This is a genomic window from Amycolatopsis melonis, from assembly GCF_040064235.1.
Taxonomy (GTDB): Bacteria; Actinomycetota; Actinomycetes; order Mycobacteriales; family Pseudonocardiaceae; genus Amycolatopsis; species Amycolatopsis melonis.
The window spans coordinates 168,604-223,835 of sequence record NZ_JBDZYD010000014.1 but is presented as its reverse complement, the minus strand read 5'-3'; the positions used below and the strand labels follow the sequence as shown (position 1 = coordinate 223,835).

Here is a 55,232-nt window from a genome sequence, read left to right as displayed (position 1 = left end):
GATGGAGGCCGTCGTCTCGGCCGTGCACCCGGTCGCGGACGAGGATCCCGCGCAGCGCGGGGGAATCCTGGCGTTCGAGGTGCGCGTGCAGCGCGTGTTCGTGCACGACTCGATCCGCCTGCCAGGCAGCGACGACCACATCGACCCGGACGCCTGGCGGCCGCTGATCATGAGCTTCCAGAAGCTCTACGGCCTGGGGCCGCAGGTCCATCCGTCCACTTTGGCCAGGATTCCGGAGCGGCTCTACCGCGGCCCGGACATCGACCGGGCACGGGAGATCGCCCCGGTCCGCTGACCGGCCGGCGCTTGCTGAAAGGGACGTTCCTGGCGTTTGACGCGAGGAACGTCCCTTTCGCCGCGCCGGACGAGACGAACGTCCCCTTCAGCCCACCCGGCAGGGGACGCGGCGGCTTTGCCCGCACAGTCCAGGGATGGTGGTCTTTCGGGCACGCGCGCGGCGGCGCCGACGCGAGGTCTTCCGGCACTGCTACTGTTCGTAAGGAGCGTTGCTTGAAGGCTTGACGAAAGAATCGGCGAGGGGAAATGGCGGAGCGGTTCGAGTTCGTCCTCGAGATCGTCGAAGCCCTCGTCGTCGGCCGGGCGACCGGCGGCGACGTCCGGCGGTACCCGTTGCGCGCCGGGAACCTCCCGGCCGATCCCGTGCGGTTCGTGCGGGTTGCGCGCCAGGTGTACGACGCGCTCGAACAGCGGCGGCTGTCGGTCTCCGGTGAGCTGCACCCGGGTGTGCGGACGGCGTTCGAGCTGCTGGCCGAGCCCCGCGTTTCGGTGGCGGTGAGCGGCATCGACGGTCTCGGCGCCGACGTCGCCGTGCTCGTGGTCACCGATGGTGCCCAGGCACTCGGCATCACCCAGGCCCCGGACACCGACGAGCTGCTGTTCTCGCTGTTCGCCGACGAGGACCTGGTCGAGGTCGTCACCGGCGTGCTGCCGCCCGCCCCGGCCGCGACCACCGGCAGGCACGTCGTGCACCGCGCCGCCGGGCGCGAAGTCTCCGCGATGACGGCCAAGCGCATTGCCGAGGCCGAGTTCGACGAGGAAGAAACCGACGCCTTCGGCATGATCGAGGTCAAGGCCGTGGTCCGGCCGGGCCGCCGCCCGCCTGCCCGCAAGCCCGCCGACGTCGCGGTGCTCGAACGCGTGCTCGCCGAACCGCGGCTCGGCGGCGGCCACATCGCCGTGACCGCGCAGGGCAGGCACGGCGAGCGCGTGGCCGGTGAGCCGCTGAGTTGGCTCGACACCGCCGACGGCCGTTACCTCGTGCACACCACGACCGGCGACGCCGGCGAGCTGACCGCCGAGTACGTGCCGGCCGGCCGGGCCGACCTCGCCCGCGCGATCCGCGCCGCGATCGCCGCCGTCTACTGACCCCGGAAGGAACGCCCTGATGAACGAAGACACCGTGGCGGCGACCGTCCAGGCGGTTCAGGCGATGAAGGAGTACGAGACCGCGCAGGCACCCGCGCAGAAGGCGATGGCCGCGGTCCGGGTCGGCCTCGCCGGTGCCCAGCTGAAGCGGCTCGCGCAGAGCGGCGGCTTCGCCGTCGACGACACCACCGGCAACCAGATGATCGAGGCGCTGGAAGGCGTGCTGGAGTCGCTCGAAGCGCGCTGGGCCGCGCTGCAGCGGCTGCACGACGCCCCCGCGATGGGCCGCACCGCCACCGGGCAGTGGGTGTCCGCGCACATGGTGAACACCGCGGCCGACGAGCACGGCCTGGTCACCCAGCTGCAGGCGGCGCGGCAGGAGTTCCCGACCTACATCGAAGCGATCAAGCTGGCGAAGCAGAACTACCAGTCCCGGGAAGAGAACACGCGGGCCACGCTCGCGGCGATCCCGCCCGCCGACCACCAGAGCTGAGGGAGACCGTGGCACCCACCGCCGAGTCCGTGTCGGACCCGTCGTCGCCGGACTACGACCCGCGCAGCCCGTTCTACGACGTCACGGCCGACCCGTCGTCGAAGTACTACGTCGGTCCGCTGACCACGAACGACGCGCCGTCCGGCGACGAGATCCGGGAACGGGCCACCCAGGAGATCGACGAGGAGATCCGGCGCGGCTGGCTCGGCCCGGTCGTCGACCCCGTCCTGCGCGACCGGGAAATCCAGGACCGGTACGAACAGCACCTCGCCGAAGCCCGGCACGGCCTCGACGAGGGCCTCACCCTGCGCGAGACCGGCGGGGCGCCGCGCACGCTGTGGAGCAACGCCAGCCACGAGCAGATGAACGAGGCCATCACCCGGGACGCCAATTCGGCGACCGTCGCGGAGACCTCGGAGGAGTGGGTGCGCGTCGGCAACGAGCTGGGCACGCACCAGAAGACGCTGGCCGACGCGATCGCCGCGAGCACCGGCAACTGGCAGGGTGACGCCGGCGACGCCGTCCGCGAGCACCTTGCCGGGGTGGGGAAGTGGCTGGGCGCGACCGCGCAGGGCGCGACGCTCGCCGGGCGCCAGCAGGAAATCCACTCCCAGGCACTCAACGAGACCCAGCGGCAGATGGCCGCCAACCCGCCGGTGCAGTTCGACCTGCAGGCCACCAACCAGCGCCTGATGTCGATGACCGACCCGGTGCAGTACGCCGCGGCGGCGGGCGAGGCAATGCAGACCTACCGGGCGCAGCAGGCCGCCCGCGAGCACGCCGCGCAGATCATGACCCAGTACGACGAGACGATCGGCGCCGCGGTCGCGACGCCGAGGTTCCCGGCACCGCCGAAACTGCCGACGGCCGACGTCGCGACCCAGGGACGCCGGATGCCCGCTGGTGGCGCTGCCGCGGGCGGCGGCACTGCCGCGGACGTGGCTGTCGCCCGGCCGATGATGGCGCCTGCCCTGCCCGACATGGCGACGCGAACCCCGGCGAGTCCCGACGTGGCCGGAACCGGCGGTCCGGGCGGCCCGGGTGGTGCCGCGGCCGGTGCCGGGATTCCCGGTGGTGCCGGTGGTGCCGGATTCTCCGGTCCCGGGATCCCGGACGCCACGGGCACGGGCGGAAGCGGCTTCTCCGGCGGTGGCTCGGGATTCTCCGGCGCGGGCATCCCGGCGGCCGCCGGCGGTGGTGGCGGCGGCGGTGGTGCCGGTTTCACGCCGCCGAAGTTCGACGCCCCCGACCTGCCCGCCGGTGGCAACTTCAGCGGTGCCGGGATTCCCGGCGCCTCGGTCCCGCACGTCGACGACACCACGAAGACGACCGGCTTCGCCCCGCCCGGCATCCCCGGCGGCGGGACGGGCGGCAGCGGCTTCACACCGCCGAACATCCCGAACATCCCCGTGCCCGACGTCCCGGGTGGCGGCGGCCGCGGCGGTGGTCCGCTGCCCGGGTTCACCCCGCCGGGCATCGACCCGCTCACCGGCCTTCCCATCAACACCGGCACCCCCGGCGGCGCGAAGCTGCCGACGATCGGCCGCGGCGGCGGGATCAACGGCGAAAGCATCGCCAGCCGCTTGGGTGGTCTCGGCGGTGGCGGCGGAGCAGGTGGCGGTTCCCTGGGCGGAGCCGGTGGCGCCGCGGCGGGGGCGCGCGGCGCGGGCAGCCTGAGCGGTGGCGCGGCGTCCGGTGTGGCTGCGGAGGCCGAAGCGGCGGCGGCGCGCGGTGCGGCGTCCGGGCGCGGTGCGGCCGGTGCGGCGGGTACCCCTGGCATGGGCGGCATGGGTGCCGGGGCCCGCGGCGGCAAGAAGGACGACGACAAGGAACACAAGGCCGCCGACTACCTCGAAAGCGACGACCCGGACTTCTTCGCGGGCGAGCAGGTCGTGGCCCCGCCGGTGATCGGCGACTGGAAGAACCAGGATTGGAAGTGAGCGCATGACTGCCGGCGGCTTCGAGGTCGAACCGGACGACCTGGTCGCGCACGCGAGTCACGTCGACAGCCTGGTGGACCGGCTGAACACGGCGGCGTCGGCGGCGGACACGGCGATGTCGGACCACGCGTACGGGCTGCTGTGCGCGTTCCTCCCGCCGATCATCCGGCCGACGGGCGAGCAGGCGAAGGACGCGCTGAACGCGTCGGCCGAAGGCGTGCGCGGGCTTTCGGAGAACGTCCGTACCGCCGCACAGTCCTATCGCGACGGTGAAGAAGGCAACGCGCAGCCGTTCGAGCGCCAGCTCACGGCCGCGCCGCGCACGGAAGCGAGGGCGAAGGCATGACAGGGCCGAACGGGCTGGGCGACCTGATGCGCGACCCGGAGCAGACGATCCGCCGGATGGACGACTGGGTGGCGGGCTTCGCGGCCAAGGCCCAGCGCTACCAGGCGGCCCAGGAGCAGACCGAGCGGCTGCGGCTGACGGCGACCAGCGCCGACGGCGCGGTGAGCGTCACGGTCGGCGCGGACGGCACGGTCACCGACCTGACGTTCACGAACAAGGTCAAGTCGTTCCCGCTGGAGGAGCTGTCCCGGCAGATCCTCACGACGATGCGGCGCGCGCAGTCCGGCATCGCCGACCGCGTGGCCGGGGTGATGGCCGAGCAGCTGGGCGACGAGGACCGCGAAACCCGCACGGCCCTGCTCGACACCCTGCGCGGCCGCTTCCCCGACCCGGACGAGCCGGACGACCAGCAGCCCCCGGCACCCCCGGGCCCGGTCCCGCCGTCCCCGGCGGGCGGGGCGGGGCTCCCACCGGCACCGTCGGCCCCGCAGGCGTCGCCCCCACCGCGTCGGCCTGCGGCGGAGACCGACGACGAGGACAACAACCCCTGGTGAGCCGTCGTGAGTGGTAATTCGGGTTCTAACCCGAATTACCACTCACGAGAAGCCGGGAAAGCGCCGTCCGGCACGCTGCCGGGTCCCGCGTTACGCCCCTTCCGGGACTCGACAGCGGTCCTCCGGTGGTCGACACTGGGCCGATGACCGGCCTGATCACCGGTAGCCGTGTCCGGCTGCGGCCTGCCGCCGCCTCGGATGCCGCCCGGTTCGAGGAGATCCTGTCGCACCCCGAAGTCGCCCGCTGGTGGGCCGACGCCGAGGAGCCCGTGTCCGCCCAGGTGTCCTACCTCCTGGACCCCGACGAGGGCACCACCACCTACGCCATCGAGCACGACGACGTCGTCGTCGGCATCGAACTCGCCTTCGAGGAGGCCGACCCCCAGTACCGGCACGCCGGGATCGACATCGCCGTCCACCCGGACTGGCAGGGCCGCGGCCTCGGCTCGGACGCGATCCGGACGCTGGCCGAGCACCTGTTCACCACCTGCGGGCACCACCGGCTGGTGATCGACCCCGCGGCGGACAACGAGGCCGCCATCCGGCTGTACCGCTCGCTCGGCTTCCGGCCGGTCGGCACGATGCGCTCGTACGAGCGCGGGCCGGACGGCAGCTGGCACGACGGCCTGCTCATGGACCTGCTGGCCGAGGACCTGGTGCCCGCGGCGGCGCTCGCCGGTTCGTGAGCACCGAGGCGCCACCCGTCGCGGCCCGGCAGCTGCGACGGGTCGCCGTCGCGAGCGCGGTCGGCACCACGATCGAGTGGTACGACTACTTCATCTACAGCACCGCGACGGCGCTGGTGTTCGGGAAGCTGTTCTTCACGTCGCTTTCGCCGGCGTCCGGCACGCTGGCGGCGTTCGCCACGCTCGGTGTCGGGTTCCTGGCCCGCCCGGTCGGCGGCATCCTGTGGGGCCACTTCGGCGACCGCGTCGGCCGCAAGGCGATGCTGGTGCTGTCGCTGGTCCTGATGGGCGTGGCGACGGTCGGGGTCGGCCTGCTGCCGACGTATGCGGCGATCGGCGTGTGGGCCCCGGTCCTGCTGCTGGTCCTGCGGCTGCTGCAGGGTCTGAGCGCGGGCGGCGAGTGGGGCGGCGCGGCACTGATGGCCGTCGAGCACGCGCCCGCGGGCCGCCGCGGCACCTACGGCGCGTTCTCGCAGATCGGCGTCCCGGCCGGGCTGATCCTCGCCCAGCTGGTGTTCTTCGTGCTCGGCCGCGCCTTGACCGACGCGCAGTTCGCCGCCTGGGGCTGGCGGGTGCCGTTCCTGGCGAGCATCGTCCTCGTCGGTGTCGGCCTGGTGATCCGGCTGCGGATCGAGGAGTCGCCGGTCTTCGCCCGGCTGCGGGCGGAGGAGGCCCGCAGCAGCCGCCCGATGCTCGACGTCCTGCGCGAACGGCCGCGGGCCCTGCTGGTCGCGTCGGGCAGCTTCGTCGCGAACACCGCGATCGGCTACATCTTCCTGGCGTACCTGCTGTCCTACGGCACGTCGGTGCTCAAGATCGGCCGCGCGACGATGCTGGTCGTCGTGATCGTGGGCAGCGTGACCTGGCTGGCGGCCATCGTGCTCACCGCGGCGTGGTCGGACCGGATCGGCCGCAAGCCGGTGTACCTGGCGGGCTCGGTGCTGCTGGTGGCCTGGCCGGTGCCGTTCTTCCTGCTGGTCGACACGCGCGCGGTGGCGGCGCTGATCATTGCGGTGGTGGTGCTCAACGTCGGCCTCGGCGCGACGTACGGGCCGCAGTCGGCGTTGTTCGCCGAGCTGTTCGAGCCGCGCTACCGCTACAGCGGGGCGTCGTTCTCGTACGCGGTGGGCGCGGTGCTGGGTGGAGGCTTCGCACCGTTGATCGCGACGGCACTGCAGACCGCCACCGGCACTTCGCTGTCGGTGGCGCTCTACCTGGTGGCGGTGGCGCTGCTGAGCCTGCTCGCGGTGGCGTTCATCCCGCGCCGCTAGAGGCGGTGCAGCGGGATCGCCGCGGCCATGCGCTCGTAGCCCGCGTCGCCCGGGTGCAGGTGGTCGCCCGAGTCGTAGGCGGGCAGCATCCGCAGCGGGTCGGCCGGGTCGCGGACCGCCGCGTCGAAGTCGATCACCGCGTCGAACACCCCGCTCGTGCGGATGAACTCGTTCACCGCCTGCCGGGTTGCTTCGAGGGTTTCGTCGTAGACGCGCCAGCCCTTGAACGGCGTCAGCGTGCCGCCGAGGACGCGGATGCCGCGCGCGTGGGCCTGCGCCACGAGCTGGCGGTACGCCGAGGTGATCGCGGCCGGGTCGGTCTGGTGCGGGGTCTGCTGGATGTCGTTGATGCCTTCCAGCACGATCAGCGTCCGCACGCCGCCCACGCTGAGCACGTCCCGGTCGAAGCGCGACAGCGCGTTCTGGCCCGCGCCGGACCCCGGCACGTCGAGCAGCAGCCGGTTGGCGCTGATGCCCGCGTTCAGCACGCCGAAGCGGCCGTGCAGCCGGTCGGCGAGGTAGTCCGGCCAGCGGTGGTTCGCCCCGGCCACTGAGCCGACGCCGTCGGTGATCGAGTCGCCCAGCGCGACGATCGAGGCTTCGGCGCCGCCCTGGACGTCGACCCCGGAAACGTAGTGCCACACCGAGGTCTGCTCGGTGTAGGGCGCGCCGGACTCACTGGCGGCGAAGTCGCCGGCGCGGGTGAAGTACGACGTCTGCGCCGCGGCCGGGTGGTAGGTGACCGGGCCGGACTTCGCCGGCACGTACGTCGTGACGAGCAGGTTGGCATCGGCGGGCACGCGCAGGTTCACCGGGTCGCTCAGCGCCTCGGCCCCGGCGGGCACGACGACCTCCGGCGCGCCGCCGAACGTCAGCGACCGCAGCGTGCCGGGCACGGCGTCGGCACCGGCGCCCTGGACGGCGATCGTGACGTGCCCGAAGGTCAGCGGCGAGGCCCCGAAGGCGTTCGACAGGTGGACGCGGGCGCGCCCGCCGCCGGCGCTGGTGTGCACGACGTTGCGGATCGAGTAACCCGGGTAGCCGTCCGGAGTGTTCGCCACGGCCGACGCGGGCGCCGCGGCCCACGTGCCGACCCAGCCGCCGATCGCGTGCTCGAAGAGAGCGCTTTCCGGATTCGCACTGCCCGGCGAGGTGAGGATGCCCAGACCCGCCAGGACGGCCGCGCCCACGGCCAGGAAACGTCGCATGATCCCACGGTGGCTGGTGATCGCCGAAGGGGCGACCGCTGATCAGGTGAGCGAGGCGGACAAGATCTCCGGACAGGCGGGGAAAGGGGCGGGCCCGTCCGGGATTCTGGGGATGCCGGACGGGCCCGCGCGAGGTGGCCGTTGCCGCGACGGCCGCTCGCCGGGGCACCCGGTCCCGATCGGGCGGAGGCTGGCCCGGATCGTTGCATCGTGGCAACCCCGGAGGGCGTGTGCGAGACGCCCTCACCCAGAGCACGGCCCCCGCCCCGCCCCGGTTCAGCGCCGGCCCGGAATTCTTGACCCTGCAGCTTGGGCGGACCGGGAAAGGCCGTGAATGGCACATTGACGGCCTTCAAGTCCCTCAATGTGCCATTCACGGCCTTTGAGTGGGGTACGGCGGGCGGGCCGGGGCTTTGGGGTACAGGGAAGCGCGCGGCCGGTGAAGAGGCTTTCGCGGGGTGGGGCGGGCCGGGATGCGGCCGTGAGGTTCTTCTTGCGGGCTATTACGGCCGGTGAAGGCTTTCACCGGCCTTTCGAGGGGTGCGGCGGCGGGCGGCCGGGCTTGGAGCGCAGGGAGCGCTGGCCAGCCGGGCTTGGGGGCGCAGGAAGCGGGCGGCCGGGCTTTCGCGCGGGGGCAGCCGGAGCTTGGGGTCGCAGGAAGCGCGCGGCCGGTTCTGTGGCCGCAACGCTTCCGCCGCCGTCGCGCGGGGAAGACCTCGGCCGGGCGGGCCAGGTTGGCCGGCAGGGCGGGGCCGGGATGCGCCACCTTCACGAACTTCCGTGGCGGGTCAGGCGGCGGTGGGCAGCCCGGTGAGGGCGCGGCGGCCCGCGTCGGTGAGTTCGGCCGGGGCCCACTGGCCGGGGGCGACCAGCGTGGCCGCGCGGATCAGGCCCGCGCGGGCCAGGTCGTGGGCGGTGCTCTGGTCGCAGCACGACAGGCCGTCGACGCGCAGGTCGGGTTCGCAGCTGCAGCGCAGCTCCGCGCGGCCCTCGCCGACCGCCTTGAGCATGGCGATCGCGCGGTGGGTCAGCGCGCTCGGGAGGGTGGGCATCGGTCTGGCCTCTCGGTCCGGCGGGTGCTGCGGCTCGTTACCCCGTAGTACGAGCCGACCGCGAACCCGGTTCATTTCGGGTGCCCTCTTGACACCGGGGGAGCCGTCAAGCAGGGTCAGTCATCGGATGAATCACACCCAATTGTGACAGCTGAGCCCGAACGTGGGCAACAGTTCGCCGTACTCATCCGATCCCTGGAGGTTCAGTGACGACCTTCCCCCGCCGTCAAGCCCTCGGCATGGCCCTCGGGGGTGCCGTGGTGCTCGGCGCCGCCGGCCTCGCCCCGGCCGGTGCCGCCACCCGCGAAAGCACCGGAAGCGCCGACAACGCCGACAGCACCCCGATCGTCCCGCCCCCGCCACCGGTTCCCGTCGCCCTCGACGCCTGGTTCACCGGCGACGGCATCGACAGCGCGTCGGCGCCCGGCGGCGACTTCGACGGGTCGGGCTACACCTTCCCGGCCGAGCACCTGCCCGCCGGGCGGACCGCGACCGTCGGCGGCATCCCGTTCACGCTCGGCTCGGCGGCCGCCGGCGCGAAGAACAACATCGCCGCCACCGGCCAGCGGATCGACCTGCCGAAGGGCCGGTACTTCGTCGCGTACTTCCTGGTCGCGTCCAGCTACGGCGCCACCGGCGGCACCGCGACCGTGCACTACGCCGACGGCAGCACGAGCACCGGGTCGCTGTCCGGCCCCGACTGGTACACCGGCACCGGCGCCCTCGTCTCGCCGTTCCGCTACGCACCCGGCGGCGTCGTCGACAACAACCCGGTGTCCCTGGCCACCGGCCAGGTCTGGATCGACTCCGCCCGCGAAGCCGTCGCCCTGACCCTGCCGAAGACCGCGAACCCGGCGCCGAACGTCGCCAGCCTCCACGTCTTCGCGCTGACCCTGCAGCCGGTGGCCGTCGGCCGTTCGGCGCTCATCCTCGACGGCCGTTCGACGGCCAACCTGCTCACCGACGGCGGCCCGCAGGCGGCCGAGGTGACCGTGGTCAACGCCGGGACGGTCTGGCTCGGCGCGCGTGACCGGGTCAGCGTCACCGTCGATGTCCCCGGCGGGCGGACCACCGTGCCCGCGGCCATCCGCGCGCTGGCGCCGGGCGAGCAGGCGACCGTGCGGCTCGGGATCGCGGCGAACGCGTCCGTCCCGCCCGGCACCACCGCGAACGGTCAGCTCCGCGTCACCGCGGGCCGGGCCACGCTCGCCACCCAGCAGGTGCCGGTCACGCTCGGCATCCCGGACTTCCGGCCGACCGACGCGTCCCTGTCCACCCACCGCGCGCCGTACTGGTTCTCCGACGCCAAGTTCGGCATCTTCATCCACTGGGGCGTGTACGCCGTGCCCGCGTGGGCGCCGGTGGGGCAGCAGTACGCCGAGTGGTACTGGCAGAACCAGCAGGACCCGAACGGCGCGACCTACGCCTACCACCGGCAGAAGTACGGCGAGAACTTCGTCTACGACGACTTCATCCCGATGTTCACCGCGGCGAAGTTCGACCCGCGCGCGTGGCTGCAGCTGATCGCGGACGCGGGCGCCGAGTACTACGTCCTGACGTCGAAGCACCACGACGGCTTCGCGTTGTGGGACACGAAGGTCAGCGACCGCAACTCCGTGAAGCTCGGGCCGAAGCGCAACATCGTCGCGGAGTTGTTCGCCGCGTCGCGGAGGTACACCCCGCAGCTGCGCAACGGCCTGTACTTCTCGCTGCCCGAGTGGTTCAACCCGGACAACCCGTGGATGGGCCACGCGCCGCGCAACCCCTACACCGGCGCGCCGCTGCCCTACACCGGGTACACCGCGGGGAAGGACTTCGTGCGGGACTACCAGGCGCCGCAGGTGCTCGAACTGATCAGGGAGTTCGACCCGGACGTGCTGTGGTTCGACATCGGCGGGGTCAACGACAGCCGGGCCGTGCTCACCGAGTACTTCAACCGCGCGAAGAACCGCAAGCGCCCCAAGGACGTCACCTACAACGACCGCGGCGGCATCCCGGACCACGACTTCACCACGCCGGAGTACACGACCTACCCCAACACCGTGGTGGCGAAGTGGGAGGCGAGCCGCGGACTCGACCCGTTCTCCTACGGCTACAACCGCGCGACCCCGGACGACCGCTACATGACGGCGGCGGAAGTGGTCCGGACCCTGGTCGACATCGTGTCGAAGAACGGCAACTTCCTGCTCGACATCGGCCCGGACTTCGACGGCACGATCCCGGACGTCATGCAGCGCCACCTGCGGGACGTGGGCGCGTGGCTGAAGGTCAACGGCGAAGCGATCCACGGCACGACGTACTGGTCCCGGATGGCCCAGCTCGGCCACCTGCGGTTCACCGTCCGGCAGAACGAGGCGTTCTACGTGCACTCCCTGACCGCGCCGGGCAGCCGCCTGGTCGTGGACGCCCCGGTGCCGATCCGCGCCGGTGACCGGGTGACGCTGCTCGGGTACCGCGGCAGTCTGCAGTGGACGGTGGAGAACGGCTCGCTGGTGATCGACGTCCCGGCCGCGGCCCGCGAGGCAGGGCGTTACGCCTGGGTGTTCAAGGTCGCCTGGAGCTGACGCGGCGGCTCAGAAGTCGGCGTGAGCCCGAGCGTAACCGGGCCAACTGCTCAATAGAAGCGGCGCAGCTGCGGCCACGCCTGCGACCACGGCCGCGTCAGCGTGCAGAGGGAAAGCCGGACGCCGTTCTCGTCGTTGTTCACCTCGGCGGGACTCCGATGCGCCGAAACCGGGCGGCACCCGGTGATCAGCCGTGCGGCCGGGGAGCCGGGCGCGATCCGCCCGACCAGCAGGACCGGCCCGACCAGCCGGTCCGGGGGCGGACCCCAGTCGGCGTAGGACATGTGGGGCGAGTACGGCTGCGGCAGCCCGCGCTCGGGCCCGTAGCGCTCGATCGCGCCTGCCTCGCCGTAGTTTCCGGCGAGGATCACGGCCGTGTCCCGGTCGGCCGCCGGGATTTTCGCCCACGCGTCCGCGACACTGACGGCGAACTCAGGCCAGCCGACCTGCTCGCCGGGCTCCTTGGTCATCGCCAGCACCGGGTCCAGCGCGGCAGGCGGCAGCACCGGGAGTCCGATGAGGACGGACACCGCCCCGCACACCACCGCGGCCGCGCCGGTGAGCACGCGCCGGGTCGTGCCGCGGCGCAGCCAGGCCAGCACCGGTTCCGCGCCGAGGGCCATCAGCGGCAGCAGCAACGGCACTGCGTAGTACGGCTTGCCGCCCAGCACCAGCAGTTCCCCGCACACCACCGGATACGCGATCGCCAGCGGCCGGGCCCAGCGCAGGGCGGGTTCGCGCCACGGCCGCACCAGCCCGGCCACCCACACCGGCACGAGCACGGGGGAGAGGAGGACCAGCTGCATCGGCACGAACAGGACGCGGTTCTCCGCGCCGTCGTCCTCGCTGATCCCGCCCGCGACGGACAGCATCGGCCAGCCGCGCGACGCCTGCCAGAGCACGACCGGCGCCGCCAGGACGACGGCGACCGCGACGCCCGCCGCGAGCCACCAGGACCGCAGTACCCGGCGCGGCCCGGCGACGGCCACGCCGATGCCCAGCCCGGACAGCAGGAGCAGGACCAGCCACTTGTTCGCCAGGCCGAGGCCCGCGGTGGCGCCGACGGCGAGCCACCACCGGCCGTCGCCGGTGCGCAGCAACCGCAGTCCCGACAACGTGATCAGCGACCACAGCAGGACGTCCGCGCTGTTGGTGGCCAGCATGTGCGACACGACCAGCACGTAGGTGGACGACGCCGTCGCGATCGCGGTGAACAGCTGGACACCGCGGCCGCCGCCGAACTCGCGGGCGACGAGCGTGACGGCCACGACGGTCGCCATGCCCAGCAGCGTCGCCACGACCCGCAGTCCCGCCGGGGTTTCGCCGAACAGCGCCGTCGACGCCCGCGCCAGCCACGGCGTGATCGGCGGATGGTCGACGTAGCCCCAGTCCGGGCGGCGGCCCGCGGCGACGAAGTACAGCTCGTCGCGGTGGAAGCCGTACCGGCCGGACAGCGCGGTCAGCACCACCGCCTGGACGGCGACGACGATCCCGGTTTCCCGCGCGGCGAACCGCGGTAGCGAACGACCGGCCCCCATGGCAGTCTCCCCTCGGCGTGCCCGGGATCGTACGCCGGAGATCAGGCCGCCGGGAGCACTCCGACGAATTCGCCGCCCGCGTCGGCCACCAGTTCGGCCACGGACTGCGCGCGGCGGATCGGCGTGAACTCGACGTCCTCGCCGGACACGGTGAAGCCGTGCACGGCCGGGCGCGGCATCGTGTTGTAGGCGTAGTGCGCGCCGAAGTAGTACGCGCCGGTGTCGTGGGCGACCACGAGGTCGCCGGGTTCGAGCAGGGGCAGCGGCCGTTCGCGGGCGAGCAGGTCGCCCGCGAAGCACAGCGGACCGGCGATGTCCTGCGGCACAGCGGGCCCGGTCTTCGGACGGCCCGCCGCGTCGAACGCGCCGAGCCGCAGCGGCCAGTGCTCCGGCTGGAGCACCGTTCGGGCGGCCACCTGCGCGCCCGCGTGCGTGACCGCGATGGGCCTGCCGCCCGCGGTCTTCGTGTACTCCACCGTGCTGACCAGGAAACCGTTCTTGGCCAGCAGCGACCGGCCGAACTCGGTGACGAAGGAGTAGCGGCCGTCGGCGAGGGCGGGGACCCGCGCGAGCAGCGTCGCCACGTAGTCGGCGTAGGTCGGGCCCTGGTCCTCGGAGGCGAAGTTCACCGGCAGTCCGCCGCCGAGGTCGAGGCTGGTCACCTGCCGGTACCCGGCTTCGGCGTTGATCTCCTCGGCCAGCTCGTGTACCGCGGCGACGCCCTCGGCCATCAGGCCGGGCGGGCAGCCCTGCGAGCCGACGTGGACGTGCAGCCGGGTCAGCCACGGCCGCCGCGCGAACGCCTCCAGTAGTAATGCGCGGTTTCCGTTGTCCCGCAAGGGAATCCCGAACTTCGACGCGGCGGTGGCGGTGCTGGTGTCGCCGATCCGGCCGGCACCGACCTGCGGGTTGATCCGCAGGCCCAGCACCGACCGCGGCGGCGTCGCGCCGACCAGGCGGTCGAGCCGGGCGAGCTCCTGGAAGTTGTCGGCGTTGACCGCCGTGCCCTCGGCCAGCGCGTGCGCCAGCTCGGCGGTGGTCTTGGCGGGGGAGTCGAGCACCAGCCGCTCCCCGCGGACGCCGGCGGCCTCGGCCAGCGCCGTCTCGCCCGGGCTCGCGACTTCGGCGTCCACGCCGAGATCGCCGAGGAACCGCAGGAGCGGCGCGAGCCCGCAGGCCTTGACGGCGACGGTGTGCTGGACGCGCCCGAGCGGGGCGAACGCCTTGGTGAGGTCCTCGACGGCCTCCCGGACACCGGCGAGGTCGACGAACCCGGCCAGGGGGTCGGCGAGCCGCCGGTCCGCGGCGGCGGCGAGGGCGAGCAGCTTGCGGTCGGTGCGGGTCGTCATGCTGTCCAGGACAGCAGCGGCCGGGGCGCGCGGTCCAAGACTTCGTCCTTCTCGATCCATAGGTTTGTCCTATAGTGGCTGGGTGGACCTGCGCCGATGGCACTACTTCGCCGTGCTCGCCGAGGAGATGAACTTCACCAGGGCGGCGGCGCGCCTGTTCGTCGCGCAGCCGTCGCTGAGCCAGCAGATCCGCGCGTTCGAGGCCGAGCTGGGGGTGGCACTGCTCGACCGCTCGGGACCGCGTTTCGCCCTGACGGAGGCGGGCCGCGTGGCGGCGGCGGAGGCCCGGGAGCTGCTGGACCACCTGGAGCGCGCCCGAGGCGTGATCGCGGCAACCGCCCGCGGCGACGCCGGACGGCTGCGGATCGCCTACACGCGTTCGGCACCGGGCCCGCTGGCCGCCGACCTGGTGGCGGCGTACCGGTCCCGCCACCCGGACGTCGAGCTGGCCCTGGAGACGGGCTGGACCAGCCTCAACCTGACCCGCCTGGCAGCGGGCGAGATCGACGTGGGTTTCGTCCGGCCCCCGCTGACGGCGCCCGGCATCGAGGTGGCGGTGGTGGGATCGGAGGAGGTACTGCTGGCGCTGCCGTCAGGCCACGCACTGGCCCGCCACCGCGGCCGCATCCGGCGGGCCTGGATCGCGACGGAGCCGGTGGTGTTCTGGCCGCGCGAGAACGGGCCGGGCCAGTACGACGCCATCAGTGGGCAGGTCTGGCCGGAGGGGGTGCCGCCGATCGTCCGCGAGGAACCGGAGGACGAGCAGCTCATGCGCGCGGTGGCGGAGGGGGCGGGGATTGCGGCGATCCCGGAACACCGGGCCCGGGCTTTGCGCCGCCGCGGGGTGGTGTTGAGGAGGCTGGAGGACCCGGTGCCGCGGATCGATCTGGGACTGGCCTGGCGGGCGGGTGCGGTGTCGCCGGTGGTGCGGGGGTTTGTGGAGCTGTCGCGGCAGGCCGCGGGGAGGTAGCTTCAGGCGCCCCAAGGCGGCCTTGGGTGCGTTGGGTGCACCGAAGGCCGCCTTGGGTGCGTTGGGTGCACCGAAGGCCGCCTTGGGTGCGTTGGGTGCACCGAAGGCCGCCTTGGGTGCGTTGGGTGCACCGAAGGCCGCCTTGGGTGCGTTGAGCGCACCCAAGGCCACCTTGGGGCGCACTGCCCGGTTGGCTCAGCGCGGGCACCGGCACATCGACCAGGCCGCCGAAGAGGCCCGCCGCCGAAGAGGCCTGCCGCCGCCGGAGGGCCCGGCAGCGTGGGGCCCGCCGTCGGGGGCGTGCCACCCGTGGCCCGGCAGCGAGTTATCCCTAGCCGAGAGCCCCGGCAGTGGAGCTAGTCCTCCCCGAGGGCCATGCGCACCGCGGCGACCACGGTGGGGTGGCCCAGCGGCAGGGGCGGCCCAGCGGCAGGGGCGGCGGCACCCGGTCCTCCGGCCCGTCGGTGCTCGACGCCACCACCCGCACCTGCGTGCCCGCTTCCCGCAGCTTCGTCACGGCGTCCTCGTGCTCGGCGAGCCACGCTTCGTTGGCCTTTGCCGCGTCGCCCGAGGGCAGGAAGGCGTCCGAGGCCGGGTCGACCAGCAGCACTTGGGATGCCGCGCCGGCGTGGCGTTCGGCCAGCTGGAGGGCCTCGGCCGCGAACGGGCCGGAGGCCACCAGTGCGATCTGCGGGTCGTCCGGTCCCGCGTCGGCGAGGACGTCGTCGGCTTCCGTGAGGGCGCCGCCCGCCGGTACCCGGCACCAGAAGATCGCGCGCTTTTCCGACAGGGGGCGCCAGGTTGCCGGCAGCTCGTCGTGCTTCCCGGCTCCCGCCGGGTCCAGGACGATCACCTTGGGGCCCGACGCGTCGCCGGCGGTGACGACGGACGGGCCTTCGGAACGGGCGGGCTCGAGAGGCATGCGCTTTCCTTTCAACGACTCAACGACGGGGAAGTTCGGGCGAGTCCGTGTCGAGCGGGACCGAACCCGACCGGACCAGTCCAAGTTGGACGGTCTGGCGGCCGGTCAGCTTCTCCAGTGCCCAGTCGGCCGCCGTGCGGATGCGGTTGCCCGGCATTGCCATGAGGTGGTAGCCGCGCGTCACCGCCTTTGCCGGGCGGCCGGACAGGGGCACGTGCAACGGATTCGCCGCCGCGGCACCGGCGCCGAGGTCGACGACGAAGCCGAGGTCGTGGTGCCGGTAGCCGGCCGGGCGGCCGTAGCCGAGCGACGCCGCGACGTTGCGGCCGGCCAGCTTGCCCTGCCGTTCCGCGTGCTGCGCGGTCATCGCGGTGTACTGGCCGGGACGGGTCGCGTCCGGCACCGCCGCCGCGTCGCCGCAGGCGAAGACGTCGTCTCGGCCCGGGACGTTCAGCTGCTCGGTGACGACCAGCCTGCCCTTGGCGGTCGTCAGCCCGATCTGCTCGACCAGCGGATCGGGCCGCACGCCGACGCACCACACCAGCGTGCGCGTCGGCACCGACTCGCCGTTGGTCAGCGTGACGCCCTTGGCGTCGGCGTGGTCCACCGACGTCTTCATCAGCACTTCGACCCCGCGCGAGCGCAGGACCTCGTCGGCGGTCCGGCCGAGCCGAGAGTCGAGTTCGGGCAGCACGCGCTCGGCGACGTCCAGCAGCAGCCAGCGGATCTGCTGCCCGGCCAGCTCGGGGTGGCGCGCGGCGAGGGCCTCGGTGAACGCGGGCCCCTGCGCGGCGACCTCGGTGCCGGTGTAACCGGCGCCGACCACCACGAACGTGCAGCGCGCCTCGCGCTCGGCCGGGTCGTCGGCCGCCGCGGCCAGCTCGATCTGCCGCGTGATGTGGTCGCGCAGGTACAGCGCCTCCGGGACACCGCGGAAACCGTGCGCGTTCTCCGGGACGCCCGGGATCGGCAGCAGCTTGTTGACGCTCCCCACGGCCAGGACGAGCCGGTCGTAGCGGATCGTGCGCTCGTTGTCCTCGGGATCGGTGTAGGAGACGGCGCGGGCGTCGAAGTCGACCCCGGTGGCGACGCCGAGCACCAGGCGAACACCCGGCAGCGTCTGCGGAATCGACACCGTGACCCGCCGCGGGTCGAGGATCCCGGCCGCCACCTCGGGCAGCAGCGGCAGATAAAGGAAGTAGTCCGTCGGATTCAGCACGACGACTTCGACGTCCTCACCCGCCTCCTTACGGAGGCTCTTGGCCGCGTGGTACCCGGCGAAGCCGCCGCCGACGATCACGACACGCATGGATCTCCTTCCAGGGTGGCGGATATCCGTCCCGCGTCGATTACCCGAGGTCGGAGGCGGGAAACGCGTGGGGTTGACCTGGGGGCACAGGGGCGTACGGTCAGTGGTGTTGGCTGTTGTTCAGACACGTGCTCCGGTCAGCGCCCCTGTACGCTGAGAAAGGGAGCGCCATGCAAGACCTTTTCCGCACGATTCACGAACCGTCGGGGCTGACGGTCACGTCGACCGACCGGCCCGGCGGGATCCGCGTCCTCACCCTGGTGGGCGATATCGACGCCGCCACGGTCGGGACCCTCGAAAGCGCCCTCGCCACCGGCGGGCCGCTGGTGGCCGACCTGTCCCGGGTGAGTTTCCTCAGCTGCGCCGGCGTCCGTGCGCTGCTGCACGCGAACGCCCGCACCGGACTCGCCGTGGTCGCCGGTGGCCACGCGGTCACCCGATCGCTGCAAGCCACGGGCGCCGATGTGGCGCTGAGCATCCATCCGGAGGTCGGGGCGGCGCTGGCCGTGCTGGCACCGGCGGTTCCCGAGCCGGGCCGCGAGGCGTGACGGCGGCTGCGAAGCCGCCCGTTCGCTGAACAGCTGAACGGGACCCGGCCGGGAGGCGTGACCGCGACGGCCACGCCTCCCACCGTCCACAGTGGTCAGTCGTCGCCGGGCCAGTCACCGGTGGCCTTGCGGTAGCCGACCGCGCCGGCGCGCTCGGTGGCGGCCTTGACCGCGCCGAAGATCGCGCCCTGGACCGCCGCCGCGATCACCACCTGCCGCCAGGTGTAGTCGCGGTCGGTCGCGTCCGGCGCGTCCTCCTCGCCGGACACGCGCTTCCACACCTGCTTGAACGCCTGGCCGGCGAGGATGCCGCCCAGCGCACCCACGACCCAGCTCAGCGGCTTGTACAGCACCTTGTTCACGAGTTCCTCCGGCGCAGGATCAGGCGGATCGCGATCAGCAGGCCCAGCACGCCGGCGAAGACCGGCAGCGGGTGGGCGCGCACGGCGTCGGCACCCTGGCGGAACCTGACCGCGGTCGGCTCGTTCGTCACTTCGGCGACCTTCGCGGTCGCCTGGTCCAGCTTGTCGTCGACGTTCTCCCGCACCCTGGTCTTCACGTCGAGCTTCTGCCCGAGTGCTTCCAGGGTCTCGGTCAGCTCTTCCCGGGTGACGTCCCGGTCGAGCCGCGCCTCTTCGGCGTTCTTCGGGAAGTCGCCGCTCATGTCCGCACTCCCTGCTTCACGGTGTCCACGTCTTCGCGGACGCCGGCGATCGCTTCCTCGGGCACCGGCGGCGCCCCCTGCGTGACCTCCTTCTTGCCGGCCAGCGCCGCTATTCCGGCCACGAGGAACAGCGCCACCGCGACGATCACCGCCGCCAGCCAGCCCGGCACCACGAGCGCCAGCGCCAGGATCGCGGCCGCGACCAGCGCGCCCGCGCCGAAGAACGCGAACAGGCCCGCCGCACCGAACAGCCCGGCGCCGAAGCCCAGTTTCTTTCCCTTGCGCTGCAGTTCGAAGACCGCCAGCCGCATCTCGTCCCGGACCAGCCGCTTGACTTCGTCGGTCAGGTCCGTCACCAGCTCGCCGACCGAACGGTCGGCCGCCGGTTTCCGGTTTGCCTCTTCGATCACCGAACACCTCCTTCGCCTGACCGCCGGATACCCGGACGGCCGCAGGTCAATCACGAGGGGTTTGACCGCCGCGGCGGCGGGTAGCCGGACATTTCCACCACCGATCAGGAGGAGTGCATGAGCACGATCACCGAAGTCGTGGACGTGGAGGTCCCCGTCTCGACCGCCTACAACCAGTGGACCCAGTTCGAGGAGTTCCCGAAGTTCATGGAGGGCGTCGAAGAAATCCGCCAGGTGGACGCCACCCACACCCACTGGGTGACCCGGTTCGGTGGCGTGACGCGCGAATTCGACGCGACGATCACCGAACAGCATCCCGACGAGCGGGTCGCCTGGACGTCCGACTCCGGGCCGGACCACGCCGGGGTGATCACGTTCCACCGGCTCGACGACTCGCACACCCGGGTCACCGCCCAGATGGAGATCGACCCGGAGGGCTTCGCCGAGAACGTCGCCGACAAGCTCGGCGTGCTCGACCGCCGGGTCAAGGGCGACCTCAAGCGGTTCAAGGAGTTCATCGAGCAGCGCGGCCGGGAGACCGGCGCGTGGCGCGGCGACGTGGACCGTCCGGGCACGTAGTCACCCGTACGGGGTGAATCCGCACGGCGGGACGGTCACCACCGTCCCGCCGTGTTTCGCGTCAGGGGGCCTCGGGTAGGCCGCACGCATGACGACCACGACTGCCGACGTCCCGACCGTGGAACTGAACAACGGCGTGCGGATCCCGCAGTTCGGGTTCGGCGTGTTCCAGATCCCGCCGGAGGACACCGCCGGTGCCGTGCGGACGGCGCTGGAGGCGGGCTACCGGCACATCGACACCGCGCAGATGTACCGGAACGAGGCCGGGGTGGGAGCCGGGATCGCGGATTCCGGGCTGGCGCGGGAAGAGGTGTTCGTCACGACCAAGCTGGCGAACGACGCGCACGGCCACGACAACGCGATCACCGCGCTCGAAGGCAGCCTGCGCCGGTTCGGCTTCGACTACGTCGACCTGTACCTGATCCACTGGCCGTTGCCGCACAAGGAACTCTACGTCCGCACCTGGCAGGGCTGCGAGGACATCCTGCGGGCGGGCAAGGCCCGCGCCATCGGCGTCTCGAACTTCCAGCCCGCCCATCTCGACCGGCTCGCCGAGGAGTCCGGGGTGGTGCCCGCGGTCAACCAGATCGAGCTGCACCCGGCGCTGCAGCAGCCGCAGCTGCGCGAATACCACCGGGCACACGGCATCGCCACCGAGGCGTGGAGCCCGCTGGCGCGGGCGGAGGTCCTCGAGCACCCGGTGCTGACCGGGCTGGCCGCCAAGCACGGGCGGACGGCCGCGCAGGTGGTGCTGCGCTGGCACGTCCAGCTCGGGAACATCGTGTTCCCGAAGTCGTCCTCGCCCGAGCGGATCCGGCAGAACATCGACGTCTTCGGCTTCGCGCTCGACGACGAGGACATGGCCGCGATCGCCGGGCTCGACGAAGGCCGCCGCACCGGGCCGGATCCGGACACTTTCACGGGGTGACCGCGGCGTTTCCGTGCGCAACCTCCCGGGTATTCCTTCTGCGAGGTCCCCCAGGAAGGAGCGTCCGGCATGACCACGAACGCGTACTTGTCGTTTCTCGCGATCGGCGTGGCGCTGGTCCTGATAGACGGGCAAGTCATCTACCGCAGCGGCCGCCGGTACCTGGAGAACTCCTACGGGGACCCGGCGGCGGGCGCGTCGATGACGCGCCTGGTCACGGTGCTGTTCCACCTGGCGACGCTGGGGGTGCTGGCGCTGATCTCGACCATCGAGATGGGCGGCAGCGACCTGCCGGGCGTCGTCGGGCGGCTCGGTGTGCTGCTGCTGATCCTCGCGCTGGCCCACGCGATCACCCTCGGCGTGCTGGCCCGCATCCGCGGCGAGCAGGAGGTCGAGGCGGTCGTCCACCGCGGTCCGCGGCAGCGGGTGGAGCCGGAGCAGCAGGCCCCGACGGTCACCCCGGTCCCCGGCCAGGACGGCCGCTACCCGGCGGCGAGCCCGTCGCTGGAGAACCGGTCCCCGTACACGGCCCAGTAAGCAGCCGCGAGGGCGCCACTTTCACGTGAAAGTGGCGCCCTCGCGTACGCGCGGTCAGGCTTCGGAAGCGGGCAGGTCCATCTCCGTGTGGCGCGTCGCGAGGGCCTTGGCCACGTCGGCGAGCTTGACGTTGAGGTCCTGGGACGTCCGGCGCAGCACGTCGAACGCCTCGTCCGCGGTGATGCCGCGGCGCTGCATCAGGATGCCCTTCGCCTGGCCGATGACGTCGCGGCTGTCGATCGCGCGGCGCAGGTTCGCCGCCTCCAGCTCGGCCGAGGCCACCGCCTCGGTGTGGGCCAGCGCCAGGGACGCGTGCGTCGCCAGCAGCAGCGCGACGTCGATCGCGCCGGCGTCGAACGCGCCCGGCTTGCGCGAATAGATGTTCAGCGCCCCCGAAAGCCGCGGCGGGCGGGCGTCCGGCAGCAGGGCCGTGGCCAGGACCGAGTGGTAGCCGTGGCGGGCGGCGGCCGGGCCGAACGACGGCCAGCGCGGGTCGCCGCCCAGGTCACCGGACCACGCGATGGCCGGGCCGTCCGGCCGCGCCGCTTCCACGCACGGCCCTTCGCCGTGCTCGTACTGGACCCGGTCCAGCTGCGCGGCGGCCCGGTCGGTCTCCAGCGGGGTGTGGAACCGGCCCTGCGGGTCCCGCAGCGTGACGCTGACCAGGTCGGCGTCCGGGACGATCTCGGCCGCGGCCCCGACGACGAGCTTGAGCACGCCGCCCACGGTCGGCGTCACGTCGAGCAGGGTGCGCGTCAGGTCGGCGAACTGCTGCGCCAGCGGTCCGGGTGCCGGACGGCCGTCCTGGGCGAACCCGGCCCGGTCACGGGCCCACTCGTCTTCGCCGACACTCATGCGTCCTGTCCTCACGTCGGGGGTGGCCGATCCCCCATTCAACCCGATGACGGCGGGCGCAGCGCCGCCCGGGCGCGGTCGACGAAGCCCGGCCCCGGCCACAGCTGCCGGGCCTGAGGTACGCGGTCGGCCAGGTCCGGGTGCGGCACGGTCGCCGCGGCGTCGCGGAGCTCGAGGACTTCCTTGCCGAGTTCGGCCCGCCGCTGCTCCGAACAGCTGCGCCGCACCGTGCGCACCGCCGCCGGGCCCTCCTCGCGGACGTGCCGCCGGATCGCCCGGATCAGCCCGCCCAGCAGCCGCTCGAACCGGGTTTCCTGCGGTCCGGTGCCCTCCAGCTGCCGCATCAGGCGGTCCGCTTCGGCGAGGTCGCCGTCGCCGTCGAGATACGGCTCTTCGGCGACGGCGTGCCGGACCAGCTCCGCGATCAGGTGATCGGCAAGGTCCTTGCGGTTCTCCGGACTGCCCTGGCCGAGCTCGAGTTCCGTGCAGAGCCGGTCGAGCTCCCGGTGGTCCCCGTCGAGGACGGTCGTCAGGTCGGTTGCGGGCGGGCTGCCGTTCATGCACTCTCCTGGTCCGGGCTCGGGATTTCGTTTCGGATACCCGCTGCTCGGGCCGCGAATCCCGTGTCGGGCAGGCACGCCACGGGTACTCCTTCCAGACGAACCCGGCCCCCAGGGAGGACGACCATGGCAGCGCCGTCGGTGGTGACCGAGCGCGAGCGCAAGTACGAACTCGCCGCGGGCAGCGGCATCCCGCGGCTGGTCGGCGTCGCCGGCGTCGTGGCACAGGACGACCCGGTCGAGCACATCCTCGACGCGTCCTACTACGACACCGAGACGTTCCGGCTGGCCCGCAGCGGCATCACGCTGCGGCGGCGGGCAGGCGGCCCCGACGCGGGCTGGCACCTGAAGCTGCCGGTCTCGGCGGACGAGCGGCAGGAGATCCAGCTGCCGCTCGGCGGTGAGCCGCACAAGGTGCCCGGGCGGCTCCGACGGCTGGTCCGCGCGTACACGCTGGGGGAGAAGCTGAAGCCGGTGGCGCACCTGCGTACCGACCGGTTCGCCCACCGGCTCGCCGGCGCGGACGGCCGGACGATCGCGACCCTGACCGACGACCACGTGACCGGCGAGGCGGGCGGGCCCGCCGCCCACCTCGACGAGTGGCGTGAGCTGGAACTGGAGCTCGACCCGGCGACCGAGCCGGGACGGCTCGGGGAGTTCGACCGCGCGCTGGCCGAATCGGGCGCGGCGGCGTCGAAGTGGCCGTCGAAGCTGCGGCGCCTGATCGGGGACCGCGTCCCGGCCCCGCGCCGTGCCGCCAAGAAGCCGACGGCGGGGGACGTCGTGCTGGCGTCCCTGCGCGAGCACTACGACCGGTTGCGCCGGGCGGACGTCGGCGTGCGGCTGGACGTCGACGACTCGGTGCATCAGCTGCGCGTCGCGACCCGGAAGCTGCGCAGCACGCTGCGCGCGTTCGGCTCGATCGTCGACAAGGACGAGTCCGCGCCCATCGTGGCCGAGCTGAAGTGGCTGGGGCGGCAGCTCGCCCCGGCCCGGGACAGCGAGGTCACCGAGGAGCGGCTGCGCGAGCAGCTCGGCGGCGTGCCGTCGGAGCTGGTCTTCGGGCCGCTGAGCCAGTTTCTCACCCGCCATTTCGCCCGCGAGGCCGAGGAAGGCCGCACGCGGGCCATGGCGGCACTGACCGGCAAGCGTTATCTGGAACTGCTGCGCGCGCTGGACGCGGTGCTGGAGGAACCGCCGCTGACCGCGCGGGCACGCAAGCCCGCGAAGGCCGGTCTGCGCAAGCCGGTGCGCAAGGCGGCCCGGAAGCTGAGCCGCGCCGAAGCGGCAACGCGTGGCCTGACGGACGGTGAGCTGGAGCAGGCACTGCACGACGTCCGCAAGAAGGCGAAGCAGGCCCGGTACGCCGCCGACACCGTGAAACCGGTGTACGGCAGGAAGATGCGGGCGTGGCGCAAGAACGTCAAGGCGGTCCAGCAGACGCTGGGCGCGCACCAGGACACCGTCGTCGGCCGGGACGTCCTGCACCACCTCGCGATCGCCGGGCACGGCGAGGGCCAGAACACGTTCACGTTCGGGATGCTCCACGCCCGCGACGCCCATCGGGCGGAGCAGCTGCGCGAACGGTTCGCGGGGGAGTGGCGCCGGCTGCGCAAGGGCAAGGCTCCCGGCTGGCTGCGCTGAGCGGTCTGCCGCACCGGTCGTGGGGGGGTATTAGGGGGGGGACCCCCACACACCCACCCCCCCCCCCCCCCGCGGGGGGGCCCCCCCGGCGGTGGGTGGTTAGGGGGGGCCCCCCCCCTTATAACCACCCCCGACGAGCCGCGGGAGAGTGGTCAGCCTTCGCCGGTGAGCTTGCCGCGCAGCTGCTCCAGGGTCTGGGACAGCAGGCGGGAGACGTGCATCTGGGAAATGCCCACGCGGTCGGCGATCTGGGTCTGGGTCAGCCCGCCGAAGAACCGCATCACCAGGATCGCGCGCTCGCGCTTCGGCAGTTCCTGCAGCAGGGGCTGGAGGGCCTCGTGGTTTTCCACCATGGCCATCTCGTGGTCCGGTTCCCCCATGGTGTCGGCCAGCGACAGCGCCTCGGCGTCGTCGTGGACCGGCTTGTCGACCGACAGTGCCTGGTAGGCGTTGCCGGCGAGCAGGCCCTCGCGGACCTCGTCGACGTCGAGGTTGAGGTGCTCGGCCAGCTCGGTCGGCGTCGGCGCGCGGCCGAGGCGCTGGGACAGCACCGCCGAACCCTGGCTCAGCGACAGGTGCAGCTCCTTGAGCCGCCGCGGGACCCGGACGGACCAGCCGGTGTCCCGGAAGTGCCGCCGCACCTCGCCCATGATGGTGGGCACGGCGAAGGACAGGAAGTCGTGGCCCCGGGAGGGGTCGAACCGGTCGACGGCGTTGATCAGGCCGATCCGCGCCACCTGGACCAGGTCCTCCCGGGGCTCGCCGCGCCCGGAGAAGCGGGTCGCGATGTGCTCGGCCAGCGGCAGCAGCTCGGTGACCAGCTTGCTCCGGACGGCTTCCCGCCGCGGGTCGTCGGCGTCGAGCTCACCGAGCTCGTCGAACAGCGGCTCGCAGTGGGCATATTCGTCCGGGCGGTGGAGGAGGGTTTTGCGCTCGCTGCTCACGCGCTCGTTCCCGGGTTCAGCACCAGCTCGATCGTGACGATGCCCGCGCCTCCACCGGGAAGGACGTCGCAGTGCGCGGTCACCGACCGGCTCAGGGTGGTCAGGACGTGCCAGCCGAACGTGCGGTCGCTCGGCGGCCGCGGGTCGCTGGACCGGGTCGAGACGATGACGCGCAGGCCGTCGGGGGCCAGCCGGAAGCGGCAGTGCAGCTGGGAGCCGAGTTCGGCGAGCTGGACCAGCTGCGCGCACGCCTCGTCGACGGCCATCTTCGCGTCGGCTATCGCGTCCAGCCCGAAGTCGGCCCGCGACACCACGCCGTGGGTCAGCATCCGGACCAGCGGGATCTGCTCCGCCATGGCGGGCAGCCGCAGCTCGACCAGCTCGTCGAGCATCTCGTCGACGGTGGGCTTACCGCCGAACGAGTCGCTTCGCGTTTCTTCCATGCCGGGGGTACTACCCATCCGGGCGAACCCTGACACTTCGTGTTCGGGGATTTCCGCTTTCGTCACCGGCCCAGCGCCCGTTCCAGTTCCTTCTTGGTCATCGTCGACCGTCCGTTGATGTTCCGCTTCTTCGCTTCGTTGTAGAGCTGAGACTTCGTCGGGCCGCCCGGGCCCTTGCGGTTGCCGGACCGCTCGCCGCCGCGCTTCTGCGGCGACTTGTCCTTCAGCGACGTCTTGCTGGCCTGCCGGGACTCACCCGACTGCGCGCGGTTCTTGTTCACCGTCCGGGCCGCGATCTCCTTCGCCCGCTTGGTGCTCGCCCCGCGGTCCTCGGCCGAGTCCTTGATGTGCTCGTACTGGCGTTCCCGCTTGCCGCTCCACGACTGAGGCATGACCACTCCCTTCGTCTCATGGGACGAATACCCCGTTGATCACCCGGTAAACGTCGTTTCCCCGCGCCGGGGCCGGGTACGCGACGAGCTGAGAGAGAGGAGGCGCCGATGCGGATCGGCTACACGCTGATGACCGAGCAGGCGGGACCGAACGACCTGGTCCGGTTCGCCGCCGAAGCGGAACACGCCGGCTTCGACTTCGAGGTGATGAGCGATCACTACTCGCCGTGGCTGGACGAGCAGGGCCACGCGCCGTACGCGTGGAGCGTGCTGGGCGCGGTCACGCAGGCCACCGAGCGCGTCGAGCTGATGACGTACGTGACCTGCCCGATCATGCGCTACCACCCGGCGGTGGTCGCGCAGAAGGCGGCGACCGTGCAGGCACTCTCGAACGGCCGGTTCACCCTCGGGCTCGGCGCGGGGGAGAACCTGAACGAGCACGTCGTCGGCCGCGGCTGGCCGCCGGCCAACGTCCGCCACGACATGCTCGCCGAGGCACTGCAGATCATCGGCGGGCTGTTCGACGGCGGTTACTTCGACTACGAGGGCAAGCACTTCCGGGTCGACTCCGCGAAGCTGTGGGACCTGCCGGAGAAGCGGACGCCGATCGGCGTCGCGGTGTCCGGTTCGCAGTCGATCAGGCGGTTCGCCCCGGTCGCCGACGCGATGATCGCCGTCGAGCCGAAGATGGAGCTGTCGCAGGAATGGGACGCGACGAAGCTCGGCCCGCCGAGCCGCAAGATCGGGCAGATGCCCATCTCCTGGGGCACCGACCGTGACGCCGCCGTCCAGCGTGCGCACGAGCAGTTCCGCTGGTTCGCCGGCGGCTGGAAGGTCAACGCGGAGCTGCCGGGACCGTCCGCCTTCGCCGGCGCGACGCAGTTCGTCCGCGAGGAGGACGTCGCAGGCTCGATCCCGTGCGGACCGGACCTCGAGCCCATCGTCGAGGGCGTGCGCGAGTTCGAGAAGGCGGGCTTCACCGACGTCGCGCTGGTGCAGATCGGCGGTGACCAGCAGAACGGGTTCCTCGACTTCGCCGAGAAGGAACTGCTGCCCGCCCTGCGCGGGTAAAGCTCAGGCCGGGGCGGGCTCGCGGCGCTCGACCGCCAGCGGAAGTCGCTGGTCCGCCCCGGTCACCTGCAGTGCCCGCCGGATCAGCGGGTTCGTGCCGGTGATCACCAGCAGGTCCGTGTCCTGCTGCTCGGCCTGCAACGCGGTGTGCAGCAGCACCCGGATCCCGGCCACGCCGAGGAAGTCCACTTCGGACAGGTCGAGGACGAGCCGCTCGGGCCGCGCCCACAGGCGGTCGGAGACCAGCGCGGCCAGGTCCGGCGCCGTCACGGCGTCCAGATCGCCGCGCGCGGTGACCACCACCGCGTGCGGGGCGGGCCACGTCGTGCGCAGCCGCAGGGCCGGATGCCGGTTTCTCAGTGCGTTCATGGCGGTTCGCCACCGTCCTGTGTGGCGCGGAGCCGGGGCCACCGCGCGCTCGGGGGATCGAGGCTGGCTGCTGGTTGAACCGTGCCCCGAGCCTAACTCCGCGTCCGGGCTGCGCAACCGACGTTGCTCCGAACGGGCGTGCGCCCCGCGGCGGCGGTGACCGCTCGTGCCCGGGGTGACCGGGATGCAGTAATCTCGCGCTGGACCCGTTAAAGCGCTAGCGGCCCACTAGTGGCGCGCGCCCGGGTCCTCCCTGGTTGAGAGCGCCCTGACAGCGAAAAGAGGGGCGTCACCAGGATGACGGGCGGCGATGAGCAGCTCACCGCGCGGCTGGACGAAGTCATGGTCGCGATGGAGTCGCTGACCGCGATGCTGGACGCCGAGCTGGATCTCGGCCAGATGCTGCAGGCGGTGTGCGACCACGCCGTGCAGGTCGTGCCCGGCGCCGACATGGCCAGCATCACGCTGGTCCGCGACGGCGTGCCGGAGACGGTGGCGAGCACCGACCAGCGCGCGGTGAACTTCGACCGCGAGCAGTACCGGATCGGCGACGGGCCGTGCCTGCGCGCCGCCGAGACGGGCCAGCCGGTCCGCGTCGGCGTCGGCGCGGTCGGCGACCTGTGGCCGGAGTTCGTGTCGGCGGCCGAAGAGGTGGGCGTGGCCAGTTTTCTGGCGGCCCCGCTGACGGTCGACGAGGACATGTCCGGCGCGGTCAACCTGTTCGGGTTCACCGGACACGGGTTCAGCGAGCTGGAGACGAAGATCCTGGAGCTGTACACGGCCACGGTGGTGTTCGGCCTGCGCAGCGCCCGCCGCTACTTCGCGGCCCGCGAGCTGGTCGACCAGCTCAACCGCGCACTGGAGACCCGCGCGGTGATCGACCAGGCCAAGGGCATCCTGATGGCCGCCCACCGCATCACGGCGGAGGAGGCGTTCCAGCGCCTGGTGAAGCGTTCCCAGGACGGCAACCGCAAGCTCCACGAGGTGGCCGCGGAGTTCGTGGCAGCGGTAGCAACAACGACCTGAGCGTTTTCGGTACGCCGGCCGACGCTCCAGGTACGCAGGCCGACGCTCCAGGTACGTGGGCCGACGCTCTGGGCACGTGGGCCGACCTGCGGGGTACGCCCGCCGACCCTCCAGGTACGCCGGCCGGGTGCGCGGCCCGTCCGGTCCCAGCGTGCTCCTAGCCTGCCGGGACCTCGTCCGGCGGCGCTTCGGTCCCGGCCGCGGACTCCGGGCGGTGGCGGCTGCGCTGGCATGTCGTGCAGATCAGCGTGCGGCCGAGGACCGTCCCGTCGTCGGCGACGACCTGGGCCACGTGCATTGTGCGGAAGCCGCACACTTCGCAGGGCAGGGAGCCGTCTTCGCGGCTGATGCGGATCTGGGTGCCCATCCGGCCTCCTGCTGTGACGTGGGTCTCACTACCTTGCCGGTCTTCAGCGGCTACACCAGCGGAATTCACTCGTTCGGCCTAGTGTGTCGACCTCTCCTGTGTCGCCTGCGGTGATCGGGGGTAGCCCGCCAGTGCAAGGTTCACCGGGGATTGCCGGAGGGGAGCGACAGATGCGAGACAAGCGGAACGACCTGCGGCCGGTGGCGGACCTCCTGGCCGACGGCGGGGACTCGCCGGACCAGGAGCGCACCCGGCACAAGGCCGCACTGGCCGTCGCGGCGCGGGCGAAGGATCCCGAGGACTGCGCGCGGCTGCTCGACATGCTGGGCCTGCACCGCCGCGGCGGTCGCGCCAGCGAAGTCGCCTGACGTGCCGCGAGCCCGCCGGGACCGGTTCCGGCGGGCTCGTTTCATGACCATCCGCGGCGGGTATCGCTGCCGGTGAGGAGGTCGACATGGCCAGACCGGTGTGGAGCGGCGCGCTGAGCCTGGGGCTGGTCACCGTGCCGGTGGAGCTGTACCCGGCGGTGGCGGACCACACGATCCACTTCCACCAGTTCGAACGCGGGACGTCGGACCGGATCCGCAACCGCCGGGTCAACGAGCGGACCGGCGAGGAGGTCAAGCAGGACGAAATCGTCAAGGGCTACGACCTCGGCGGCGGCGACCACGTGCTCGTCGAGCCCGACGAGCTCGAGGAGCTCGCGCCCGAGCGGTCGCGGCGGATCGACATCGAGCAGTTCGTCGAACTCGACGAGATCGACCCGTGGTTCTTCGACAAGACGTACTGGCTCAAGCCGGCGAAGGAGGACTTCGCCAAGGCGTACGGCCTGCTGCTGCAGGCCATGGACCAGAGCGAGAAGGCAGGCGTCGCGAAATTCGTGTTGCGCGGCAAGGAATACCTCGCCGCGATCCGCGCCGGCGAGGACGTCATGGTGCTCAACACGCTGCACTTCGCCGCCGACCTGCGCAAGCCCAAGGACGTCATGGGTAAGCTGCCCGCGTTGCCGAAGCCGAAGCCGAGGGAACTCGACATGGCGCTCGCGCTCGTCGACGAGATGACCGCGCCGTGGAAGCCCGAGGACTACCGCGACGAGTACGCCGAGCGCGTCGAGGAGCTGATCAAGGCCAAGCAGGCGGGCAAGGAGATCACCCACGAGGAGGAGCCGGAGCCGTCGGCGGACGTCGTCGACCTCTTCGAGGCGTTGTCGCGCAGCGTGAAGAACCGCAAGGGCGGGTCGGCGAAGAAGAAGCAGGACCTCTCGGAGCTGTCCAAATCGGACTTGGACAAGCTCGCTCGTGAGCAGGGCGTGAAGGGCCGGTCGAAGATGACGCGGGCCGAGCTGGAGAAGGCGCTGAAGGCGTCGTGACCGGACCCGGCTGGCGCGAGCCGACCCTCGCCACGCTCACCGAGCGGCGGTTCTCGGCCGAGGACTGGATCTTCGAGCGCAAGCTGGACGGCGTCCGGGCGATCTGCGTGCGCGACTCCGGGCCGCCGGTGCTGTACTCGCGCAACCGCAAGGTGATGGACAACGCCTACCCGGAGATCGTCGAGGCACTGGCGGCGCAGGGTGGCCCGCGGTTCGTCGCGGACGGCGAGATCGTCGCCTTCGACGGCGCGAACACGAGCTTCGCCGCGCTCCAGCCGCGCATCCACGTCAGTGACCCGGGCCGGGCGCGGGCGACCGGCGTGCGCGTCTACTACTACCTGTTCGACCTGCTGTACTTCGACGACCAGGACACGACTTCGCTGCCACTGCGGCAGCGGAAGGCGTTGCTGCGCGAGGCGTTCGACTTCGCGGATCCGCTGCGGCTGTCGGCGCATCGCAACGCCGAAGGCGAGAAGTTCTTCGAAGAGGCCTGCCGTCGCGGCTGGGAGGGCGTGCTCGCCAAGCGGGCGGACGCGCCGTACCACCATGGGCGGTCACCCGACTGGCTGAAGTTCAAGTGCGCGCTGGGTCAGGAGCTGGTCATCGGCGGCTTCACCGACCCGCAGGGCGCGCGGCACGGCTTCGGCGCGCTCCTGCTCGGCTACCACGAGGACGGCGGCCTGAAGTACGCGGGCAAGGTCGGCACCGGGTTCGACGAGAAGCTGCTGTCGTCGCTGCACGCGCGGCTGCGGCAGCGCGAGACGACGCGGTCGCCGTTCGCCGGGCCGGTGCCCGAACGCGGCGCGCACTGGGTCCGCCCGGACCTGGTCGCGCAGATCGGCTTCTCGGAATGGACGCGCGACGGGCGGCTGCGGCACCCGCGGTTCGCCGGGTTGCGCGAGGACAAGAAGGCGGCGGACGTCGTGCGGGAGCGGCCATGATTTCTCACGCGGACAAGGTGTTCTACCCGGACGACGGCCTGACGAAGGGCGACGTCGTCGAGTACTACCGCGCGGTCGCGGACGCGATGCTGCCGCACCTGCGCGGCCGCCCGCTGACGCTGCGCCGGTTCCCGGACGGCATCGGCGGCCAGGGCTGGTTCCAGAAGCACCCGGGGGAGCACTTCCCGGACCGGATACGCACCGAGCGCGTCCCCCGGCGGGACGGAGGCGAGGACGAGTACGTCGTCTGCGACGACGCGGAGACGCTCGAATACCTGGCCGGCCAGGGCACGATCGAGTTCCACGTCTGGCTGTCCACAGTGGACGCGCCGGGGCGGCCGGACCGGCTCGTGCTGGACCTCGACCCACCGGACGGAACCCCGGTGACGGAGCTGCGCGCGGTCGCGCGGCGCATCCGCGACCACTACGAGCGGGCCGGGCTGACGGCGTTCGTCCAGGCCACCGGCGGCCGCGGGTTCCACGTCCTGGCGCCCCTGGACGCGAAGGCGGAGACGGAGGTGGTCCTGGAGCTGTCCCGCGCACTGGCCGACGCGGTGGCGGCGGATGACCCGGACCGCCTGACCACGGCCCAGCGCAAGGAAAAGCGCGGCGACCGGATCTTCCTGGACGCGAACCGCAACGGGTACGCGCAGACGTTCGTGGCACCGTATTCGCTGCGCGCCCGCCCCGGCGCGGCCGCGGCGACGCCGCTGGACTGGCGGGAGCTGGGCAAGGCCGAGCCCGCCGGGTGGGGCCTGGCGAAGGAGAAGCAGCGGCTGGCGCGGAAGGCGGATCCCTGGCGGGACCTGGACAAGCACGCGGCCTCGGCGGAGGCGGCACTGCGCAAGCTGGGCTGAGAACCTTCCCGGCGGACGCCGGAAACTGTCGGTGCCATCCGGTAGCGTGGAAAACGGGGGGCGCCCCCGCGGGCCCCCTGGAGTTTCTTTCGTGCCGGGGGAAGGTCCGCACCGGAAGAGCGTGAAGGCCATCATCGCAGCACTGGATGCCCTGATGGTGGCCTTCAGAGGCAACGGCAGGGCGAGGCAGCAGCGGGGCAAGGCAGCAGCGGGGCAAGGCAGCAGCGGGGCAAGGCAGCAGCGGGGCAAGGCAACAGCGGGGCAAGGCAACAGCGGGGCAAGGCAACAGCGGGGCAAGGCAGCAGCGGGGCAAGGCAGCAGCGGGGCAAGGCAGCAGCGGGGCAAGGCAGCAGCGGGGCAAGGCAACAGCAGCCCCGTCAGCCAAGTGTCTTGCACGCCGCCTTGAGGTCCGCGACGAAGGCCGCGTACGCCTCGTCGCGGTCCGGGGCTCGCAGGACCGCCGACGGGTGGACCGTCGCCACCGCGGACGGCACCAGCTCGGCCACGTCCTCCGGCGGCTCGACCGGCTCGCCGCGGTGGGCCGTGAGCCGGAACTTCGGGCCCAGCAGGGACTGCGCCGCCGTCGCGCCCAGCAGCAGGACCAGGTCCGGGCGGACCGCGCGCAGCTCCGCCAGCAGCCACGGGCGGCACGCCACGACCTCCGTGCGGCCCGGTTTCTGGTGGATGCGGCGCTTGCCGCGCTCGTCGCGCTTGAACTTGAAGTGCTTGACCGCGTTCGTCACGTACAGCGCCGACCGGTCGAAGCCTGCCTCCTCGAACGCGCGGTCCAGGAGCTTGCCGGCGGGGCCGACGAACGGCTCGCCCGCCACGTCCTCCTTGTCGCCCGGCTGCTCGCCGACGACCAGGATCCGCGCCTCCGCCGTGCCTTCGCCGAAGACGGTCTGCGTCGCGTCCTTGTACAACGGGCAGCCGTGGCAGCCGGACGCCGCCGACCGCAGGCGGTCGAGGTCGGTGGTGTCCGGCGGCTCGGCACCGCGGGAATCCGGCATGTGCTCCGAAATTCCCCGCGCGGCCCACGGGTAAACGTGCCCGTCGCGGGTAGCCGGACTGCAGAGGCACCAGAACGGAAGGAGTACACGATGACCACCGCACGCGACATCATGACGGCGGACGCGACGTGCGCCCGGGCTTCGGACACCGTGCACGACGCCGCGGTCACCATGGCGCAGAAGCAGGTGGGGGCGCTGCCGATCTGTGGTGAGGACAACCGGCTGAAGGGCATGCTGACCGACCGCGACATCGTCGTGAAGGTGCTCGCCGAGGGCAAGGACCCGCGCGCGGTCCACGTCGGCGAGCTGGCACAGGGCGAGGCCGTGACGATCGGGGCCGACGACGACGCCGAAGAGATCCTGCGCACCATGACCGAGCACCGCGTGCGCCGGCTCCCGGTGATCGACGGGCACGACCTGGTCGGCATCGTCGCGCAGGCCGACGTCGCCCGTGCCCTGTCGAACCCGAAGGCGGGCGAGCTGGTGGAAGCCCTGTCCTACGACTGATGACGCCCAGCAGGGGCACGATCGAGGCGGCCCGCCTCGCCCTGGACACCGCCGAAGCGTTGCGGACCAGGCGAGGCGGGCCGCCTGCGAGACAGGCGAACTCAGTGCGGCGCCACCGGGGGAGCCGCGCCGTCCTCAGTGGACTGGTGAGCCGACTCTGTGCGCGCGATGTGCCAGGCCACGAGCGAGCCCGCGCCCACCGTGCCCCAGAGTACGAGCGCGGCGTCGCGCGCGAACAGGCCGACGACCAGCATCACCACCGCCGTCACGTCGCAGAGCACGAGCAGCAGTGTCCATCCCCGCGCCTCGCGCGACGGCCGACCGCTGAGGGCGGCGGCGAACTCGGGATCGCTCGCCCGCAGCTCGGCTTCGATCTCGCGCAGGGCGTGGCGTTCTCGCTCCGGAAGCATCGGATCCTCCTCGCCTCGGCTTACCGGGGAGATACCCGCTCCGCACCGTCTCCAAGCAGGGAAAGTCAGTGGTTGTCGCGCGGGATGCCCTTGGTCGCCGCGATCCGCTGGTACGCCACCGCCGGCCGCAGCACCATCCCGTCGCAGAGCTGGTCGACCATCGACCGCTGGATCTCCTGCCACGGCGTCTGCGACTCGGGCACCGGGTAGCCACCCGCCTCGGCCAGTTCCTTGCGCCGCAGCGCCAGTTCCTCGTCCGGGATCAGGACGTCCGCCGTCCCGGCGGCGAGGTCGATCCGCACCCGGTCGCCGGTCCGCAGCACGGCGAGACCGCCGCCCGCCGCGGCTTCGGGGGAGGCGTTGAGGATCGACGGCGACCCGGACGTGCCCGACTGGCGGCCGTCGCCGAGGCAGGGCAGCTCGTGGATGCCGCGCTTGATCAGCGCCGCCGGTGGCCGCATGTTGACCACCTCCGCCGAGCCCGGGTAGCCGAGCGGGCCGGTGCCGCGCATGACCAGCAGCGAGTGCTCGTCGACGCCGAGGTCCGGGTCGTCGATGCGGGCGTGGTAGTCCTCCGGGCCGTCGAACACGACGGCGGTGCCCTCGTAGACGCCGCCGCCGAGGTAGCGCCGCCGGAACTCCGGGGAGATGACGCTGGACTTCATGATCGCCGCGTCGAAGAGGTTGCCCTTGAGCACGAGGAACCCGGCGTCGGGCAGCAGCGCGGTGTCGAACGTGCGGATGACGTCCCGGTCGGTGGCTTCGGCGTCGCGGCAGTTCTCGCCGAGCGTGCGGCCGTTGACCGTGCGCGCGTCCTCGTGGATCAGCCCGTGCCGCATCAGCTCGTGCACCACGGCCGGGACACCGCCGGCACGGTGGAACTCCTCGCCGAGGTACTTGCCTGCCGGCTGCAGGTCGACCAGCAGCGGCACGGCGTGGCCGACCCGCTGCCAGTCCTCCAGCGGCAGGTCGACACCGACGTGGCGGGCGATGGCGCCGATGTGGATGGGCGCGTTGGTCGAGCCGCCGATCGCCGAGCTGACCACGATGGCGTTCTCGAACGCCTCGCGCGTCAGGACGTCCGACGGCTTGAGGTCCTCGCGCACCATCTCGACGATCCGCAGCCCGGTGCCATACGCCATCCGCGCCCGGTCGCGGTGCGGCGCCGGGATGGCCGCGCAGCCGGGCAGGCTCATCCCGAGTGCCTCGGCGAGCGCGTTCATCGTCGAGGCGGTGCCCATGGTGTTGCAGTGCCCTGGCGACGGCGCGGACGAGGCGACCAGCTCCATGAACCCGGCGTCGTCGATCTCGCCCGCGGCGAGCAGCTCACGCGCCTTCCAGATGATGGTCCCGGACCCGGTGCGCTCGCCGTTGAACCAGCCGTTGAGCATCGGGCCGCCGGACAGCACGATGGCCGGGATGTCGACGGTCGCGGCGGCCATCAGGCACGCGGGCGTCGTCTTGTCGCAGCCGGTGGTGAGCACGACGCCGTCGATGGGGTAGCCGTAGAGCGTCTCGACCAGGCCGAGGTAGGCGAGGTTCCGGTCGAGGGCGGCGGTCGGGCGCTTGCCGGTCTCCTGGATCGGGTGGACGGGGAACTCGATCGCGATGCCACCGGCCTCCCGGATGCCCTCGCGGGTCCGGTCGGCGAGCTGGAGGTGGTGGCGGTTGCACGGGGTGAGGTCGGAGCCGGTCTGCGCGATCCCGATGATCGGCTTGCCGGACTGCAGCTCCTCGCGGGTCAGGCCCCAGTTCATGTACCGCTCGAGGTAGAGGGCGGTCATGCCGGGGTCGGCGGGGTTGTTGAACCAGGCTTCGCTGCGCAGTCCCATACCGGCCAGTCTGGCAACACGGCCCGCCGGATGCACCCCTCCCGCGGAAAGCCGTGAATGGCACACTGACGGACGCTACGTCCCTCAATGTGCCATTCACGGACTTGGCCGGGGTGGCTCAGCCGAGGCCGTTGAGGCCGATCACCCCGGCGTACCAGTGCGCGCTGCGCTTCGGCGTCCGGCGCTGGGTCTCGTAGTCCACGTGGACCAGGCCGAACCGCTTCGCGTACCCCTCAGCCCACTCGAAGTTGTCCAGCAGGGACCAGTAGAAGTACCCGCGCAGGTCGACGCCCGCCTGGATCGCGTCGTGGGCCGCCCGCAGGTGGGAGTCCAGGAACGCCACCCGGTCGGTGTCGATGATGTCGCCGCCGTCGCCGATGACGTCGGGGTAGGCCGCGCCGTTCTCGGTGATGTACAGCGGCACCGGCCGGTAGCCGCGGTGGACCTGCAGCAGCGACTCCGTCAGCCCCGCCGGCTGGACCTCCCAGCCCGAGTCCGTGCGGGGAGCGGCCGGGTCCGGGACGAAGTGGACGTGGCCGGCGCCGACCCACTCCGGGCCCGCCGGCTCGCTGCCCGGCACCGGACGGCCCGCGACGCGGTAGTCGCGGTAGTAGTTCACGCCCAGCCAGTCGACGTGCGCGGCGATGACCGCGGCGTCCTCGTCGCGGACGACCGAGCCCAGCCCGAACGGCTCCAGGTCGGCGACCAGGTCGTCCGGGTAGCCGCCGCGCAGCACCGGGTCGAGGAACAGCCGGTTCTGCAGCCCGTCGATGCGCCGGGCCGCGTCCACGTCGGAGGCGTTCGCCGGGTCGTGCGGCGCGACCGGGTACAGGTTCAGCGTGACGCCCGCCTGGCTGTTCGGGGCGTGCCGCCGGATGACGTCCATCGCCAGGCCGTGGCCCAGCAGCAGGTGGTGGGTCGCGGCGACGGCGGCCGCGTGGTCGGTGCGGCCCGGGGCGTGGATGCCGCCCGCGTAGCCCAGCATCGCCGCGCACCACGGCTCGTTCAGCGTCGACCAGCTGGCCACGCGGTCACCGAGCCGCTCCAGCGCCGTCTCGGCGTACTCGGCGAACCGGTACGCGGTGTCCCGCGACGTCCAGCCGCCCTTGTCCTCCAGCGCCTGCGGCAGGTCCCAGTGGTAGAGCGTGCCCCACGGCTGGATCCCGGCTTCCAGCAGGCAGTCGACCAGGCGGTCGTAGAACGCCAGCCCGGCGGCGTTCGGCGCGCCGCCGTCCGGCCGCACCCGCGGCCAGGCCAGCGAGAAGCGGTAGGCGCCGAGGCCGAGCCGCCGCATCAGGGCGACGTCCTCGCTGTAGCGGCGGTAGTGGTCGGCCGCCGGTTCGCCGTTGTCGCCGCCCCGGACCGCACCCGGGCGGCGGGCGAAGACGTCCCAGACCGAATCGGTGCGCCCGTCGGCCGTCGTGGCTCCTTCCACCTGGAACGCCGCGGTGGCGGCGCCCCAGACGAAGCCAGGCGGGAACATCAACGCGGTCTCCGCCCGAACGCTGTCGGGATGTACGGACATGTTCACCCTTTCACGGCACCTTGCATGATCCCGGCCACGATCTGGCGGCCGAGGAGGACGAAGACGATGAGGATCGGGATGGTGGCCAGGGTCGTGCCGGCCAGCACCAGGGAGTAATCGACGTAGTAGCCGCTCTGCAGCTTTTCCAGAGCCACCTGGACGGTGGGGTTGCCCGCGTCCAGGACCACCAGCGGCCACAGGAAGTCGTTCCAGGACATCATGAACGTGAACATCGCGAGGATCGCCGCGGCCGGGCGCACGGCGGGCAGGCAGACGTTCCAGAAGATCCGGATCATGCTGCAGCCGTCGACGCGCGCGGCCTCGATGAGCTCGTACGGCAGAGCGTCCACTGTGTACTGACGCATCCAGAACACACCGAACGCGGTGACCAGGTTCGGCACGATCACCGCCGTCAGGCTGCCCGCCCAGCCCAGTTCCGACATCGCGATGAACAGCGGGATGATGCCGAGCTGGGTGGGCACCGCCAGCGTGACGACGATGAACACGAACAGCCCGTTGCGGCCACGGAACCGCAGTTTCGCGAAGGCGAACCCGGCCAGCGAGGAGAACAGCACCGTCGTCAGCGTCACCGTGCCGGACACGATGACGCTGTTGGCCAGTGCCTTCCAGAACGGCACGGTGTCGAACACCCGGGCGGCGTTGGCGAAGAAGTTGCCACCCGGCAGGAACGGCGGGATCCGCTGGCCGAGCATCGCGTTGTCCCGGCTGGCCACCAGGAACGACCAGTAGAACGGGAACAGCGAACCGAGCACGAAGATCGCCAGCACGACGTAGGTCGCCTTGCGTGGCTTGCCGAGCGTGGCGACGCTCTTGCGCAGTCCACTCTGGAGTGTGGTCATTTCTTCTTCACCGCCGGGGTACGGGCGATCCGGCCGGTGAGGAAGAAGTTCACCAGCGCGATGAGCACGATGATCACGAACAGCACCCAGGCGATCGCCGAGGCGTAGCCGAGGCTGGCGTTCTGGAACGCCGTCTGGTACAGGTACAGCGTCACGGTCTGGAACTGGTTGGTCGAACCGCCGTTGTTGGACCCCGGCTGGGCGTCGAACAGCTTCGGCTCGGTGAAGATCTGCAGGCCGCCGATCGTCGAGGTGATGGTGACGAAGATCAGCGTGGGCTTGAGCAGCGGCAGGGTGACGTTGAAGAACCGGCGCCACATGCCCGCGCCGTCGATCAGCGCCGCCTCGTGCAGCTCCTTGGGGATGGCCTGCATGGCCGCCAGCACGATCAGGGCGTTGTAGCCCGTCCAGCGCCAGTTGACCATGATCGCGATCGCCACGTGGCTGCCGAACCGGCTGGCCTGCCAGTCGACCGGGTCCAGCCCGAGGGTCTGCAGCACGCCGTTGACCAGCCCGTACTTCGGGCCGAACAGGTTGGCGAAGATGATGCCGATGGCGACCAGGCTGGCCGCGTACGGCAGCAGGATGCCGACCCGCCAGCCCGTCGCCCCGCGCAGCCGGGCACCGAGCAGCGCCGCCAGCATCACCGCGATGATGATCTGCGGGACACTGGACAGCAGGAAGATGCTGACCGTGTTGGTCAGCGCGTTCCAGAACTGCGAGTCGGAGAACAGCTCCTTGTAGTTGTCGAGGCCGATGAAGTCGGGCTCGTCGTCGCCCGCCTTCCACTTGAACAACGACACGTAGGCGGTGTAGATCAGCGGGAACAGCCCGACGATCCCGAAGACGATGAAGAACGGCGCGATGTAGAGGTACGGCGAGACCTTGACGTCCCACCGGCTCAACCGGTGACGGAAGGTGGGCCGGGGAGACACTCGCTCCCCGGCCTTACTCCCTTCTGGCGCGACCTTGTCGAGGACGGTCATCGGTTCAGCGCGTGATCTTCTTCGCGGCGTCGACGAGCTGCTGCCAGGCTTCCGCCGCCGGCTTGCCCTGCTCGACCGCCTGCAGGGCCGGCATGGTCGCGTTCTCCTGGATCTGGCCGTCGCCCGGGCCCTTGTACTGCGGCTTCTGGACCTTCTTGGCCTGCTCGGCGAACAGCTCGCCGACCTTCGTGCCGCCGAAGTAGTCGTCGGTCTTGCTCAGCAGCGCGGGGTCGGTGAGCGCCTTGACCTGGCTCGGGAAGGTGCCCTTGGCCTGGAACGCCTTGATCTGCTGCTCCGGGGCGGTCAGCCAGGCCGCGAGCTCGGCGGCCTCCTTCGGGTGCTTCGACTGGGTCGGGACGGTCAGGTACGAGCCGCCCCAGTTGCCGCCGCCGCCGGGGAAGGCCGCGGTGACCGCCCACTTGCCGGCGTTCGCCGGGCCCGCGTGCTCCTTGATGACACCGAGCATCCAGGCCGGGCACACCTTCGTGGCGAAGGCGCCCTGCGCGAAGCCGGTGTTCCACTCGTTGCTGAACGCGGTGAGCTTGGCCGACTCGCCCTTGGCGACCGCGTCGGTGACCTTGGCCCAGGCGTCCTTGATGCCCTGGTTGTTCTCGACGGCGAGCTTGTCGTCGGTGTTGATGTAGCCCTCGGGCAGCTGGTTGACCATGGCGTTGAAGTTCTGCGCGGCCGAGTCGAACCAGGCCTTGCCGTTCGACTTCTTCACGAAGTCGGCGCCGGCGGCGAAGTAGCTGTCCCAGGTGGCGAACAGCGGCTTGACGGCCTCGGGGTCGTCAGGCAGGCCGGCGGCCTTGAACATGTCCTTGCGGTAGCACATGGCCAGCGGGCCGATGTCGGTGCCGTAGCCGATGACCTTGCCGTCCTTGGTCTTGGCGGCGTCGTACTTCCAGGGCAGCCAGCGGTCCGGGGTGACGTCGGACGGGCCGATCTTGCTCAGGTCGTTGAACTTCGAGCCCTTGTCCAGGACGTCGGACAGGTGGCCCTCCTCGACCGCGGTCACGTCGGCCAGGCCCGAGCCCGCGGCCAGCTTGGTGATCAGGTCCTCGTGGTAGGGGCCGCCCTGCCCGGTCTTGCGGTGGGTGATCTTGATGTTGGGGTGCAGCCGCTCGTATTCCGGGAGAAGGGCCTCGTAGCCGAACTCGGTGAAGGTCGCCAGCGTCAGCTCGACGTGCTCGTTCGGGGCCGCCGCGGCCGGCGTCTGCTGCTGGTCACCGCCCCCGCTGCACGCCGAGGCGCCGAGCGCCGTCATCGTGATGCCCAGTGCCAGGACCAGGCCGTTCCGCATCGTTCTCACGTGTCCAACCACCTTGTTGACGGGAATGAGCGCTCTCACTGCTGGGAGCCTATCTGGGAGCGCTCCCAGGTGTGGCAGAGTCTGCTGGGGGCCCCCACCGGTGTCAAGGGTTCGTAACCGGAGCGTTTCCTGCGAGGAGCGCTCCCGGACATCGCCCTGCGTGACCGTTAAGCTGTCGACGTCCGGGTGGTTGTGGTGAGCGAGGGCGGTGCCGTGGGGCCTCGAGCAGGGGATGAAGAACGGCCGACGCTGGAGGACGTCGCGGCGTTCGCCGGGGTGTCACGGTCGACGGCGTCGCGGGCGTTGAACGACGACGCGTACGTCAGCGCGGCGGCGCGCGAGAAGGTCCTGACCGCCGCGCGCGACCTGGGGTATTCCCCGAACCAGGCGGCGCGGTCGCTGGTCACGCGCCGTACCGGTGCGGTCGCGGTGGTGCTGTCGGAGCCGGAGGACCTGCTCCTCGACCACTACCGCACCGCCGTCATGAAGGCCGGCTACCGGGAGCTGGCCGACGTCGGCCGCCAGATGGTGCTGATCTTCAGCGACACGCGCGAGGACCTGAGCAAGACCGTCCGGTTCCTCGAGGGCGGGCACGTCGACGGCGCGCTCGTCTTCGCCCCGCACCGCGCCGACCCGCTGCCCAAGGCACTGCGCCTGCTGCGCATCCCGGTGGTGTTCGGCGGCCAGGCGGCCGGCATCCGCCGCGGCGTCCACGTCGTCGACTTCGACAACGAGGGTGGCGCCCGGCTGGCTGTCGAGCACCTGGTCGCGTCCGGACGGCGGCGGATCGCCACGGTCGCGGGCCCGCAGGACCAGAGCGCCCCGATAGACCGGCTCGCCGGCTGGCGCAAGACCCTGCTCAACGCCGGCCTCGACCCGGCCGACCTGGCCGAAGAGGCCGACTTCACGCTGTCTGGAGGTGCGAACGCGATGTCCGCGCTGCTGTCCCGCCACCCGGACCTCGACGCGGTGTTCGTCGCGAGCGACATGATGGCGGTGGGAGCACTGCGCACCCTCGACGCGGCGGGCCGCCGCATCCCGGAGGACGTGGCGGTGGTCAGCTTCGACGACAACGCGACCCTCGCCCCGGCCATGGACCCGCCCCTGACGTCGGTCCACCAGGACCCCCGCGAGCAGGTCCACGCGATGGTGGAGACCCTCATGCAGCTGCTGGCCGACCAGAACCTGAAGCCGCGGCAGCAGATCCTCCCGGTCTCCCTGACGGTCCGCGCCTCCAGCTGACCCGCGTGTCGACTCCCTGATCACGCGTGTCGACCCTTCCGTCCCCGCGGGACGGCCGGGCCCCGCGGGACGAAAGGCCGACACGCGTGATTGAAGGGTCGACTCGCGTGATTGAAGGGTCGACACGCGTGTCTGGAGGGTCGACACGCGTGTCTGGAGGGTCGACTCGCGTACCTGGAGGGTCGGTTCGCGTACTTGGAGGGTCGACTCGCGTGCCTGGAGGGTCGGCTCGTGTGTCCGGAGGGCATCGCGCGTGATTGGAGGGACATCGCGCGTGATTGGAGGGGCATCGCGTGTGTCTGGAGGGGCATCTTGCGTGATCCGGGAGGCATCGGCGTGATGCCCCGCGAATCACGCGTGATGCCCCTTCCCGCACGTGTGATGCCCGGCTGAACACGGCTGAATCCCGAATGAAACGTTCAGTACCCGGGTTCACCCGGACCGTCGACGCGGGGTGCCCCGGTGGGTGGGAGCGTTCCCGTTCAGATGTACGCGGTTGGCGCTAAACGGCGTTCTCTCGATACTCACCGTGTCCATGTGGCTGGGCTGAACGGGTGACGGAGCCACTTTCGTGTGGGTCCGTTCAGGAGTGTTCAGCAGGCAGTCGTTCGCCGCCCGCGCAGGTGTGACGTCCGTGGCCGCGGTGTCCTTCTGACTCGATTCTTTACATCCAGGTTTCCCGCTGGCTACCGTCTGCGTTCTGGAAGCGCTCCCAGACCGCTGGCTCCCCATGGACAAAGGAGTTCCGCAGCCATGCGTTCCTCTCCTCGAAAACGCGCCCGCACGCTGGCACTGGCCTCGGCCGTGCTGGCCGCCGCGGGCGCGGTGGTCGCTCCACCCCCGGCGCTCGGCGCCGATATCGCCTGTTCGGTCACCTACACCACCAATGACTGGGACACCGGGTTCACCGCGAACGTGTCGCTGCGCAACGACGGTGCGCCGCTGGACAGCTGGAAGGTCGGCTGGACGTTCCTGGACGGTCAGAAGGTCCAGCAGGGCTGGAGCGCCAGCTTCGCCCAGAACGGCCCCGCGGTGACCGCGTCGAACCTCTCTTACAACGGTCATCTGGACACGGGTGCGAGCACGTCGTTCGGGTTCAACGGCTCGAAGGGCTCGGCCAACCGCCCACCCACAGACTTTTCCGTGAACGGCACCGCGTGCACGGGTGCGAACAAGGCGCCGACGGTCACGCTGACTTCGCCGTCGTCGACGGGGACGTATTACGCGCCGGCGACGATTCCGTTGGCGGCGACGGCGGCGGACAGTGACGGCACGGTGAGCAAGGTCGAGTTCTATGCCGGGGACACGTTGCTGGCGACGGACACGGCGGCGCCGTTCGAGGGCAGCTGGGGCAATGTTCCGGCGGGGACGTATGCGATCACGGCGAAGGCGTATGACAACAAGGGCGCGAGCGCCACGTCGTCGCCGGTGAGTGTGAAGGTGCTGTCGGGGCCGACGATTGTGGCGTCTCCGGCGACGGCGCAGGTCAAGCAGGGCGGCACGACGACGTTCGCGGTGTCGCTGGCGGGTGCGCCGTCGGCGCCGGTGACGGTGGCGGTGGCGCGGACGGCGGGCAGCACGGATCTGACGGCGAGCCCGGTGAGCCTGACGTTCACGACGTCGAACTGGAACGTGCCGCAGAACGTCACGGTGACCAGCGCGGACAACGGGGGTGCGCTGGGTTCCGCGACCTTCACCGCGTCCAGTAGCGGGTACACGGCGGCGACGGTGACGGTGAACGAGATTTCGTCGTCGACGTCGGATTATCAGCTGGCGTTCCTGACGCAGTACAACAAGATCAAGGATCCGAACAACGGGTATTTCCGGAAGTTCGGGAACATCCTGGTGCCGTACCACTCGATCGAGACGTTGATCGTGGAGGCGCCGGATCACGGGCACGAGACGACGTCGGAGGCGTTCAGCTACTACTTGTGGCTGGAGGCGTCCTACGGGCGGGTGACCGGGGACTGGGCTCCGTTCAACCAGGCGTGGACCTCGATCGAGACGTACGCGATCCCGTCCGCGGCCGACCAGCCGACCAACAGCGGGTACAACGCGAGCAAGCCCGCCACCTACGCGGCGGAGTACCCGAGCCCGAAGTCCTACCCGTCGCCGTTGCAGACCAACGTCTCCGTCGGCAGCGACCCGATCGCGGCGGAACTGAAGGCCGCGTACGGCAACCCGGACGTCTACGGCATGCACTGGCTGCTGGACGTGGACAACATCTACAAGTTCGGGCACTGCGAGGACGGGACGAACACGGCGCCGGCGTTCATCAACACCTTCCAGCGCGGCTCGCAGGAGTCGGTCTGGGAAACGGTGACCCAGCCGAGCTGTGACCTGATGAAGTTCGGTGGCAAGAACGGGTACCTCGACCTGTTCACCGGTGACTCCTCCTACGCGAAGCAGTGGAAGTACACCGACGCCCCCGACGCGGACGCCCGGGTCGTGCAGGTGGCCTTCCAGGCCCAGAAGTGGGCGCAGGCGCAGGGCAAGAGTGCCGACATCGCCGCGGTGGTCAAGAAGGCGTCGAAGATGGGCGACTACCTGCGGTACTCGCTGTTCGACAAGTACTTCAAGAAGATCGGCAACTGCGTCGGCGCGGCGAGCTGCCCGGCCGGTACCGGCAAGGACAGCGAGCACTACCTCATCTCGTGGTACTACGCGTGGGGTGGCTCGGCCGACACGTCCAGCGCGTGGGCGTGGCGGATCGGGGACGGCGCGGCGCACCAGGGTTACCAGAACCCGCTGGCGGCGTACGCCCTGTCGGCGGACCCGGGCCTGAAGGTCACCTCGGCGACCGGCGCGAGCGACTGGGCGACCAGCCTCGGCCGTCAGCTGGAGTTCCTGCAGTGGCTGCAGTCGTCCGAAGGCGCTCTCGCCGGTGGTGCGACGAACAGCTGGGACGGCCAGTACGGCACGCCGCCCGCGGGCACGCCGACGTTCTACGGGATGTTCTACGACTGGCAGCCGGTCTGGCACGACCCGCCGAGCAACCAGTGGTTCGGTTTCCAGACCTGGGGCATGGAGCGGATCGCCGAGTACTACCAGGCGACCAAGGACGCCCGGGCGAAGAAGATCCTCGACAAGTGGGTTCCGTGGGCCATCGCCAACACCACGGTCGGCGCGGGCGGCAGCTTCCAGATCCCGTCCGACCTGACCTGGAGCGGCGCGCCGGACACCTGGAACGCCACCAGCCCCGGCGCGAACACCGGCCTGCACGTCGCGGTGAAGAACTTCAGCCAGGACGTCGGGGTCGCGGCCTCGCTGGCCAAGACGCTGCTGTACTACGCGTCGGGGTCCGGCAACGCCCAGGCGAAGACGGTGGGTGAGCAGCTGCTGAACGCCCTGTCGGCCAACACCGACGCCAAGGGCATCGCGGTGCCGGAGACCCGGTCGGACTACGACCGGTTCGACGACAAGTACAACGCGAGCACCGACCAGGGGCTGTACATCCCGTCGGGCTGGACGGGCACCATGCCCAACGGCGACCCGATCAACGCGAACTCCACGTTCCTGTCGATCCGGTCCTTCTACAAGAACGACCCGCAGTGGCCGAAGGTCCAGGCCTATCTGGACGGCGGCGCCGCGCCGACGTTCACCTACCACCGGTTCTGGGCGCAGTCGGAGATCGCCACGGCGTTCGCCGCGCACGTGGACCTGTTCGGCTGAGAGGCACGCAATGAAGCGACTGCTCGCCTTGGTGGTCGCCGCACTGGCCGGGGGCGCCGTTCTGACGGCGTCCCCGGCCACCGCGGCCCCGCCGGCCACGCAAGCCGCAGCCGGGACCGGCACCGGGTTCTGGCACGCCAGTGGCTCCCAGCTGGTCGACGCGACCGGCACGCCGGTCCGGATGACCGGGATCAACTGGTTCGGCGCGGAGACGGCCAACTACTCGCCGCACGGCCTGTGGAGCCGCAACTACAAGGACATGCTGGACCAGATGGCCGGCCTCGGCTACAACACGCTGCGGCTGCCGTACTCGAACCAGCTGTTCGACGCCGGCTCCAAGCCGGTCAGCATCGACCAGGTGGCGAACCCGGACCTGCAGGGCCTGTCCGGCCTGCAGGTGCTGGACAAGATCGTCGCCTACGCCGGCACGAAGGGCATGCGCGTGCTCCTCGACCGGCACCGGCCGGACGCGGGCGCGCAGTCCCCGCTCTGGTACACCGGCGCGTACTCCGAAAGCCGGTGGATCTCCGACTGGACGATGCTGGCCCAGCACTACAAGGGCAACCCCACGGTGATCGGCGCCGACCTGCACAACGAACCGCACTCCATCCAGGGTGGCGGCGGGGCGTGCTGGGGCTGCGGCGACACCGCGACCGACTGGCGGCTCGCCGCCGAGCGGGCAGGCAACGCCGTGCTGGCGGCCAACCCGGACTGGCTGATCGTGGTCGAAGGCGTCGACTGCGTCAGCGGCACCGGCGACCCGCAGTGCGGCTGGTGGGGTGGCAACCTGTCCGGGGCGAAGCAGTTCCCGGTGCGACTGTCCAAACCGGACAAGCTGGTGTACTCGGCGCACGAGTACGCGACGTCGGTGTTCGCCCAGAAGTGGTTCTCCGATCCGGCGTTCCCGGCGAACCTGCCCGCGCTGTGGGACCACTTCTTCGGCTACCTCCAGAAGCAGAACATCGCGCCGGTGCTGCTCGGCGAGTTCGGCACCACGCTCGCCGACCCGCGCGACAAGGTGTGGCTGCAGGAGCTGATGAAGTACACCGGCACCGGGCCGACCGGGATGAGCTTCACGTACTGGTCGTGGAACCCGAACTCCGGGGACACCGGCGGCATCCTCAACGACGACTGGACCACGGTCAACCAGGCCAAGCAGGCGATCCTGCAGCCGTACCTGATCCCGCCGTCGGGATCGGGCGGCGGCACGGGCGACCCGCCGCCGCCCGCGGGGTGTGCGGTCACCTACCACGTCGACAACACCTGGCAAGGCGGCTTCACCGCCACCGTGACGTTGAAGAACACGGCGTCGGCGGCGCTGAAGAACTGGGCGCTCGGCTGGACCGTCCCGGCCGGCACGCAGATCACCGGCGGCTGGAACGCGACGGTCACCCAGACCGGCTCGCAGGCCACCGCCAAGGCCCCCGCCTGGGCACCCGACCTGGCCGCCGGCGCCTCGGTGGCGATCGGCATCCAGGCCACCGGTGCCGCGACCGGCACCCCCAGCGGTTTCGCCGTCGGCGCGACCGCGTGCACCACCTGATCCACACCGAAACACGAAGGAGCGCACTCGATGAAGAGTGATTTCTGGTCCGCCAAGAGGAAGTCACGGCTCGCCGTGGCGTCCTCGGTGACGGCCGGGGCCGTCGTGGCCGGCCTGCTGGTGGCCGGCGGCAGCCCCGCCGGCGCCGCCGCCGGCTGCAAGGTCGCCTACACGGTCAACCAGTGGGACACCGGCTTCACCGCCAACATCACCGTGACCAACCTGGGCGACCCGATCACGTCCGGCTGGAACCTGGAATGGAACTTCGGGGGCAACCAGCAGGTGCAGCAGGGCTGGAGCGCCACGTTCAGCCAGTCCGGCAAGCACGTCAGCGCGAAGAACCCGTCGTGGAGCGGGTCGATCGGCGCGAACGGCACGGCCAGCTTCGGCTTCAACGGCTCGTACTCGGGCACGAACGACATCCCGGCGTCGTTCACGCTCAACGGGGTCACGTGTGACGGCACCACCGGCCCGACCACGACCCCGACGACGCCCACCACGCTGACCACCTCGCCGACCACGTCCACCTCGACGAGCGTCCCGACGACCACGACCACGCCGACCCAGCCGGGCACGCACGTGGAGAACCCGTACGCCGGGGCGAAGGGCTACGTGAACCCGGACTGGTCGGGTCAGGTGAGCGCGGCCGCCGCGGCCAAGGGCGGCACGCTCGGCGCCCAGATGGCCAAGGTGGCCAACACCTCGACCGCGGTGTGGCTGGACCGGATCGCGGCGATCACCGGGACCGCGGACTCGCGCGGCCTGCGCGGGCACCTCGACGCGGCGCTGGCCCAGTCGACCGGCGGCACGCCGGTGACCATCCAGATCGTCGTGTACGACCTGCCGAACCGCGACTGCGCGGCGCTGGCGTCCAACGGTGAGCTGCAGGTCGCCCAGAACGGCCTGGCCCGGTACAAGAGCGAGTACATCGACCCGATCGCGTCGATCATGGCCGACCCGAAGTACGCGCCGCTGCGGATCGTGGCGGTCGTCGAGCCGGACTCGCTGCCCAACCTGATCACCAACACCTCGACGCCCAAGTGCGCGGAGGCACAGTCGAGCGGGGCGTACGTCCAGGGCATCCAGTACGCGCTGAACAAGCTGCACGCGATTCCCAACGTGTACAACTACCTGGACATCGCGCACTCGGCGTGGCTGGGCTGGGACAGCAACTTCGGCCCGTTCGTCAACCTGGTCAAGCAGATGCTCCAGGGCACCACGGCCGGGGTGAACAGCGTCGACGGGTTCATCAGCGACACGGCGAACTACACCCCGCTGACCGAGCCGAACCTGCCGGACCCGAGCCTGACGATCGGTGGCCAGCAGCTGAAGTCGGCGAAGTTCTACCAGTGGAACCCGTACTTCGCCGAGGTGCCGTTCGCCACGGCGATGTACAACGCGTTCGTCGCGGCGGGCCTGCCGAGCGGAATCGGCATGCTGGTCGACACCTCCCGCAACGGCTGGGGCGGCGCGGCCCGGCCCACCGGCGCCTCGGGGTCCACTGTGGACGCCTACGTCGACTCGGGCCGGATCGACCGGCGCCTGCACCGCGGCAACTGGTGCAACCAGAGCGGGGCGGGCCTGGGCGTGCGGCCCACGGCGTCCCCGGCGGCGCACTTCGACGCGTACGTGTGGATCAAGCCGCCGGGCGAGTCCGACGGCGCGAGCCAGCAGATCCCCAACGACGAAGGCAAGGGCGCGGACCCGATGTGCGACCCGACCTTCCACGGCAGTGAGCAGGCCAACGGCGGCAACCTGACCGGTGCGCTGCCGAACGCCCCGCTGTCCGGCAAGTGGTTCGAGGCCCAGTTCGAGCAGCTGGTCCAGAACGCCTACCCGCCGGTGCAGTGAGAATTCCCGGGCCGGGCGGTGCAGCGCAGCCGCCGTCCGGCCCGGGGTCCAACCCGGACCGCGATCCCGTGGGGAATCGAGGTCCAAGCGGAAGCCGATCCGGCCCCGGCCCGTCGTGGGCCGGGGCCGGACCTTCTCGTCACCCGTCGCGGGCGGAGGAGTGAAGCATGCCGGTCACGTTGCCTGGTTCCGTCGTGCCGCCTGTCTCAGGGGACGACGCGGTGTACGCCGAGGATGACCTGCTGCCAAACCGGGGTGGGGTTGGTGCTTTGTTCGGCCGATCGTTGGGCGGGTGAAGCATGCCGGTCACGTTGCCCGGTTCCGTCGTGCCGCCTGTCTCAGGGGACGACGCGGTGTACGCCGAGGATGACCTGCTGCCAGACCGCGGCCGGGTCGGCGCCCTGCTCGACCGAGCGCAGTGCGGGCGCGATCACCGTCTCCTGGATCTTGCCGTCGCCCGGGCCCTTGTACTGGGGCTTGCCGACCTTGCGGGCCTGTGCGGCGAACACCTGCCCGATCAGCGCGCCGCCGAAGTAGCTGTTCATCTCGCTGAGCAGGTCGGGGGAGGTGAACGCGTCGACCTGGCTGGGGAAGTTGCCGCTGACCCGGAACGCGTGCAGCTGCTGCTCCGGCGCGGTCAGCCAGGCCGCGAGCGCGGCGGCCTCCTTCTGGTGCGGGCTGGAGGACGGCACCGTGAGGTACGAGCCGCCCCAGTTGCCGCCGCCGTCGGGGAACGTGTCGGTGATGGCCCACTTGCCCGCGTTGCCGATCCCGGCTTCCTGCTCGATGATCCCGAGCATCCACGACGGGCAGACCTTGGTCGCGAAGGCCCCGGTGCGCAGGCCGGCGTTGCCGTCTTCGGCGAAGGCGGTGAGCCCGGCCGACTGTCCCTGCTTCACCGCGCCGGTGACCTGGTCCCACGCGTCCTTCAGCGCGGCGTTCGTCTCCAGCGTCGAGTGGTCGTCGCGGTCGAGGTAGCCGACCGGGAGCTGGTTGACCATGGCGTTGAACGTCTGCGCCGAGGAGTCGAACCACGCCTTGCCGTGCGAGCGCTTGACGTACCGGTCGCCTGCCTTGAAGTAGCTGTCCCAGGTGGCGAACATGGTCTTCACCGAGCCGGGGTCGGTGGGCAGCCCGGCCGCTTCGAGCAGGTCCTTGCGGTAGCACATGGCGAGCGGGCCGATGTCGGTGCCGTAGCCGACGAGCTTGCCGTCCTTGCTGCGGCCCGCTTCGTACTTCCACTCCAGCCAGCGGCCGGGCTTGACGTCGGCGGGGCCGATCTTGGCCAGGTCGGCGAACTTGTCGGAGTGGGCCAGCACGTCGGCGAGGTGACCCTCCTCGACGGCCTGGATGTCGGCCAGCTGCTCGCCCTTCTCCAGTTTCGAGAGCAGGTCCTGGTGGTACGGTCCGCCCTGCTCGGCGCGGACCAGGCGGACGGTGATCCCGGGATGGGTGAACTCGTAGCCGGGGAGCAGGTCGTCGTAGCCGAACTGCCCGAACGTCGCCAGCGTGAGCGTCATCTTCTCCGGCGTGTCCGGCCCGCACGCACCGGTCAGGGCCACGGCGACGGTGGCGGCGGCACAGGCCAGCCGTCTTCGGATCTGTCTCATCGGCGAGCCCTCCCCGGTAGCGGAGCACTCCCCGCAGGTTGGGAGCGCTCCCGGGAGGGAGTCTCGTTCCGGGCCATCCGGGTGTCAAGATGGGCGACTGCGGGTGTCCGGGCGGACACGCACCGCGTGCCCGGGCCTGTGAGGTGCGACGAAGGGGTGCGATGAAGCGTCCGACGATCACCGACATCGCCCGGGAGGCGGGCGTCTCCAAGGGCGCGGTCTCCTACGCGCTCAACGGCCGCCCCGGCGTCTCCGAAGCGACCCGGCAGCGGATCACCGAAATCGCCCGCGAGCTGGGCTGGGCACCGAGCAGCACCGCGCGGGCGCTGTCCGGTGGGCGGGCGGGCGCGATCGGCCTGGTGCTCGACCGGCCGCCGGACGTCCTCGGCGCGGAGCCGTTCCTGACGGCGTTGCTCGAGGGACTCGGCCCGGCGTCGCTGCTGCTGCAGGTGGTGCCGGACCTCGACGCGGAGCTGGCGGTGCACCGCCGCTGGCGCGGCGAGCGGAAGGTCGACGGCGTGCTGCTGGCCGGTCCGGGGTGCGCGGCCGAGCTGCCCGGCATCGGGCTGCCCGCGGTGGTGCTCGGCGGGCCGCTGGACCACCCGGGCGTCCCGTCGGTGTGGGTCGACGACGGCGTGGCGGCGGCCGAGATGCTCGAGTACCTGGCCGCGCTCGGGCACCGCCGCGTGGTCCGGATCGCCGGCCAGGCGGCGTTCGCCCACCCGCGGGCCCGCGCGGAGGCGTTCACCGCGGCGGCGGGCAGGCTGGGCCTTTCGGCGGGGACCGTCCACACAGGACGGACCGCCGAGGCGGGACCCGGCGTGACCCAACGAGTCCTGACCGGACCCCGGCCGCCGACGGCACTGGTGTGCGACACGGACGTCCTGGCGGTGGCGGCACTGGCGGCGGCCCGCGAACTCGGCCTGGCGGTGCCGGGCGACGTGTCGGTGGTGTCCTGGGAGGACTCACCGCTGTGCCGCCTGGTCCGCCCGGCCCTGTCGGCGGTCCGCCGCCCGCTCGCGGAACTGGGCAGCCTCGCGGCCGCGATGGTGCGCGATCTGGTGGCGGGGGAGGAGGTCACCGACGTGTGCGCCTCCCGGCCGCGCCTGGTGACGCGGGGGAGTACGGGGCCGGCCCGCTCCTGAGCCCGGCACTGGAAAGGGTCCGCGCCCCATTGTGGCATGGGTTTCGCCCAACGCCACATGGGGGCGCACTCCTCTGTCCACAACGGACGGTCAGCTGCCCTGGCAGGTCGGGGACGGCTGGGCCGGGCTGGTGCCCGTTGCGTTCACCACCAGGCCGAACGTCGTCTCGCCGTCCGCGGGTATCCGGCCGTTCCAGTCCGCGTTGCGGACCGTCACCACCGAGCCCGACTGGCTCAGCGTGCCGTTCCAGACGCTCGCCACCGTCTGGCCCGCGGGCAGGGTCCAGCCCGCCTGCCAGCTGGTGTACGCCGTCGTCCCGTGGTTCATCACTGTCACCGTTGCCTGGTAGCCGCCGTTCCATGTGCTGGTGATCGCGTACATCGCCATGCACGATCCGCCCGTCGGGGGCGGGCCCGTCGGGGTCGTCGAGGTCGGCGGCGGGGTGCTCGGGTCCTTCACGCCGGTGACCTCGCCGTGCCCGCCGTCGAACGTCACGTCCGAGCAGCCGTAGAACGTCTCGGCGCTGTCGGAGCGCTTCCACACCGAATAGATGATGTGGCGGCCGGTCTTGTTCGACGGCAGCGCGCCGCTCCACTTGTACTGGCCGTCCACCGTGCCGACCTGGCCGGTCACCGGCGGGTGGTCGATCGTCAGGAACGGCTGGTCCTCCAGCGAGTCCCAGGTGAGCGGCTGGTTCGGGTTCCAGCCGTCCTTGGTGACGTACGTGTAGAACCAGCCGGGGTGGGCAGCCCACGCGTTGTACGAGAAGTCGAACGTCGCGCCGGCGGTGAGGTGGGTCAGCGGCCAGTCGCCGACCCCGTCGAAGCCCGCGTAGTTCGGGTTCCCGCCCGAGCACAGCTTCCCGTCCGGGATGAACCCGCGCGTGCGCCCGGCCCCGTCGGAGCGCAGCACCCCGAACCAGTTATACAGCGAGTTGGCGCCGCTGACGTTCACCGCGGCCGCGCAGGCCGGGTTCTGCGGCTTGATCTCGCCGGTCGAGGTGAGCCCGTCCCGCCAGCACAGGAAGGTCCGGCTGCCCGGTTTCATCATGGCGCCGTGCGCCTCGGCCGTGCCGGTGTTCAGCAGGACGGTGGTCAGGCTCGCCAGCAGCACGGTGACGGCGGCGAGAATGATACTTCGTCTCCTGGTCACGTCAGTCCCTTCGTCGGGTAGCGTGCGTCGAAGACTGGAAGCGCTCTCACATTCAGGGTACGCGGTGCCGGTCACTTCCGGAACAGCCCGCGGTGAGCGCGGTGGGTGCCTTGGCCTACCTTGGCGAGGTCGTCGATCACCGAGAAAGGGACAGCGTGGACAGTCCGTCATCGGTACCCGCCTGGGTGCGGGCCGAACCCGCCCGGCTGCTCGGTTTCGCAGCCCGCGCGGCGCACCCCGGCGGCGGGTTCGCCTGGCTCGACGACGCCGGGCACCCGGTGCTCGACCGGCCCGTCGAAACCTGGATCACCTGCCGCATGACGCACGTCTTCGCGCTGGCGGCCCTGCAGGGAACCGACGCGGGCGAGCAGGTCGCCCACGGCGTCGAGGCGCTGAAGGGCCTGCTGCGCGATCCGGAGCACGGCGGCTGGTACGCGTCGACAACGTTGTCGGACAAGCGTGCCTACGAGCACGCGTTCGTCGTCCTGGCGGCGGCGAGCGCGGCGGCGGCAGGCGCCGGTGGCGCGGAGCCGCTGCTGGCCGAGGCCCTCGACGTCGTCGAGCGCCGGTTCTGGGAGCCGGGCCCCGGCCTGGTGGCCGACGTCTGGGACCGCGGGTGGACGCGGCTGGAGGACTACCGCGGCGCCAACGCGAACATGCACACCGTCGAGGCGTTCCTGGCCGCCGCCGACGTCACCGGCGACGGCGTCTGGGCGGCGCGTGCGTTGTCCATTGTGGACAAGCTGGTGCACGGCGAGGCCCGCGCGCACGGCTGGCTGCTGCCGGAGCACTACGACCCGCAGTGGCGGGTGCGCCCGGAGTTCAACCGCGCCGAGCCCGCCCACCCGTTCCGCCCGTTCGGCGCGACGATCGGGCACCTCTTCGAGTGGGCCCGGCTGGTGGTCCACCTGAAGCGTGCCCTCGGCGAGGGCGCCCCGGACTGGCTCCTGCCCGACGCCCGTGCCCTGTTCGCGGCGGCGGACCGCACCGGCTGGGCGGTCGACGGCCACCCGGGCTTCGTCTACACCACGGACTTCGCCGGGACGCCGGTGGTGCGCACCCGCCTGCACTGGGTCGTGGCGGAGGCGATCGCCGCCGCGTGGACCCTGCACCAGGAGACGGGCGACCCGGCGTACCTCGAGCGGTTCACGGCCTGGTGCGACCACGCGCAGCGGTGCTTCGTGGACGCCGAACTCGGATCGTGGCACCACGAACTCGATCCGCGGAACCGTCCGGCCGCGACGGTGTGGGCGGGCAAGCCGGACATCTACCACGCCTACCAGGCGACGCTGCTGCCGTCCCTGCCGCCGGCGGCGTCGTTCGCGGGCGCGCTCCGGCCCGCACACTGAACTCCCGAGACCCTTCCCAGACAAGGAGAACCATGTCGCCTTACGTCGCCGCCGGAGACCGGTACGCGGGCATGCCCTACCGGCGGGCCGGGCGCAGCGGGCTGAAGCTGCCCGCCGTGTCGCTCGGGCTGTGGCACAACTTCGGGGACGACAAGCCCCTCGACGTCCAGCGGGCCGTGCTGCGCCGGGCGTTCGACCTCGGTGTCACGCACTTCGACCTGGCCAACAACTACGGCCCGCCGCCGGGCGCGGCCGAGGTCAACTTCGGGCGGCACTTCGCCGCCGACTTCCGGCCCCACCGCGACGAGATCCTGGTGTCGTCCAAGGCCGGGTACCTGATGTGGGACGGCCCGTACGGCGAATGGGGCTCGCGCAAGAACCTGCTCGCCAGCCTCGACCAGAGCCTCGCGCGCACCGGCCTGGATTATTTCGACATCTTCTACTCGCACCGCCCGGACCCGGAGACGCCGATCGAGGAGACGGTGGGTGCCCTCGACACCGCGGTCCGGTCCGGGAAGGCGCTCTACGCGGGCATCTCCAACTACTCTGCCGAGCAGACGGCCGCCGCCGTCGCCGCGCTGAAGGACCTCGGCACGCCGCTGCTGATCCACCAGCCGCGGTACTCGATGCTGGACCGCTGGGTCGAGGACGGCCTGCTCGACACCCTCGACGAGCACGGCGTTGGCTCGATCGCCTACTCGCCGCTGAGCCAGGGCCTGCTGACCGACCGCTACCTCGACGGCGTCCCCGAGGGTTCGCGGGCAGCGGGCGCGAGCCCGTTCCTCACCCGCGACCGCATCACCGAGGACACGCTGGCAACGGTCCGCGCGCTGAACGACGTCGCGAAGCGGCGCGGGCAGACGCTGGCGCAGCTGGCCATCGCGTGGGTCCTGCGCCGCGGCCGGGTGACGTCGGCGCTGATCGGGGCCAGCAGCGTCGCGCAGCTGGAGAACACCGTCGCCGCCACCGCGAACCTCGACTTCGCCGACGAGGAACTGGCCGAAATCGACCGCATCCTGGGCCGCTGACGGGTACCTGCCGCCGGTCCGCGGTCGTGGGGGGGGGGGCGGGGGGCGCCCCCCCGTAGAAACCCCCCCCAACCCCCCCCCCCCCCCCCCCCCCCCCCCCCCCCCC

At 71.6% G+C, this 55,232-nt stretch carries 54 protein-coding genes (1 of these 54 running past the window's edge); 29 read left to right on the top strand and 25 right to left on the bottom strand.

What is annotated here, in order from left to right; translation table 11 throughout:
• The 8 genes from ABJI51_RS34075 to ABJI51_RS34040 form a co-directional block, all read left to right on the top strand.
• Positions 1-295, top strand: the end of a protein-coding gene (locus ABJI51_RS34075; protein ID WP_348955202.1) for a flavin reductase family protein. Its footprint begins 395 nt before the window's first position; only the last 295 of its 690 coding nucleotides appear in the window; its start codon lies beyond the left edge, outside the window; the stop codon is at positions 293-295.
• 248 nt (positions 296-543) lie between these two features.
• Positions 544-1,386 (top strand): ESX secretion-associated protein EspG, encoded by an 843-nt coding sequence (locus ABJI51_RS34070; protein ID WP_348955201.1) that lies wholly within the window; start codon positions 544-546, stop codon positions 1,384-1,386.
• Positions 1,387-1,405: 19 nt separating this feature from the next.
• Complete coding sequence (locus ABJI51_RS34065) at positions 1,406-1,879, top strand: hypothetical protein (protein ID WP_348955200.1); 474 nt, start codon at positions 1,406-1,408, stop codon at positions 1,877-1,879.
• An 8-nt stretch (positions 1,880-1,887) separates the two neighbouring features.
• Entirely contained in the window at positions 1,888-3,819 is a 1,932-nt protein-coding gene (locus ABJI51_RS34060) for a hypothetical protein (RefSeq protein WP_348955199.1), read from the top strand.
• A 4-nt stretch (positions 3,820-3,823) separates the two neighbouring features.
• A complete protein-coding gene (locus ABJI51_RS34055) occupies positions 3,824-4,165 on the top strand; it encodes a type VII secretion target (protein ID WP_348955198.1) in 342 nt (113 codons plus the stop codon).
• Positions 4,162-4,719, top strand: coding sequence for a YbaB/EbfC family nucleoid-associated protein (locus tag ABJI51_RS34050; protein WP_348955197.1), 558 nt, complete (start codon positions 4,162-4,164; stop codon positions 4,717-4,719). Before ABJI51_RS34055 ends, ABJI51_RS34050 begins: the two co-directional genes overlap by 4 nt.
• 143 nt (positions 4,720-4,862) lie before the next feature.
• Positions 4,863-5,405, top strand: a complete 543-nt coding sequence (locus ABJI51_RS34045) for a GNAT family N-acetyltransferase (protein ID WP_348955196.1) — start codon at positions 4,863-4,865, stop codon at positions 5,403-5,405.
• On the top strand, positions 5,402-6,676 hold the full coding sequence (locus ABJI51_RS34040; RefSeq protein WP_348955195.1) for an MFS transporter: 1,275 nt from the start codon (positions 5,402-5,404) through the stop codon (positions 6,674-6,676). The genes ABJI51_RS34045 and ABJI51_RS34040 overlap by 4 nt, the downstream gene beginning before the upstream one ends.
• Here ABJI51_RS34040 and ABJI51_RS34035 read toward each other — a convergent pair.
• Positions 6,673-7,884, bottom strand: coding sequence for an SGNH/GDSL hydrolase family protein (locus tag ABJI51_RS34035; protein WP_348955194.1), 1,212 nt, complete (start codon positions 7,882-7,884; stop codon positions 6,673-6,675). The genes ABJI51_RS34040 and ABJI51_RS34035 overlap by 4 nt on opposite strands.
• 788 nt (positions 7,885-8,672) lie before the next feature.
• Entirely contained in the window at positions 8,673-8,936 is a 264-nt protein-coding gene (locus ABJI51_RS34030) for a hypothetical protein (RefSeq protein WP_348955193.1), read from the bottom strand.
• A 206-nt stretch (positions 8,937-9,142) separates the two neighbouring features.
• Between ABJI51_RS34030 and ABJI51_RS34025 the strand changes: the two genes are divergently transcribed.
• Positions 9,143-11,500: an alpha-L-fucosidase gene (locus ABJI51_RS34025; protein WP_348955192.1), complete on the top strand. Its 2,358-nt coding sequence runs from the start codon at positions 9,143-9,145 to the stop codon at positions 11,498-11,500.
• A 50-nt stretch (positions 11,501-11,550) separates the two neighbouring features.
• Here ABJI51_RS34025 and ABJI51_RS34020 read toward each other — a convergent pair whose 3' ends face one another.
• The gene (locus ABJI51_RS34020; protein WP_348955191.1) at positions 11,551-13,038 is read right to left on the bottom strand and encodes an ArnT family glycosyltransferase; all 1,488 of its coding nucleotides are present in this window, start codon (positions 13,036-13,038) and stop codon (positions 11,551-11,553) included.
• 41 nt (positions 13,039-13,079) lie between these two features.
• On the bottom strand, positions 13,080-14,387 hold the full coding sequence (locus ABJI51_RS34015) for a type III PLP-dependent enzyme domain-containing protein (RefSeq protein ID WP_348955190.1): 1,308 nt from the start codon (positions 14,385-14,387) through the stop codon (positions 13,080-13,082).
• Positions 14,388-14,469: 82 nt separating this feature from the next.
• Here ABJI51_RS34015 and ABJI51_RS34010 point away from each other — a divergent pair, with 82 nt between their 5' ends.
• Positions 14,470-15,357 (top strand): LysR family transcriptional regulator, encoded by an 888-nt coding sequence (locus tag ABJI51_RS34010; RefSeq protein WP_348955189.1) that lies wholly within the window; start codon positions 14,470-14,472, stop codon positions 15,355-15,357.
• Between the two features lie 331 nt (positions 15,358-15,688).
• On the opposite strand, the gene ABJI51_RS34005 is transcribed toward ABJI51_RS34010, so the two are convergent.
• Positions 15,689-16,279 carry a hypothetical protein gene (locus ABJI51_RS34005; RefSeq protein WP_348955188.1) on the bottom strand — a complete coding sequence of 197 codons (591 nt, stop codon included), beginning with the start codon at positions 16,277-16,279 and terminating at the stop codon, positions 15,689-15,691.
• Positions 16,280-16,298: 19 nt separating this feature from the next.
• Entirely contained in the window at positions 16,299-17,588 is a 1,290-nt protein-coding gene (locus tag ABJI51_RS34000) for an NAD(P)/FAD-dependent oxidoreductase (protein WP_348955187.1), read from the bottom strand.
• Positions 17,589-17,758: 170 nt separating this feature from the next.
• On the opposite strand from ABJI51_RS34000, the gene ABJI51_RS33995 reads away from it, so the two are divergent.
• Positions 17,759-18,136, top strand: a complete 378-nt coding sequence (locus tag ABJI51_RS33995) for an STAS domain-containing protein (protein WP_348955186.1) — start codon at positions 17,759-17,761, stop codon at positions 18,134-18,136.
• Positions 18,137-18,231: 95 nt separating this feature from the next.
• Here ABJI51_RS33995 and ABJI51_RS33990 read toward each other — a convergent pair whose 3' ends face one another.
• Genes ABJI51_RS33990 through ABJI51_RS33980 form a run of 3 tightly spaced genes read right to left on the bottom strand, consistent with a single transcriptional unit; the run spans position 18,232 to position 19,210 of the window.
• Positions 18,232-18,498 (bottom strand): DUF4235 domain-containing protein, encoded by a 267-nt coding sequence (locus tag ABJI51_RS33990; protein ID WP_348955185.1) that lies wholly within the window; start codon positions 18,496-18,498, stop codon positions 18,232-18,234.
• Positions 18,495-18,800, bottom strand: coding sequence for a DUF3618 domain-containing protein (locus ABJI51_RS33985; RefSeq protein ID WP_348955184.1), 306 nt, complete (start codon positions 18,798-18,800; stop codon positions 18,495-18,497). The genes ABJI51_RS33990 and ABJI51_RS33985 overlap by 4 nt, the downstream gene beginning before the upstream one ends.
• The gene (locus ABJI51_RS33980; protein ID WP_348955183.1) at positions 18,797-19,210 is read right to left on the bottom strand and encodes a phage holin family protein; all 414 of its coding nucleotides are present in this window, start codon (positions 19,208-19,210) and stop codon (positions 18,797-18,799) included. The genes ABJI51_RS33985 and ABJI51_RS33980 overlap by 4 nt, the downstream gene beginning before the upstream one ends.
• Before the next feature lie 117 nt (positions 19,211-19,327).
• Here ABJI51_RS33980 and ABJI51_RS33975 point away from each other — a divergent pair, with 117 nt between their 5' ends.
• The 3 genes from ABJI51_RS33975 to ABJI51_RS33965 all read left to right on the top strand — a co-directional run bounded on the left by ABJI51_RS33975 (position 19,328) and on the right by ABJI51_RS33965 (position 21,254).
• Complete coding sequence (locus ABJI51_RS33975) at positions 19,328-19,789, top strand: SRPBCC family protein (RefSeq protein WP_348955182.1); 462 nt, start codon at positions 19,328-19,330, stop codon at positions 19,787-19,789.
• Positions 19,790-19,877: 88 nt separating this feature from the next.
• The gene (locus ABJI51_RS33970; RefSeq protein ID WP_348955181.1) at positions 19,878-20,717 is read left to right on the top strand and encodes an aldo/keto reductase; all 840 of its coding nucleotides are present in this window, start codon (positions 19,878-19,880) and stop codon (positions 20,715-20,717) included.
• 69 nt (positions 20,718-20,786) lie between these two features.
• Positions 20,787-21,254, top strand: coding sequence for a hypothetical protein (locus tag ABJI51_RS33965; protein WP_348955180.1), 468 nt, complete (start codon positions 20,787-20,789; stop codon positions 21,252-21,254).
• Between the two features lie 54 nt (positions 21,255-21,308).
• On the opposite strand, the gene ABJI51_RS33960 is transcribed toward ABJI51_RS33965, so the two are convergent.
• On the bottom strand, positions 21,309-22,109 hold the full coding sequence (locus ABJI51_RS33960; RefSeq protein ID WP_348955179.1) for an ANTAR domain-containing protein: 801 nt from the start codon (positions 22,107-22,109) through the stop codon (positions 21,309-21,311).
• Positions 22,110-22,147: 38 nt separating this feature from the next.
• Positions 22,148-22,669, bottom strand: coding sequence for a hemerythrin domain-containing protein (locus ABJI51_RS33955; RefSeq protein ID WP_348955178.1), 522 nt, complete (start codon positions 22,667-22,669; stop codon positions 22,148-22,150).
• A 126-nt stretch (positions 22,670-22,795) separates the two neighbouring features.
• Between ABJI51_RS33955 and ABJI51_RS33950 the strand changes: the two genes are divergently transcribed.
• The gene (locus ABJI51_RS33950; RefSeq protein WP_348955177.1) at positions 22,796-24,313 is read left to right on the top strand and encodes a CYTH and CHAD domain-containing protein; all 1,518 of its coding nucleotides are present in this window, start codon (positions 22,796-22,798) and stop codon (positions 24,311-24,313) included.
• Between the two features lie 152 nt (positions 24,314-24,465).
• On the opposite strand, the gene ABJI51_RS33945 is transcribed toward ABJI51_RS33950, so the two are convergent.
• From ABJI51_RS33945 to ABJI51_RS33935, 3 genes are all read right to left on the bottom strand, one after another.
• Positions 24,466-25,257, bottom strand: coding sequence for a SigB/SigF/SigG family RNA polymerase sigma factor (locus ABJI51_RS33945; protein ID WP_348955176.1), 792 nt, complete (start codon positions 25,255-25,257; stop codon positions 24,466-24,468).
• A complete protein-coding gene (locus ABJI51_RS33940) occupies positions 25,254-25,700 on the bottom strand; it encodes an ATP-binding protein (protein WP_348955175.1) in 447 nt (148 codons plus the stop codon). The genes ABJI51_RS33945 and ABJI51_RS33940 overlap by 4 nt, the downstream gene beginning before the upstream one ends.
• A gap of 62 nt (positions 25,701-25,762) precedes the next feature.
• Positions 25,763-26,092: a plasmid stabilization protein gene (locus tag ABJI51_RS33935; protein ID WP_348955174.1), complete on the bottom strand. Its 330-nt coding sequence runs from the start codon at positions 26,090-26,092 to the stop codon at positions 25,763-25,765.
• Between the two features lie 108 nt (positions 26,093-26,200).
• On the opposite strand from ABJI51_RS33935, the gene ABJI51_RS33930 reads away from it, so the two are divergent.
• Positions 26,201-27,163 carry a TIGR03557 family F420-dependent LLM class oxidoreductase gene (locus tag ABJI51_RS33930; protein ID WP_348955173.1) on the top strand — a complete coding sequence of 321 codons (963 nt, stop codon included), beginning with the start codon at positions 26,201-26,203 and terminating at the stop codon, positions 27,161-27,163.
• Positions 27,164-27,166: 3 nt separating this feature from the next.
• Here the strand turns inward: ABJI51_RS33930 and ABJI51_RS33925 are convergent, their stop codons facing one another.
• A complete protein-coding gene (locus tag ABJI51_RS33925; RefSeq protein WP_348955172.1) occupies positions 27,167-27,532 on the bottom strand; it encodes an STAS domain-containing protein in 366 nt (121 codons plus the stop codon).
• A gap of 297 nt (positions 27,533-27,829) precedes the next feature.
• On the opposite strand from ABJI51_RS33925, the gene ABJI51_RS33920 reads away from it, so the two are divergent.
• Complete coding sequence (locus ABJI51_RS33920; protein ID WP_348955171.1) at positions 27,830-28,558, top strand: ANTAR domain-containing protein; 729 nt, start codon at positions 27,830-27,832, stop codon at positions 28,556-28,558.
• A 157-nt stretch (positions 28,559-28,715) separates the two neighbouring features.
• Here the strand turns inward: ABJI51_RS33920 and ABJI51_RS33915 are convergent, their stop codons facing one another.
• Positions 28,716-28,925, bottom strand: a complete 210-nt coding sequence (locus tag ABJI51_RS33915) for a hypothetical protein (protein WP_348955170.1) — start codon at positions 28,923-28,925, stop codon at positions 28,716-28,718.
• Positions 28,926-29,095: 170 nt separating this feature from the next.
• Here ABJI51_RS33915 and ABJI51_RS33910 point away from each other — a divergent pair, with 170 nt between their 5' ends.
• The 4 genes from ABJI51_RS33910 to ligD (ABJI51_RS33895) all read left to right on the top strand — a co-directional run bounded on the left by ABJI51_RS33910 (position 29,096) and on the right by ligD (ABJI51_RS33895) (position 32,092).
• Positions 29,096-29,293, top strand: coding sequence for a hypothetical protein (locus tag ABJI51_RS33910; protein WP_348955169.1), 198 nt, complete (start codon positions 29,096-29,098; stop codon positions 29,291-29,293).
• 86 nt (positions 29,294-29,379) lie between these two features.
• Positions 29,380-30,294 carry a non-homologous end joining protein Ku gene (gene ku, locus ABJI51_RS33905; RefSeq protein WP_348955168.1) on the top strand — a complete coding sequence of 305 codons (915 nt, stop codon included), beginning with the start codon at positions 29,380-29,382 and terminating at the stop codon, positions 30,292-30,294.
• On the top strand, positions 30,291-31,235 hold the full coding sequence (gene ligD, locus ABJI51_RS33900; protein ID WP_348955167.1) for a non-homologous end-joining DNA ligase: 945 nt from the start codon (positions 30,291-30,293) through the stop codon (positions 31,233-31,235). The genes ku and ligD (ABJI51_RS33900) overlap by 4 nt, the downstream gene beginning before the upstream one ends.
• The gene (gene ligD, locus ABJI51_RS33895) at positions 31,232-32,092 is read left to right on the top strand and encodes a non-homologous end-joining DNA ligase (RefSeq protein WP_348955166.1); all 861 of its coding nucleotides are present in this window, start codon (positions 31,232-31,234) and stop codon (positions 32,090-32,092) included. The genes ligD (ABJI51_RS33900) and ligD (ABJI51_RS33895) overlap by 4 nt, the downstream gene beginning before the upstream one ends.
• A gap of 377 nt (positions 32,093-32,469) precedes the next feature.
• Here the strand turns inward: ligD (ABJI51_RS33895) and ABJI51_RS33890 are convergent, their stop codons facing one another.
• Positions 32,470-33,102, bottom strand: coding sequence for a UdgX family uracil-DNA binding protein (locus ABJI51_RS33890; protein ID WP_348955165.1), 633 nt, complete (start codon positions 33,100-33,102; stop codon positions 32,470-32,472).
• Positions 33,103-33,192: 90 nt separating this feature from the next.
• Between ABJI51_RS33890 and ABJI51_RS33885 the strand changes: the two genes are divergently transcribed.
• Positions 33,193-33,609 (top strand): CBS domain-containing protein, encoded by a 417-nt coding sequence (locus tag ABJI51_RS33885; protein ID WP_348955164.1) that lies wholly within the window; start codon positions 33,193-33,195, stop codon positions 33,607-33,609.
• A 101-nt stretch (positions 33,610-33,710) separates the two neighbouring features.
• On the opposite strand, the gene ABJI51_RS33880 is transcribed toward ABJI51_RS33885, so the two are convergent.
• The 6 genes from ABJI51_RS33880 to ABJI51_RS33855 all read right to left on the bottom strand — a co-directional run bounded on the left by ABJI51_RS33880 (position 33,711) and on the right by ABJI51_RS33855 (position 40,534).
• Positions 33,711-34,019 (bottom strand): DUF3040 domain-containing protein, encoded by a 309-nt coding sequence (locus tag ABJI51_RS33880; RefSeq protein ID WP_348955163.1) that lies wholly within the window; start codon positions 34,017-34,019, stop codon positions 33,711-33,713.
• A 65-nt stretch (positions 34,020-34,084) separates the two neighbouring features.
• Positions 34,085-35,851 (bottom strand): IlvD/Edd family dehydratase, encoded by a 1,767-nt coding sequence (locus tag ABJI51_RS33875; RefSeq protein ID WP_348955162.1) that lies wholly within the window; start codon positions 35,849-35,851, stop codon positions 34,085-34,087.
• Between the two features lie 118 nt (positions 35,852-35,969).
• Positions 35,970-37,376: a GH1 family beta-glucosidase gene (locus tag ABJI51_RS33870; RefSeq protein WP_431605687.1), complete on the bottom strand. Its 1,407-nt coding sequence runs from the start codon at positions 37,374-37,376 to the stop codon at positions 35,970-35,972.
• A gap of 2 nt (positions 37,377-37,378) precedes the next feature.
• Positions 37,379-38,236, bottom strand: a complete 858-nt coding sequence (locus ABJI51_RS33865) for a carbohydrate ABC transporter permease (RefSeq protein WP_348955160.1) — start codon at positions 38,234-38,236, stop codon at positions 37,379-37,381.
• A complete protein-coding gene (locus ABJI51_RS33860) occupies positions 38,233-39,222 on the bottom strand; it encodes a carbohydrate ABC transporter permease (protein ID WP_348955159.1) in 990 nt (329 codons plus the stop codon). The genes ABJI51_RS33865 and ABJI51_RS33860 overlap by 4 nt, the downstream gene beginning before the upstream one ends.
• A gap of 4 nt (positions 39,223-39,226) precedes the next feature.
• Positions 39,227-40,534: an ABC transporter substrate-binding protein gene (locus ABJI51_RS33855; protein WP_348955158.1), complete on the bottom strand. Its 1,308-nt coding sequence runs from the start codon at positions 40,532-40,534 to the stop codon at positions 39,227-39,229.
• 249 nt (positions 40,535-40,783) lie between these two features.
• On the opposite strand from ABJI51_RS33855, the gene ABJI51_RS33850 reads away from it, so the two are divergent.
• From ABJI51_RS33850 to ABJI51_RS33835, 4 genes are all read left to right on the top strand, one after another.
• Positions 40,784-41,776 (top strand): LacI family DNA-binding transcriptional regulator, encoded by a 993-nt coding sequence (locus ABJI51_RS33850; protein ID WP_348955323.1) that lies wholly within the window; start codon positions 40,784-40,786, stop codon positions 41,774-41,776.
• A gap of 753 nt (positions 41,777-42,529) precedes the next feature.
• The gene (locus ABJI51_RS33845) at positions 42,530-45,448 is read left to right on the top strand and encodes a glycoside hydrolase family 48 protein (RefSeq protein WP_348955157.1); all 2,919 of its coding nucleotides are present in this window, start codon (positions 42,530-42,532) and stop codon (positions 45,446-45,448) included.
• A gap of 10 nt (positions 45,449-45,458) precedes the next feature.
• Positions 45,459-46,991, top strand: coding sequence for a cellulase family glycosylhydrolase (locus tag ABJI51_RS33840; protein WP_348955156.1), 1,533 nt, complete (start codon positions 45,459-45,461; stop codon positions 46,989-46,991).
• A 30-nt stretch (positions 46,992-47,021) separates the two neighbouring features.
• Entirely contained in the window at positions 47,022-48,842 is a 1,821-nt protein-coding gene (locus ABJI51_RS33835) for a glycoside hydrolase family 6 protein (RefSeq protein WP_348955155.1), read from the top strand.
• 338 nt (positions 48,843-49,180) lie between these two features.
• Here the strand turns inward: ABJI51_RS33835 and ABJI51_RS33830 are convergent, their stop codons facing one another.
• Positions 49,181-50,452 (bottom strand): ABC transporter substrate-binding protein, encoded by a 1,272-nt coding sequence (locus ABJI51_RS33830; RefSeq protein WP_348955154.1) that lies wholly within the window; start codon positions 50,450-50,452, stop codon positions 49,181-49,183.
• A gap of 161 nt (positions 50,453-50,613) precedes the next feature.
• On the opposite strand from ABJI51_RS33830, the gene ABJI51_RS33825 reads away from it, so the two are divergent.
• On the top strand, positions 50,614-51,597 hold the full coding sequence (locus ABJI51_RS33825; protein WP_348955153.1) for a LacI family DNA-binding transcriptional regulator: 984 nt from the start codon (positions 50,614-50,616) through the stop codon (positions 51,595-51,597).
• Positions 51,598-51,687: 90 nt separating this feature from the next.
• Here ABJI51_RS33825 and ABJI51_RS33820 read toward each other — a convergent pair whose 3' ends face one another.
• Complete coding sequence (locus ABJI51_RS33820) at positions 51,688-52,749, bottom strand: lytic polysaccharide monooxygenase (RefSeq protein WP_348955152.1); 1,062 nt, start codon at positions 52,747-52,749, stop codon at positions 51,688-51,690.
• A 155-nt stretch (positions 52,750-52,904) separates the two neighbouring features.
• Between ABJI51_RS33820 and ABJI51_RS33815 the strand changes: the two genes are divergently transcribed.
• Together ABJI51_RS33815 and ABJI51_RS33810 are read left to right on the top strand one after the other, a co-directional pair.
• The gene (locus ABJI51_RS33815) at positions 52,905-54,098 is read left to right on the top strand and encodes an AGE family epimerase/isomerase (RefSeq protein WP_348955151.1); all 1,194 of its coding nucleotides are present in this window, start codon (positions 52,905-52,907) and stop codon (positions 54,096-54,098) included.
• Between the two features lie 32 nt (positions 54,099-54,130).
• Complete coding sequence (locus ABJI51_RS33810; protein ID WP_348955150.1) at positions 54,131-55,126, top strand: aldo/keto reductase; 996 nt, start codon at positions 54,131-54,133, stop codon at positions 55,124-55,126.
• Positions 55,127-55,232: the final 106 nt, after the last annotated feature.

Excerpts from the sequence above, each read along its gene's own strand:
- ABJI51_RS34015 (WP_348955190.1), bottom strand. The coding sequence starts at position 14,387 with ATGACGACCCGCACCGACCGCAAGCTGCTCGCCCTCGCCGCCGCCGCG.
- ABJI51_RS33930 (WP_348955173.1), top strand. The coding sequence starts at position 26,201 with ATGCGGATCGGCTACACGCTGATGACCGAGCAGGCGGGACCGAACGAC.
- ABJI51_RS33890 (WP_348955165.1), bottom strand. The coding sequence starts at position 33,102 with ATGCCGGATTCCCGCGGTGCCGAGCCGCCGGACACCACCGACCTCGAC.
- ABJI51_RS33940 (WP_348955175.1), bottom strand. The coding sequence starts at position 25,700 with ATGGAAGAAACGCGAAGCGACTCGTTCGGCGGTAAGCCCACCGTCGAC.
- ABJI51_RS33870 (WP_431605687.1), bottom strand. The coding sequence starts at position 37,376 with ATGTCCGTACATCCCGACAGCGTTCGGGCGGAGACCGCGTTGATGTTC.
- ABJI51_RS33830 (WP_348955154.1), bottom strand. The coding sequence starts at position 50,452 with ATGAGACAGATCCGAAGACGGCTGGCCTGTGCCGCCGCCACCGTCGCC.
- ABJI51_RS33970 (WP_348955181.1), top strand. The coding sequence starts at position 19,878 with ATGACGACCACGACTGCCGACGTCCCGACCGTGGAACTGAACAACGGC.
- ABJI51_RS33885 (WP_348955164.1), top strand. The coding sequence starts at position 33,193 with ATGACCACCGCACGCGACATCATGACGGCGGACGCGACGTGCGCCCGG.
- ABJI51_RS33960 (WP_348955179.1), bottom strand. The coding sequence starts at position 22,109 with ATGAGTGTCGGCGAAGACGAGTGGGCCCGTGACCGGGCCGGGTTCGCC.
- ABJI51_RS33860 (WP_348955159.1), bottom strand. The coding sequence starts at position 39,222 with ATGACCGTCCTCGACAAGGTCGCGCCAGAAGGGAGTAAGGCCGGGGAG.
- ABJI51_RS34005 (WP_348955188.1), bottom strand. The coding sequence starts at position 16,279 with ATGCCTCTCGAGCCCGCCCGTTCCGAAGGCCCGTCCGTCGTCACCGCC.
- ABJI51_RS34070 (WP_348955201.1), top strand. The coding sequence starts at position 544 with ATGGCGGAGCGGTTCGAGTTCGTCCTCGAGATCGTCGAAGCCCTCGTC.
- ABJI51_RS33865 (WP_348955160.1), bottom strand. The coding sequence starts at position 38,236 with ATGACCACACTCCAGAGTGGACTGCGCAAGAGCGTCGCCACGCTCGGC.
- ABJI51_RS33825 (WP_348955153.1), top strand. The coding sequence starts at position 50,614 with ATGAAGCGTCCGACGATCACCGACATCGCCCGGGAGGCGGGCGTCTCC.
- ABJI51_RS34045 (WP_348955196.1), top strand. The coding sequence starts at position 4,863 with ATGACCGGCCTGATCACCGGTAGCCGTGTCCGGCTGCGGCCTGCCGCC.
- ABJI51_RS34055 (WP_348955198.1), top strand. The coding sequence starts at position 3,824 with ATGACTGCCGGCGGCTTCGAGGTCGAACCGGACGACCTGGTCGCGCAC.
- ABJI51_RS33955 (WP_348955178.1), bottom strand. The coding sequence starts at position 22,669 with ATGAACGGCAGCCCGCCCGCAACCGACCTGACGACCGTCCTCGACGGG.
- ABJI51_RS33835 (WP_348955155.1), top strand. The coding sequence starts at position 47,022 with ATGAAGAGTGATTTCTGGTCCGCCAAGAGGAAGTCACGGCTCGCCGTG.
- ABJI51_RS33935 (WP_348955174.1), bottom strand. The coding sequence starts at position 26,092 with ATGCCTCAGTCGTGGAGCGGCAAGCGGGAACGCCAGTACGAGCACATC.
- ABJI51_RS34020 (WP_348955191.1), bottom strand. The coding sequence starts at position 13,038 with ATGGGGGCCGGTCGTTCGCTACCGCGGTTCGCCGCGCGGGAAACCGGG.
- ABJI51_RS33840 (WP_348955156.1), top strand. The coding sequence starts at position 45,459 with ATGAAGCGACTGCTCGCCTTGGTGGTCGCCGCACTGGCCGGGGGCGCC.
- ABJI51_RS34030 (WP_348955193.1), bottom strand. The coding sequence starts at position 8,936 with ATGCCCACCCTCCCGAGCGCGCTGACCCACCGCGCGATCGCCATGCTC.
- ABJI51_RS33965 (WP_348955180.1), top strand. The coding sequence starts at position 20,787 with ATGACCACGAACGCGTACTTGTCGTTTCTCGCGATCGGCGTGGCGCTG.
- ku (WP_348955168.1), top strand. The coding sequence starts at position 29,380 with ATGGCCAGACCGGTGTGGAGCGGCGCGCTGAGCCTGGGGCTGGTCACC.
- ABJI51_RS33995 (WP_348955186.1), top strand. The coding sequence starts at position 17,759 with ATGCAAGACCTTTTCCGCACGATTCACGAACCGTCGGGGCTGACGGTC.
- ABJI51_RS34000 (WP_348955187.1), bottom strand. The coding sequence starts at position 17,588 with ATGCGTGTCGTGATCGTCGGCGGCGGCTTCGCCGGGTACCACGCGGCC.
- ABJI51_RS33985 (WP_348955184.1), bottom strand. The coding sequence starts at position 18,800 with ATGAGCGGCGACTTCCCGAAGAACGCCGAAGAGGCGCGGCTCGACCGG.
- ABJI51_RS33920 (WP_348955171.1), top strand. The coding sequence starts at position 27,830 with ATGACGGGCGGCGATGAGCAGCTCACCGCGCGGCTGGACGAAGTCATG.
- ABJI51_RS34065 (WP_348955200.1), top strand. The coding sequence starts at position 1,406 with ATGAACGAAGACACCGTGGCGGCGACCGTCCAGGCGGTTCAGGCGATG.
- ABJI51_RS34035 (WP_348955194.1), bottom strand. The coding sequence starts at position 7,884 with ATGCGACGTTTCCTGGCCGTGGGCGCGGCCGTCCTGGCGGGTCTGGGC.
- ABJI51_RS33880 (WP_348955163.1), bottom strand. The coding sequence starts at position 34,019 with ATGCTTCCGGAGCGAGAACGCCACGCCCTGCGCGAGATCGAAGCCGAG.
- ABJI51_RS33975 (WP_348955182.1), top strand. The coding sequence starts at position 19,328 with ATGAGCACGATCACCGAAGTCGTGGACGTGGAGGTCCCCGTCTCGACC.
- ABJI51_RS33915 (WP_348955170.1), bottom strand. The coding sequence starts at position 28,925 with ATGGGCACCCAGATCCGCATCAGCCGCGAAGACGGCTCCCTGCCCTGC.
- ABJI51_RS33875 (WP_348955162.1), bottom strand. The coding sequence starts at position 35,851 with ATGGGACTGCGCAGCGAAGCCTGGTTCAACAACCCCGCCGACCCCGGC.
- ligD (WP_348955166.1), top strand. The coding sequence starts at position 31,232 with ATGATTTCTCACGCGGACAAGGTGTTCTACCCGGACGACGGCCTGACG.
- ABJI51_RS33950 (WP_348955177.1), top strand. The coding sequence starts at position 22,796 with ATGGCAGCGCCGTCGGTGGTGACCGAGCGCGAGCGCAAGTACGAACTC.
- ABJI51_RS33910 (WP_348955169.1), top strand. The coding sequence starts at position 29,096 with ATGCGAGACAAGCGGAACGACCTGCGGCCGGTGGCGGACCTCCTGGCC.
- ABJI51_RS33845 (WP_348955157.1), top strand. The coding sequence starts at position 42,530 with ATGCGTTCCTCTCCTCGAAAACGCGCCCGCACGCTGGCACTGGCCTCG.
- ABJI51_RS33925 (WP_348955172.1), bottom strand. The coding sequence starts at position 27,532 with ATGAACGCACTGAGAAACCGGCATCCGGCCCTGCGGCTGCGCACGACG.
- ABJI51_RS33810 (WP_348955150.1), top strand. The coding sequence starts at position 54,131 with ATGTCGCCTTACGTCGCCGCCGGAGACCGGTACGCGGGCATGCCCTAC.
- ABJI51_RS34050 (WP_348955197.1), top strand. The coding sequence starts at position 4,162 with ATGACAGGGCCGAACGGGCTGGGCGACCTGATGCGCGACCCGGAGCAG.